This window comes from Gemmatimonadota bacterium, assembly GCA_016712265.1.
Classification (GTDB): Bacteria; Gemmatimonadota; Gemmatimonadetes; order Gemmatimonadales; family Gemmatimonadaceae; genus RBC101.
The window spans coordinates 1-57,671 of sequence record JADJRJ010000003.1 but is presented as its reverse complement, the minus strand read 5'-3'; the positions used below and the strand labels follow the sequence as shown (position 1 = coordinate 57,671).

The window sequence follows — 57,671 nt, the reverse complement described above, 5'->3', positions numbered from 1 at the left end:
GGACAAACGCCGGATGCGGTCGAGGTCGGTCGTGTGAGACCGGCGCACCTCGTCCGGGAAGCGCTGGTTGATCTCGTAGATGATCTCGAAGTGTCGCGGGAGCACGCGGCCGAAGAGGGTGACCGGCCACGTCTCCAGCGCCTCAGGCATCAGCGTGTGGTTCGTATGGGAAAGACTTGTCGCGTGATCTCTCAGGCGCGCTTCCCACGCCAGCGCGTGCTCATCGACCAGCAGACCGCATCAGCTCGGGAATGGCGACCGTGGGGTGCGTATCGTTGAGCTGGACGGCCACGTGCTCCGGCAGGGCGTCGAATGGCTCGCCGGTCGCGAGGAAGCGATGGAGAATGTCCTGGCAACGACGCTGGACGAAGAAGTACTGCTGCTTCAGTCGCAACTCGCGCCCCACCGCCGTCGAGTCGTCGGGTACAGGACCTTGGCCAGGTTCTCGGACTCGGTCTTCTGTTCGACCGCCCGACGGAAGTCCCCCTCGTTGAACCGCTGGAGGTTGAAGTCGCGGGTGGCCTTTGCGGACCAGAGGCGGAGGTTGTTGACCGTTGCGTTGTTGTAGCAAAGGCACCGGCGTGTCGCAGGCCATGGCGAACACGGTGTCGGCCTCGAGCCAGTGGGCCCGGACGTTGCCGTGGCCATCGGACGGGTGCGCCGTCCGGCCGCCGAAGCGCACCGGGTACAAAACCTCGGGCGCTACAATTCCCACGGGTTGCGAAACCGCAACCGGGTGTCGGGATGCTCGACCTGCGCCCCATTCTCGATGCCCTGGTAAAACAGGCCGTACTCGTAGCGGATCCCGCTCGCCGATCCTCGGTATCGCCAGGGGTGGCCATCGAATCGAGGATGCAGGCGGCGAGCCGGCCCAGACCCCCATTCCCGAGCGCAGCGTCGGGCTCTGGCTCCTGGATCTCCTCGAAGTCGACCTCGAGCTCGGCGAGCGCGGTGCGGAGTTCGTCGCCGAGCCCGATGTTGGAGCAGGCTGTTGGACAGCAACCGTCCGGTGAGGAACTCTGCCGACAGGTAACACACGCGTTTCCGGGAGACACCTCGGAGGCGTGCATGGCCTGCATCCACTGCGGCATCATGCGATCGCGGGCCGCGAACGCCATCTCCAGGTACCAATCGCGCGGCGTGGCCGTGAGGCGATCCTTGCCGAGCGAGTAGAGAAGCCGGTCGGTGATCGCCTCGCGCAACGTGGACAGCAGTTGAGTGCTCATTGGGCCGATCTGTTACCCGCGGTGAGGTCGCCCACCTGCCACCAGGAGACCCGATCCCGGGTCGCCCCGTGTCAGGGACGACCGGTCGGCGCCACGGGTATCGCCCTTCGTTACGGCGTCGGTCGTCGCGGCGGGACGTACGGGTCCTTCGCCCCAACCGGCACGTGTGGGAATTGGGCCGCGCTCCGGTTGAACTCGGCGATGAGTCCGTCGAACATCCCCAACGCCCACGGGTTGGCGTCCTTCCACGTCACTCTCTTCCTTCGGGTCTGCGCGGAGGTTGAAGAGCCGCATGAGCGGCGCCTCGGTCACGCGCGGCTCCGGCTGGTAGGCGTAGTGGAACTTCCAGTCGTTCCACTTCGCGGCGCGGACATTGGTGCCGGTGAAGAACAGCGCGCTTGTGCGCGGCGGCGTCGACTGCTTGCGCTGCAGGAACGCGAGCTGGTTCACGCCGTCGATCGGACGGTCGCCCGGCATCTTGATTCCTGCCGCCGCGGCAATGGTCGAAAGATGTCGAGTTCATGGAAGACCGCGTTGGACACCTGCCCGCGCGGGATCGTGCCGACCCATCGCATCACGCACGGGTGCGAATGCCGCCTTCCATCACCGAGTTGTAGAAGCCGCGCCAGGGTCCTGACGACCCGCGCCACGGACGACGTCCTCGGGGCCGTGTCGGTGCACCACATCACGAGGGTGTTGTTGTCCAGCTTCATGCGTTTGAGCGCCGCCATGATCAGGCCGACGTTGTAGTCGACGTCCATCATCGCGTCGCCCATGTCACCGGCCCCTGTCTTCCGATGAAGTCCGGGTGGGTGAGCGTCGGGAAGTGGACCTGCGTCATCGGGCAATACAGGAAGAACGACTTCCGCGCGCGTGCATTGCGCTCGATGAACTCGACTCCCTTGAGCGCCGCCTCGCGATCCACGGTGCGGCGCGTGTCCAGTCGAACACCTTCACCTTGCGTGGTGCCTCACCGGCATTCTGTTCCCAGATGTACGAGGTGTCTGCCGGATTGGGATTGAGCTCGGGGGAGGTGGTCCACTGCGCCTCGTTGCTCGTGTTCGGGATGCCATACCAGTGATCGAACCCCTGGTCGATGGGCGTCCGATGGTCGATCCAATTCCGGCCACCGAGTGCCACTTCGAAGAGCGCCGTGGCGTAGCCGGCGCCCTTGAGTGCTTCGGCGATGGTCTCTTCCCAGAGGGTGATCCGGTGTTCTGCGCCGCGCCGGAGCGAATGGCATATCGCCCCGTGAGCAAGGCTGCGCGCGAGACCGTGCAGGAGAACTCGACGTTGAAGTTGTCCAGCCGGATGCCCTGGCGGCGATGCTGTCGATGTTTGGGGTCGGGACGCCGCGGCGCTGCCGTAGGCGCCGACCTCGCCCCCAGCCCAGGTTGTCGGGGAAGATCAGGACGACATTCGGTCGCGCGTGGCTGCGCGCGGAGCGGTGTGCGGCGCTGGCGGACAGCAGGGCCGCAACGAGGGCCGATGGACAGGGCGGGCGACGAGGCACGTGGGGGTCCCGGGCGCGGGGGTCGAGGGTCGCGCGAAGTTAGCGCGGTCCATGGCCGGAGTTGAAGGGCTTCTCCGAGCGCAATATCGACCGGATGATCGCCTTCCACCGGGCGTACCCCGACCCCGACTCAATTTCGCCACCGGTGGCAGCAATTCGGCGGGACGAAAAGTGCCCCGGCCGCCGTGGCGAAACGCCCCGCGCGAACGGCGACCTCGCTCCTGTGGTCCGTACCATGGGCGCACCATGTCCTGTTGATGGAGCAGGTGAAAGGACCTCGCCACCCGGCGCTGGTACATGCAGCAGACCTCGCCAACGGATGGAGCCGAAACGTCCTCAGCCTGCAGATCGAGGCCAGGGCGCACACGCGGCATGGAAAGGCAGTCTCGAACTTCGCCGCACTGCTTCCCACGCCACAGTCAGATCTCGCGGAGCAGGCTCTTAAAGACCCGTACATCTTCGACTTTCTCACCCTCACCGAGCCTTTCCAGGAGCGCGAACTCGAGACGGCGCTGGTGCGGCCAGCTGAAGTGGGTCCTCAACGACGCAGGACGAGCGGTTGGTGAGGTTAGCGCGGAACGAGAAGCGTGCTGCCCGTGCTGCTCGTGCCGCTCGTGCCTCGCGCATGGCGCCTCGGAGTCCCAGAGATCGCCCTTCGGCACCGTCAGCGCCAGCTCGCGGCGGATCAGTTGAACACCCAGGCCCCCGATGGCCCCGGCGCCGTGAGGTCCGTCGTGTTGAGCGCCTTCACGAAGTAGAGTTGCCCGAACCCCTCCGGGATGTAGCTGTCGGCGAGCGAGTTCCCGGGCATCGTCAACCACGAAAGACCATACGCGTTCCACAAGTATGGTTGTGGCCCAGTGAACCCGTTCCGTGTCCATGAACCAAGGGGACGCCAGCCGAGGCGCAGGGTGCCGATCGGCAACGGGCTGCGGTCGGTCCGACCGTCGGGCGCCGTGAGGACCATGTCGATCCATGCGGTCGCCTCCCACCGATAGGTGCACGTCGGCAGGTGGACCTTGAGGGTGACGCCGGGTAGGGGACTTCCGTTGAAGGTGCTGAGCACGTTCCCGCTGCCGCTGAGAGTGGTACGGTTGGGCGGCAGCGAGTTGTTGTTGATGTCGTAGTCGGTCACGCTGGCGTTGCCGGTCACTAGGCCCTGCCACGTCTGCTCATCGTCCAGCGGCGATGAGATACGTGTGAGCGCGCTCGTGAGGTTGACCCGGTGCAGGACGCTGATCTCGTGATTCTCGCGGTTGACTTCGTTCCGGCCCCAGGTCCACGAGATCAGGGCGGTGAACGTCGTCCGGCTTGCGATATCATCACAGCGACCCGGGTTCGTCACGTTCCAGTCCACCCGGGGAGGAGATCAGGTTTCCGGCCCGGGCACTGCTGAGGGCGGTCCCCGCGCTCACTCCGGTTGCCACGCCATTGCTGGAGACCGTGGCCACGGCGGTATTCGACGACGTCCAGGTGACGGCGGGCGTTGGTCGCACGTTCCCGTTGGCGTCGAGGGCGGTTACGCTGAACGTCACACTCCCGCCAGCGGTCGTCGTTGCCGTTGTCGGAGAGACGATAAGCAGCAGCGCGGGCGTGACCGTGACCGTCGCTGCACCCTGGACACCGCCCGATGTCGCACTCACGATCGTTGAACCAGCGACGATTGCGGTCACGGTGCCGGTGCCGGAGACCGTGGCCACGTTGCTGGCCTTACTCGACCAAGGTGAAGGTTGCACCGGGGACCAGGTTCCCTGGGCATCGCGCGCCGTCGCGACCAGCACGCCGGTCGTTCCCTCGACCAGCTGCAGCGCTGCCGGAGCGACCTGCACCGAGGTGACCGTAGCCTGGGTGGGCGGCGGCGGCACGCTGGGCCCGGCTGGCCCTCCGCATGCGGCGACTACTGCGAGCAGGGCAATGGTGGCGGACCGGACACAGCGCGGGGTCATGGATCTGGGGTTGGGCGGAATTCGCACCCTCCCCCGCAGGAACGCTCCGATCCGTCCCTGTTTCTCAGTGTCGCGCGAAGGCGAGCCTGTCGGCAAGCAGCCGACGTCCCCGTGCGAGCCGCGGTGCCTGGCCTGTTGGTCGGGTGATGATCACAACTTGGGGTCGCAAGCTCACGCGTTCGTTCAGGGCGGGAGCGTCAACCGGCGCCGACCCGTCCAGACCACGATCGATCCGCAGCCGCTGAGCGTCTGGAATTGCGACGGCATGCCCGACGCGCGCGTGTACACCTCAACACCGCGGATGTCCTGCGCGGGAACAAAGAAGTCCGGCGAGAACCCCTGCACTGCCGCCAACATCATCCCGTCGAGGAAGATCACCGGCTGGCACATGCCGCCCCCCTGCATGAACGGGCTCCGCATGTAGATCTGCGAGTTGCCCGCGGTCCCGCGGACCGTGATGCCCGGATACCGCCGCACGATGTCACTCAAGTACAACGGGTCGTAGCGCTCGAGGTCCTGCTCATCGGCGTAGTAGCCGAATCCGCTCCGCTTGCGCTGCAGGAAGTCCCGATACTGCGGCGAGTCGTAGAGACGATCGCCCACCACCTTCACGGTGTCCAGGAACGTCTGCCGCGACTCCAGCACCACGTCGAGCGACATCGGCGTCGTCGGCAACAGGTCGACCATCCGCGTGACCGGCAAGTATCCAATGGCCCGTGCGTCGAGCAAGCGCGTGCCTAACGGCAACGAGTCGAGGGCATAGTATCCATCCTGGTTCGTCGTCGCTTCCGCACCAGCGTCGGCCAGGCGGACCCGTGCCCCGCGGAGCGGGCGGCCATCAGGGCGGGTGACGTCCCTGTACCCGGGCGCCACCGACAAGCACCGGGACGACCACCGAGTCGCGCCGCCGATCGCTCGATTCATCTGGGACCGTGCGCTGCGCGAGTTCCGTCGGGGCGACGAACAGGTCGCGCACCAGCAGGCCGTTGTTGGGCAGGGTGAACATCGAGGTCCCGGTCGAGTCACCCCCCTTCCACGCGCGCATCACGACCATCTCGTCGCTCGGGAGTTGACAGAGCCCAAACCGTCCGTCCGCATCGGTCAGCGTCGTGACCCCTGGGGTTTGTCGCGAGATGGTGCCGCCCGTGGTGACGATCACGCTCCATTGAGCGACGACCAGCGCGGAGTCGACCGGGGCACCCGTAACCGCGTAGCGCACGCGGCCCTGCCAGTACCCGCGGGTCGAGTCGGTCCCGCAACTCGCCCGCACGATCGTCCGCGGCGATGGCACCGCGAGCATCGCGCGTACGGCCGTCGTATCGCTGATTGAGACGCGGAGCATCGGCGACACCAGGCCCAGCGAATCGAGGACCGGGTGGAAGAAGCCGAGTAACCAGGTGCCCGCGTCGAGGGTATCGAACCGGAAGTTGCCGTCAGCGCCGGTGCGGAAGGAGCGTGCGACCGCGGGGCGGTCCGACCGGGCGATCTGGACCGTGGCGCCCTCGAGCCGGCGTTGGCCGACGCTGTCGTAGACCGTACCGGAGACCGAGGTGGTGACCTGCGCGTCCGCAGCTCGCGCCCAAAGACCGAATGCCAGCAGGCAGGCGGCGAGGGCGACCCGGATCATTGGTGTAGCTGCGCGTCGGGGTTGGGTCACGAAGTCGCCACCGGCAGGGACCGGTGGAGTCTACACCCGACGCGCAGGAACGGTTCGGTGGGTCGCGCCTGGGCTCACCGGTCGCGCGGCCCGGGATGGCCCCAGGGACCGGCTGTCCATTGGCCCCCGACTGCCTGAGCGTGCAGAATAGAAATCGATTTCTATTCTGCAAGACGCTCGCTCGACAACTCCTTGACTGCGGGGGCCGACACCATCAAACACTGCCCCCGGCGAAGACTGTCCTTCCCGGAAGGACAAGTGCACCATGAAGTGTCCTTCCAGGAATGACGATCTCCCACGACCTCGTCTCGCTCACGCCCTGACGGCGGCTTACTTCACGGCCCCGTGGTCCACCTTCGTCAGCCCCTCAGGTGAAGGTGTACTTGAACGTCGCGCGCTGCCTTTGCGCGTTGGAGAACTGCACCTCGATGTCCTTGCCGCAACCGCCCGCCTTGCGTACCGCGGCGCTCCAGCCGGGTCGGGTCTCGATCTTGAGGATCGAGCTGGTGATGCAGGGGAGGCTCGACGTTGGGCCGGGGACGAGGACGGGCGGGATCGAGACGCGGATGTAGACCGAGCCCTGGTATTCCTGCCCATTGAGGAGTGCCGCGCCCAGCTCCTAGTCTGGGACGTGGTTGGGGCCGACATAGTAGTCGGCGAGCAGTCGGTAGGAGCCTTCGCCGACGTTGAAGAGGTGGTTGACCTCGGTCGGCAGCGGGCGGGCCGCGGGGGCGGGGGCGGTGACGTCGGTGGAGCAGGCGCCGACGGCGAGGAGGAGCGCGGCGAGCAGTGGATTGCGGAGTCTCATGGCGGGTTGGGTTGGGTGGTGTTGCCCGCCATACTGGAGGGAACGTGCGCGAGTGGGCGGCCACGTAACTTGTTGTGGCGCATCCACTTACCTCATACCATGCCTCAACGTCATGTCACGCGACGTGATGGGGTGTAACGGGGCGTGCCAGGCCGAATGGCTGGCGACGCCCCGCTTCCCCCGGAGCACGTCAGGGCTTCGCCTTCTCTTCCAGCATTTCGCGCAGCGACGGGCGCGGTGCGGAGCGGAGGTCGAGGCTGAAATGCGCACGCATCATCGACCCCATGCGCAGCTCCTTCCGCAGGCGCGGGTCAAGTTCGTCCTCGGCCTGGTGCATCAACAGCACGAGCTCGGAGATGAGCGGCGCACTGCCGGGGAGGTCACGGGCGTATGGCTCCATCCAGCGCAACTCGCGCGAGAGGTAGTGCTTCGCGCCGCGGCGGTTGCCTTCGCGATTGAGGTCGACCGTGCGTTTCATCGCGTCGGCCTGCCAGGCGCGGAATGCCGCGACGCTGCGCTCGATGTCACGCGGCTGGGCCGTGTTGTCGCGCCCGACAGCGAACCGGAGTTCCGTCTCGGAGGGGTCCGCCTCAACACTCCCCGCGCCGCCGGGCAGCATGCCATGCGCGGTTGCCGACAGCGTGATGTGTGAACGCGCCTTGCCGGACGGGCAGTGGAGGCGCAGCACGACGCGTTTGGTGGTGTGTGGCAAGAACGATCCGACGGCCACGTCGATCGCGCCAGGGAGCACGGTGTGGGCCCAGGCACCGACCACTTCGGCGCGCACGTTGGCCGGGATGACGACCCGCAGCGTCGCGCGCTCGACCAGCGCCGCGCGTCCCTCGCGCAACTCGCCGAGCACGACCTCGCCGATTTCGTGCGTATGCTCGGCGTCATGCAAGCGGCCGCCGCCCGCTTCGGCCATGCTGCCGAGCACGTGTTCGTCGTAGCCGTCGCCGATGCCGACCGCCGAGGTGATGATGCCGCGCGCGAGGGCACCGGCCGCGTGTTGCGCGAGTTGGGTAGGGTCGGTGAGTCCGGTGTTTGCCTGGCCGTCCGACAGGAGGAGGACGCGATGCGTGGCCTTCGGATCGCGAGCCATCGCCTGCGCCACGCGCTCGCCAGCGAGGAGCCAGCCGTCCCAGAGGTTCGTGTTGCCGTCTGCTTCGAGACGCGTGATCGCCCGCTGCGCCGCATTGTGCCCCTCGGCGTCCATGGGACACGCGTCGAGGAGCAGCTGTGTCACGTGACTGAAGGTGACGATCGTGAGGCGGTCGCGCGGCGTGAGCGCGCGGGCGACGGCGAGGGCCGTGTCGCGTGCGGCGGCAATCTTGGCGCCCTCCATCGAACCCGAGACGTCGATGGCGAGGGCGAGGTTCACCGGCGGCGGAGCTTTAGGGCCGTCGACGGTGCCGCTCGCGGCGAGATCTGCGACGAGGTAGCGGACCGAACCTCCGGCATCAAAGGCGAGCGAGCGATCGAGGCCGATGTCGAGGGCGAGCGTGGTCTGGGCGTTGGTGGTCATCATTCCCTCCCGGTGAGGATGTCGCGCATGAGTTCTGCGCAGCGCTCGAGTCGAGCGCGTTGGTCGGCGTCGAGTTTTCCGCGCACGGAGAGCTCGATGTCGGGGGTGATCTCGATCGTCAGCTGTTCGACGGCGCGCGTGCGCCGCTCCCTCGGCGCAAGCGGAGTGGTGGGGGTGAGGCGTTGTTCGAGTGCCTCGAAGCCGGTCGCCGCACGCGGCGCAGGCTCAGCTGGTGGTTCGTCCGTCGGCGCGTCGGCGGCCGTGTTGTCGCGCGGGGCTGCGCTCAGGTAGCTGAAGTAGGAACCGGATTCATGTAGCGCGCCTGGGTCTGCGCTGACACGAAGCCTGCGGAAGTAGTCGAGGGCTGTGTCCCCGTCGGTTCCCGACTGGTCCGGCGGCTCGGTGAGCGCCTTCGCTGCCGGTTCCGGAGCGATGGTGGCGGCCCGTTGGGCGAGCGCGGCGATGCGACTCGCGGGCGCGACCAGGAGCTCGCGGCGGATGTCGGCGAGGGACATCCCGTGGAGTTCCTTCATCGTCCGGATGGCCCGGATGCGGTCAAGCTGGTCGGCCGGGTACCGGGCGGCGGGGCCTCGGGAGAGCGGTCCTGGAGGAGTCCCTGTGCGACCCAGAACGTATGGTTCTGGGCTGGAGGCCGGATGCTTCGGCGAGTTCGGCGAGTGTAAGTCCTTCTGGCATGCGCAGAAGGTATGTATTGACATAGCGACATGTCAAGACGTCGCTTATGTCTGTCCATGCCTCTGGCAACTCCGCTCGGTATGCCGCAGGCGAGGGCCGATGCCTTATCCGTGACCGAATTTTAGCCACTCAGTGGCGAAAGTTTCGCCACGATCCCGTGACCCCTCGACGAAACCGAGCATTGAAGTCCCTCTCATACGCCGGGCCGTCTTCCGACGCCGACCGCGACGGTCTCCACGACCCCGCCGGGTGGGTTCCCTTACTGAGGGCGAGGAGACGGGCCTGCGGGGGCAGACCAACGGTCGTGACCACGGAGTGCCCCCAGCTGTTGACGTTCGTCAACAACATGAACATGTTGACGAACGTCCACATCCTCCGCATGTGGAAGTTGGCCACCATCGGAGCGGTCCCCATGCAAAAGTCCGTCACTCCTGCCACCTTCGGGGCGCTGGTGCGCGACGCGCGCACCGCCGCGGGCATCAGCCAGAGCGAGCTGGGCGAACGCATCGGCGCCTCGCGCTTTTGGGTCGCGCAGTTTGAGAAGGGGAAGCCGAGCGCGGAGTTGGGGCTGGCGCTCAAGGCGGTGCAGGCGCTCGGGCTCGCGGTACGGGTGGAGGCGCACGGCACCTCAGCAGCGACTGCGCAGCGGAGGACTCGCAAGACGCGATCGGCCGGTGCAAGCCCGCTCCCACCGGTGGACCTTGGCGAGATCATCGCCGCGCTGACCGTTGCACCCGGCACCAGGTCCAACACGGAATGGCCGAGCGTGGTTGCAGGGCGACGCACGCGGAAGAGATCGTGACGAGCGGCCGTTCAGCCAGCGACTGACCGATGACGAGCAATACACGCAGCCGGCTCACGCGGTCGTCCAAACCTCGCCTTGCCGTGCTGCTGCACGGCCAAGTTGCCGGGCACGTGTACGCTGCCGACAACCGCCACCTCGTCTTTCGGTATGACGACGGCTGGCGCGCAACGCCGGGCGCTTTTCCGCTCTCCGTCTCGATGCCGCTGATCGCGACCGAGCACGGGCACCGGGCCACAAGCGCCTTCTTGTGGGGGCTCCTCCCCGACAATCCGACCGTGATTGCCCACTGGGGACGGCAGCACGGAGTGTCGCGTCACGATGTCGTGCAGCTTCTGGCACACGTGGGAGAGGACTGCGCGGGGGCGGTGCAGCTGGTGACGCCCGACAGGGTCGATGCCGCGCTCGGCGCGCCAACTCGCACGGACGAGCGCGCGTCGATCGAATGGCTGTCGGCGGAAGCTGTGGGAGAGCTGCTGGCGGGGCTGCGCCGGAATCCCGCCGCGGGGCGCACAAACTCGGAGCAGGGACAATTCAGCCTGGCCGGGGCACAGCCCAAGACCGCATTGTACGAGGACGATCGCGGACGATGGGGGGTGCCCAGGGGACGGGCGCCGAGCAATCGGATCCTCAAGCCACCCGTCCTCGACCTCGACGACCTGGCCTACAACGAACACGCCTGCCTGCACCTTGCGCGTGAGCTCGGGTTGGCGGCCGCTTCGAGCACCGTGCAACGATTTGGCGACGAGGTCGCCATCGTCGTGGAGCGCTACGACCGGGTGCGGCTTGACGGTGTGTTGCACCGCGTGCACCAGGAGGACATGTGCCAGGCGCTGGCGGTGATGCCAACGCGAAAGTACGAGTCCGATGGCGGACCGGGGGTGACTGAGATCGCCGCGCTACTGGCGCGGCATTCGGTGGAGGCGGAGGTGGACGTGGCACGCTTTCTGGATGCGAACGTGCTCAACTGGCTCATCGCCGGGACCGACGCACACGCGAAGAACTACGCCGTGTTGCACGGGCCCGGGCCGGACATACGCTTGGCGCCGCTGTACGACGTCATCACCCTCCTTCCCTATCCGCAGTTGACGAGAGGCGCGGTGCGACTGGCGATGGGGATCAACGGTGAGCACGCGGTGGAGCGCATCACGGCCTCACACTGGCGCGCCCTCGCACGCGCCGTCGGTGTCTCGCCGGACTCGATGATCGGCCGCATCCAGGACTTGGCCGCTCGCATTCCTGCGGCGATCGATCGTGTGCTCTCGCATCCCGGCGGCGGTCCGGACACGCGGGCGATCGTCGAGCGCCTGCTCAGCCCGGTGGAGTACCATGCACGAGCCTGCGTGAAGCGGCTGGGATAGCGCGCAGGGACTGACGACATGAATGGGGGTCCTGCTTGCCCCTTCACCCTTCCCCCCATTCATGCCGCCTTCGGACAGCTACTTCCGCGGTGCGCGCGGCGGTGGACCGTGCACCCACGGCTTCGGCGCCGCGCCGCGGGCCGCTGCGAACGGATAGACCACACCCGCTCCCACGTTCGCCGCTGGTGTGCCGGAGTAGAGGCCGAGTCCCGAACGGATCGAGCTATCCCAGTCGCCCATGAAGGCCCACCAGTTCGTCATCCACGCAGAGCCGCGCGGAATGCGATTGCCGCGGCCGGGGAAGTTCTGGAACCAGTAGACATACCACTGCGACTCTTCGCGTTGGCCGAAGGAGGTCACGCCGGGCCACGGATAGACGAGGTTGTACCAGGTCGAGCGACTGATGGCGGTCTTCTGGCCGGCGTTCGCCGGCGTCCAGTCCTCGATGTCCGACTGGATCACCCGGGTGTTGTGATAGTCGTAGTCGCCCGTAGCGTTCGGCGGGAAGTGAGTGGCACCGGCACGACCGGGCGCCCACTTGTCCGAGGCATCAAGCCCGACGAAATCCCGCCAGAAGAGGTTCGGATTTCCATCCTGCCGCCGCGCCGCGTAGCCAAGGAGGGCCTCCATCTGGTGCCCGACATTGTGGACTGCCTCGGCCTGCGAGCGCCGGATGTTGATGCCGTACATCGTCCAGGTGTAGCTCAACAATGGGAGATCGTTCGGGTAGCGGTAGCTGTTCGAGATGTCACCGGTCAGTGGACTGGCCATGTTCGACTCGCTCCCGGCACGAATGTCCTTCAGATCGTGAATGGCGGGGTTGTACGATGGGAATCCCGCGTCGAAGCCGGTCCATGCATCCCATACCTCCTTGATGCCACGCGCCTGCATGTACGCCACAAGGCCGTGATCGGCGAAGATCTTGTGGTAGTCCGGAAAGAAGCCCTGGGTGAGCGGGTGTCGCGTTGTGCTCGCCGGAATGTGCTCGTAGGTCACAATGACGTCGGTGACACGAATCCCGATCGACGGCAGCGCGAGCGGATTCTTGTACCCGCGGAACGTGCTCCCCTGTTCGCGCGCGAGCTTGATGCGTCGGGCGTAGTCCAGGACACGCTGCTCCATGGTGTCCAGCGAGAAGGGGAGGAGGTCCCAGAAGTCCGGTGCCTTGCGCACGTCGATGGTTCGGGCGTCAGCTGTTGGGATGTAGGCGACGATGACCACCGGGATCTCCCACGTCGCACCGGCCGCTGGTGTGGTGAGGAAGGGGTCCAGTGGCAGCCGCCGGACATGCCGGGCGGGCATGGTCCACCGCAGGCTTGTGGAACCGACCATTGCCGTGATGTCCACGGTGCCACTGGACAGCACCTGAACGCGGCCCGTGCTGTCCACGGAGGCGTTGGTGTTGGCGCTGGTCCAGCGCGCACCACTCACCGGGAAGCGTCGGCCCTGCGCGTCAGACGCGGCTACGTTCAGCTGCAGCGTCGTGTTGATCCCCCGGATCGTATCGCCGATGCCGGCCGGCGAGACAATCGAGAGCGTCGTCGGCGTGGCCGTGCGCACCGGTCCCCGTCGATAGGACGCCTGGACGTCGGTCGCGGGGTACACGCGATCATGGATGCGAACCTCGTCATAGGACGCGTGTGCCGTCGGAACAACGAAGAATCCGCGGCCGAGGAAAAAGCGTGCATCGTTGAGCGACGCCAGCGTGTGCGGGGTGTCGAACTCGCCGGTCCGCACGCCGTCCAGATAGAGCGTGACTCGCGTTTGCCCGCCGCTGCCACCTCCCTGGTCGATGGCCATGACGATGTGGTGCTGGATGTCGGTGGTGTAGCCCGCCATGGCATTCTGGATCCGACTCTCCGTTGTGCCCACCTTGAAGGAGACGTAGTCGGTGCCCGGGGTTGCATTCTGCGACCAGGCCATGAACAGGTTGCCGTCGCCGCTCACGTCAAAGACGCGACTCCATGACTGATAGGAGTGCAAGGTGGCCCAGACCTCGATGGTCGCGTCCGGTAGCGAGCGAAGCAGGCCCCTGGCAACGACACGTAGTCGGTAAGGCCGGGGGCGCCCCCGGGCAGCGTGACCTGGCCGCCGACGGCGGAGCCACTCCGTCCCGGCTGCGCCACAGCGTCCAGCCTCGCCACGCGGCCGCCGACATCGTCGCGGAAGGCGGTGCCGGTGCCACCGACTTCATCGAACGTCCATCGATGGATCAAACCACGCACCGTGATGCTAACCGACCCCGCGGCACCGTCCGCGCGCGCACGAAAACGCGCGACCCCCGTGCGCAGCGTGCGCACCAGGCCGTTGGCATCCACGGTGGCGATGTGCGCGGAGTCGCTCACCCAGGTGAACGATCGACCACTCAGCGTGTTGCCCCCCGCATCGGTGGCGACGGCGGTCAGCTGGGTCGTGCTGCCCTCGTTCACCTCGGGCGACGGGGCAGAGACCGCGACGCGAGCCGCGGGCACCGGGGTCACCGTCATCGCCAGCGTCCCTTGCTTCCCTTCGCTTGTCGCCGAGATCGTCACCGGGCCGCCCAACTTGACTGCGGTGACGAGGCCGGCGGTCGATACCGAAATCGTGGCGGGATCCGTGCTGGCCCACGAGACCGCCCGGTTCACGAGCGTGGCGCCGCGCGCGTCCTTGAGCGCGACGGTGAGCTGCCGCGATGTGCCCACGACGATGGTGCCGGTCGTTGGGGCCACCGTGACGGTGGCCACGGCCGCCGGCGTCACCGTCAGGGCGAGTGCACCCGTTCGCCCTTCGGACGCCGCCGAGATGGAGGTGGCACCCGGGGCGATTGCTGTGACGAGCCCGGTCTGCGCGACCGTGGCAACGGCCGGGTCCGCGCTGGACCAGGTGATGGCCCGTCCTGCGAGGTCGGTTCCGGATGCAGATCGCGCCGTGGCCAGCGCCCGGGTGGTGTCGCCGACCTCGATGGTGGCGGTTGCCGGGGTGACCACGACCGCCGCAATCGGGACCGGAGTGACGGTGACTGCGGCCGTTCCGGTCGCCGAGCCGCTGCGCGCTGTGATCGTGGCGGAGCCGGTCGCGACGGCGGTGACGAGTCCCGCGCTCGTGACGGTGGCGACCGCGTCACTGGAGGAGGACCAGGTGACGGGGGTGGTGAGGGTGATCCCGGCCGCTGATTTGGGGGTCGCAGTCAGCTGGGACGTGCCGCCGGGGGTGAGGTCGAGGGCGGCGGGAGCGACAGCGACGGAGGCCGGGGATTCGGGCTTGGTGGATTCGCCGCCGCAGGCGACGAGCACAAGGCAGCACCAGAGGCGCTTTGACATGGGGGCGGGGCCGGGTGGGGAAACGACAGGGGCGACTACAGAGATGCCCGTGGTCGCCCCCGCCTTTCATCGCGCCGTTTTCCCGCCGGACGGGTGATCCTGCGCCCGTCCGACGTTCCCGCGCTTACTGCAGGATCAGATCCGTCGCGCCAAAGTCCTGGCACACCTCGTTCTGGCCCACATCCCGGTAGCAGAGGAAGCCGTCCGCCGGGCGCCGGTAGTACTGACGGAGGTTCCCCGCCACGTCGTACGCTTGGAGACTCAGGATCCACTGTCCCCGGGCCGCGAGGCTCGAGAAGTTGATGGTGCAGCCCCAGGTGCCATTGGTGACCGTGCCGCCGGTGAGCGACGTGATGCACTCCTGGAACTGCGTGGTGGTTGTGCTGTTGTAGACCACGCGCACGAACGAGACGCCGCTGAGGTTGTCCGTGAAGCCCAGGTTGGTCGTCACGATATTGCCAGCCGGCTGGATGTTGACCGTCTGTAGCGCAGGTGGCGCAGCATCTCCGGTCCCCGTGACGATTACCGTGGGATTCGCGATGCAGTTGCCCGCCGGGTTGCAGAGCTGGCCCTGCCGGTTATCCCGATAGTCCGCGAACCCGGGCCACCCTCCGTTCCCCACCCGGTCGGGCACACGAAGGCGATCCAACTTCCACGTGCCGGGTTGCGCCTGCGCCGGAATCGTGAAGAGGCAGTCCCAGAATCCATTGAGGTTGGTACCACTCGTCAAGGTGCAGGCGAGACCCTGGAACGGCTGCACCTGGCCGTTGGGCGCGAGGAACTCCAGCCCGAGCCCATCGAACAGCTGGTATCCACCCAGGCCGGAGAAGTCATCTGTCACCTGGAAGCCCAGTCGAAGCGCTTGGACGTTCCCGGTCGAGGCGATCGTCAGCGAGGGGCCGTAGAGGCGCGGGGTCACGTCCGGGCTCACTACCACGGACTGCAACACCGGCTGTGTCACGTCACTGGGCGAGCTGCTGACCGTGATCTGCGCGGCGCCCGCAATACAGTTGTTGCTGTTGCAGAGCCCGCCGCGCTGCTGGCCATAAATGTCGAAGTTCTGAACCCGGTCGCGGACCCACACCGTTGCCAGGGACCACGCACCGTTCTCCGAGTACCGGGGAATCAACGACGTACAGATCCATTCCCCGTTCGTGTCGCTGCCCGTATTCGGGGCCGCACCGGTGTAACAGGGGAAACGGACCTGCTTTCCCGACGGACTCACGAGGCGCACGTCGATGAACAACACCCCAGCGATGTCGTCGGTGATCTTGAGACGCATGGTCAGGGGCGCGTCAGCGGCGCTCGCCTGCAGGGTGACCGCGCTGCCATACTGCCCCGTCACTGGATCGCGCACCTCCAAGGCCCGGACCACCGGCGCCGTCAGGTCTTCCGGGGTCACCGGGTTCCGCGGAATGACGATGTACACGCTGAACCCATTCACCTCGGCCGACACGGTCTTGTTCACCAGATCGACCTGCCCGGCGTTCTGTTGCTGCCAGGCCCCGTTGACCAACTTGTGAATGCGCAGGTCGGACTCCACGACACCGGGAGGCAGGGTCGCGGCGTTGTACGGGATCGTCATCGTGACCGGGGCGGAGAAGACCGTTCCATCGGGCCCGAAATCCCACCCCGTCCCCGGGATGAGCGGGAGCGAGCCGGGCGGCAGGTTGGTGGCTGGCGTGGCCGTCAGCAGCAGGTCCTGCGCAACCGCACCGGCGGGCACGACGAGGCGCACTCCACTGTTGAGCTGCACCGTGCCACCGCCGGGGCCCACACGCTGCGCCGCGCCGGACTGGACCTTGAACCGGATCGGCAACGTGGCGCCCGCGCGAAGGTTGATGACCCCGGACGGGTCACGCTCTTCTCCCGCGCCGAGGATGTTTACGTTGGCGTACCCCAGCTCGGTGCCGCTCCCCAACACGCGGATGCGATACATCTTCGCCGGGTCGAGTTGATCCGTCTGCGTGTTCCACTCGGCCCGATACAAGGCGTTTTCGACCAACTGGAGACGGTCCGGGGAGGTGATCGCCGACGTGAAGCGACGCACGAGCGGACCGACGCACGCCGAGCCGTTGCACTCGCAGATCTCGGTGGCGAGCAGGTCAAGGATGGTGGGGTCGTTCGGGACCGCCTTGGGCGGTTCCGCGATGGGGGCCAGGAAGTAGAACCCGTCGATCCCTCCCATTGGGGTGGATGCCACGACCGAGAGCGTGGGGGCCGGAATGGGTTCGACCGGGGTGATCGGTTGGTCGTCGAAGCAGGCAGCCAGGGTACCGGCCGTCGCCACGGTGAGCGCTGCGTACATCCGCTTCATGAGGCACCTTCCAGGGGTGATGAGATGGTTGGCGGTGACCGACGGTCGGGAGGGGACCAACTGTGACCTATCGGCGTCCGCGCGCGGCCCAAGAGACAAACAGCAAAGGGGGCGACCACAGAGATGCCTGTCGTCGCCCCCTCCTTTCAGTCGTTGTTCGACGCCAGCGCGTCAGCGACAGATGATGTCGATGAAGGTGGCTACCGCAGCAGGCACGAGAGGGCCGATTGGGTGTCGTGGTTACCGAAGGGGTGGTACTCGCATGCCGGACCGCCCTTGGGACGGGGAGGGCACTCGAGGAAATGGAACGCGTCCGGTGGCATCTGGAGGCGCGCTAAACACGCTCAATAGCGCTGCGCTTGACGCATACTGCGATGTGAGAGTATAGCCGCCGCCAGTGGGTTCGATGCTCTCGATGCGCGCGTACCCGATCAGTCCGTCGCCAGCATTGGTCCAGGCTATTGCCGCGGGCGTTGTGCGCGTTCCCGCATGTGCGGCAACCTCTTGCCAGGCGGTGCCGTTCCATGTGTAGAGCACAACACGTGGAGTGAAGGCCGAACTGGACGCGCGCAGCGTAATCGTTTCGCCGGCGTTCACGGGGACGTAGAACTGGTCACCGGGTCGCCCGGCGGCGAGGCAGTCTCCCGGAGCGATCGTTTGCGAGAGCGCTCCACTCCCGACAAGGGTCGGCATTCCCAAGGCGCAGTTGTACAGGTCCGACGGGAGCTGCGACAGCGAGACGGAGAACGCGGCATGGCCGACTTGCGCCGAGTCGCGGAACGGTTCGAGGCTCAGCCGCGAGCCCGGGGTCATCCAGAGCATGGTGAACGATTGCGGCGATCCAACGGCAATGTTGTGAAGCCCAATGGTCCATCGGCCGCGGTCGAACGAGGTCAGCAGCCGCTCTCCGATCCAGAGCGAGTAGGTGCCCGTGGTGGAGGACGCCTGCACCCGATAGATCCCCGCAGGGACGACCTCCAGCAGGGAGCGCGTACCGTAGTATTGACCGACGCCAGTTCCGGTGGTCCAGAGACACGGTGAGCTGCTACCAACCTGACCGGAAAAAGACACTGGGAGTGCGAATGCCGATTGATACCAACAGGCCACGCGCGCGCCGATGCGCAGCGTGTCCCCCGACTCCGCCGACGTCACGCGCACGTGTGGCGCAAACGGCTCATTTGGGAGTCCCATTCGCCGGCCCTGCGTCCAGCTAAACCGGAACTCACCATTTGCGTCCGTGGAACCTCGTGATGGCGAGGTCGCACCGGAGTTATCCGTCACCGCCAAGTCGATGGGTACCCCGGAAAGCCGCGCGCCACTGGCGGGATCTGACGCCCGCACAACAAGTGGCTGCGTCAGCGTCTGTCCTTCGCGCGATGACTGTCCATCCCCGGAAATCGTCGAAAGGCGAACGAGAGGTAACACAGTCACGAGCACGCTGTCACCGACGGTCGAGTCAGCCGTTGCCACCGCGCGCACGTACGCGCTGCCGATCCCCACCCCAGTCACCGTTCCTGATGGGGCGACTGTCACGACCGCAGGATTGGTGGATGACAAACGAGACGTTCGTGGAACGGCACCGGTCGCTGCGACATCAACGGCGATGCCCGTAGACCGACCCGGTCGCAACACCATCGCTCTCGGACTGATGACAACAGAGAGTACCCCGTCTGCAACCACGACTGGCAGCGTCCTTCGAAGGGTGACGTCGGTTCCGCTCGCTGCCTGGGGTGCGTCAGCGGTCACCACGATGCTGGTTGCACCAGCGCGAATGCCCGTGACTACTCCATTCGACGAGACGGTGGCAATCCCGGGGTCTGCGGACTGAAAGGTGACGCGTGCGACCGCTGCATCAACCCCAAACGGCTGCACGGTGATCGATTTCGCGCGACCCGGCACCAGGTGCATCGGGACAGGGGAGACCGCGATGGAGTCAAGCGCTGGTGGGAGGACCGTCACCGGTATCTGTGCGGTGAGTGTGCTTGCCGAATACCCAGCGCCGGTACCCCTGGCCGTGACTTGGACTACTCCGGTCGTTGGGGAGATGCCCGTCACCATACCAGATGACGACACGGTGAAGCGGCTAGGGTCGCTCGAAGTGAACTGCCATTCCACGTTCACGGACGGCGCTGCACGTGATACCTGCGGCACGACGGTAAGGTTCGCGCCGATACCGAGTCTCACCTGCGCGGGCGACACACTGATCGTTCCAGACAGCGCAGGCGGTGGATTCTGAACGGTGATCGCGAGACGACGTGCGGGCAGTGACGTGGGCGCGGATTTGCTTCCCTCCGCGCTGACGTCGACAATCACTTCAGCGCTCCCCGCCGCGACGGCCGTCAGCGTGGCGGAACTGCCATCTCCGGCGACCGAAAGCACCGCGGGATTGCTGCTGCTCCAACGCGACGAAAGCCTGGCTCCCGGCACGAGTCCGATAGGGGAGAGGTCAGCGCGGGTCGACTCGCCCACGGACAGCGATGAGCGCCCTCCCTGTATCTGGATGGTCACGTCGGAGATCGAGGGTGACTTCGGCTCGGCCGGTTCGGAGCAGGCTACGAACGCATAGCTGAAGACTATCGACAGGACGCGGGCCAGCCGGCGGCCTGAGGGCGAGGCTGATGACATGAGGCACCTGGATGTGGAGGCGTGACATGGAGAGGCGCTCTTCGCCGGACCCGCTCGGGATCGAGGTGAGCGCCGGATTGTGTTCGGCGGATGCTCCGAGCTGGCGAGACGGGCGCGGCGGGCCTCGATAGTCCTCGGCCCTGGACGTTCGCCTACCGGGCCTTTAGCGCGCCGACGAACACGTTGGACTGGATACTGAATCCGGCGACGACCTGACCGTCGGTCAGGCCGCGCGCATTGCCGTCGAAGAAGTAGTAGTTCAGCCCGGCCTTGATGGAGTTGATTTGAAGGATCAGGCCGGTCTCGATACCGATGAACTTCTCCTTGCTCGTGTCGTACAGCCGCTCCTTCACGGAGCCGTTCGCTTTCGTGGCGAGGTCACCAAAGAGCTGACGGTAGGAAAGGCCGCCATCGAGCGCGACGAAAACCGGGTTGTCACCGACGGTTCCGCGCGCCAACACCCATGTGCCGAGCGCACCGAAACCCAATACGCCGACATCGGTGGTCTTGAGCACTGCGCCCTGCGGGTCGAGATCGGTGGCCCACCGGGACGACGCAATGCTGCCGTAGAAGTGGTAGCCGAGACCGTGTGTCGAATCCGGCGACGGCAGACGCCGGAACGAAACCAGCCCAGCGGAAAGCGCTCCACCGACTCCCGGTGCCACGAGGCGCGCCCCGTACCCTGCAGTGACGGTGTCCGGCGTATCCGCAATGTTGATCTGTCCCGAAAACACCGAGCGATACCGCGCCAGCGCGAATCCGACAGAGCCAGAGGCGGGAGTTCCGGAACCCTTCTGGTCGATCGCCTTTCTCACGTTGCCATCCGCGAAGAAGGCAAAGCAGCTGGCCGTCTGCGTGACTTCGCAACCGACCGACCGCGGAGCGTTCGCGCTGGCGAGTGTCTGGCCTTGGACGAAGGGTGCGATGACAAAGGACAACAACAGTGGTGCAATGATCCGGGTGCGCATGGAGCTCTCCAAGAGGCCCGAGCGGGAAGGCTCGGCGGAATCCGGCGCGTCGCGATCGCGGGTGCGTTCGCGCGCCAGACTCCAGATGCGCAGCCGGGGTCGAAGCTTTCCGTCACGCGCCCGCGTCCTGAGCGCGTGCGAGACACAGCATCCCTGTGGACCTCTCCGCCGGTCGAAACGTCGCCACTCATTGGCGACGCTTGTGCAAGCTCAGGCCAGCCGGGCGAAGACTCGAGAACTGGGCAGCCTCACCCGCTCAGCCGTTGATTGAGCGACTCCAGTCGCCTCCGCGCTACACGAAGTACCTGCTCCGCAAACGCCTCGCGCTCGTCCACCACATCCTCGTCGTCCAGCCTGGGCACCCCGCCCAGCAGCAGCCCAAAGGCGTTGATCCGTTGACGCATTACCCCTACCGCCTTCTCATCGCGTGTGCCACCAAAGGTGGGGTAGGCATAACGGATGGGTTGCCGCGTCTGCGCGGCCCACGAGTTGACGCGCCTTAGCCGGCCGTTGCGCTGCAAGGTGCGAATGGGGCTTGGATCGAGTTCGTAGTGGATGAGGTGCCGGCAGCAGCGATGCAGGTCGACCCCCTCGCTCAACCAATCAGTGGTCACCAGCACATCAGGCCCAAAGGGACTGTTGAAGAGCGCGAGCACGATGTCGGGTTGCCCAGTATAGAGGGTTGTGGGTCGTTCACCTTCGTCCTCCTTCCAGGTACCCATCACCCGGTGGCCATCATCCATGTGGCCCGGCCATTGAGATTCCCCCTGGCCAAAGGCACGCGTGTTCCGGGCGATGGCTCTGAGCACTGCGCGTGTGGAGGTGGACTGCTCGTCCAGCAGCTCGTCCCTCAGGCTCCGAGCTGCCTCGGCAATCGACGGCACTGGCGCGGCCGCCCCGCGGGGTCTTGTGGCTGAGAGCTGCCCTTGCAGCCTCCCCACGGCCAGCGCCGGCTTGCCCAGCCACCGGCTCACCTGCGCACACACGCCAGGTGAACACAACCAGTCAAGGATTGGCTCCATCAGCTCATCGCCGTCGCCGAGCATCCCCTCCCAAGCTTCGCGCCACACACGCACCGGCGGTGCCATGTCGCGCGCAGGCTCCACCTTGAGCGCGCCTTCCAGCTCAAGGAGCAGCTCAGCCGCGGTCGCCCGGTGATGACAGAAGACCAGCACCTTTTCGCCGGCATCAACTATCGGGCGAATGGCGTTTGAGACTGCTGCAATCTTTGGGTGCGGGGCGGCGCGTCGTTCCTTGAGCGCCGTGATGGCCGCCCCACCGTGGCGACGGACAATGGGATGTTCGGCGCGCGCAATCGCGCGATCGAGCGCTGTGGCCACATGGCGCCATCCGATGTGAAAGCGGGGATCGTTGCGGCGCTCTCCCCTGCGCTCCACGGTCAGGTGCAACAGGCGATCCATACGCAACAGGAGCGCCAGCTCCTCTGACGTGGCCGCCGCCGTAGCAATCTCCCAGCGCTCGGCCGCAATACTGCCAAAGTGTTTGCTCTCGGAGGGTGAGAGATCGTCGATTCCGTTTCGAATGACCCAAGGTCGTAGCTCATCGATCGCCACCCTGGCCGCAGTGACGAGCCGAGCTGATTCTGCCTGCACGTCGTGCCCGTTGCCGAGCTTATAGAGTCGGGCCAGATCGCTCGCGTAGCGGCGTACAGCCCGGAGACCGTCGGCACCGACGAATGTCAGGAGCTGCTCCAGTTCGGTGATGTTGATGGAGAAGGGCGTGGCGGTGAGGATCAGCTTTCGCCTGGCGCGGTCACCCAGGCTGCGCATCGCATCGTTGAAGGCACTGCCGTCGCCCTTGGCGCGGTGCGCCTCGTCGATGATCATCAGGTCGCAGGCGGTGCGCTGCTCGTTGTTACGCCGACTCTGGACCAAGGCATGATGCGTGGCCACCTGGATGCGGCCGGCGTTGAGCTTGCCCACATCACCCGGCTTGATGCGCTCCTTGCTGGCGCCGTACTGCCGCAACATTGGGATGTGTCGCTCGAGTTCCTCGGCCCAGCGTCGGCGAAGCACCTCGTTAGGGGCGTAAATGCGCACTCGCTTGTCCTGACAGGCAAGAACCCACGCGACCAGCGCTCCAACAGTAGTCTTCCCCAGTCCGACGTCATCTGCGAGAAGCACGCCACGTCCGGCGCTCATTCTTACAAGAATCTCCTTGGCAGTCGCGAACTGTCTCCTCAAGGGCTCGAGCAGCAACCCCCCTGTTTCCCGCTCGAGGTAGCGGGCTGGATTGTCGAGGAATCGCCATCGCCGGGCATCAAGCTTGAAGTCATCCATCAGGGACCTCCATCCAGGCGCCAGCCCAACTCCTCCACCACCAGCGCGTCCGCCGGACGGCCCCGGCGCGCAAAGATGTCGCGCAGCGCCCTGCCATCCTCCATGACTCGCTGCAGCTCCGAGTCATCGCCCGCTGCCTCCTCGAGGGCCACTTGCCACGCATCGACCACCTCGAATGCGGCGCGCCCATCGATCCATGCCTGAACGGCGTAGTCCGCCGCCGGTCCCGCGGCGCTGGTGACCATTGCTGCACCCATGAGCCCGGGGATTGTCTCTGGATCGATCACCAGCCGACCGTATCGCTGCAAAAGGAATGCGTCACGGAGCGCCTGCTGGAGTTCCTGGTCTACCTCGGGGAGCGGGGTCCCAGAAAGCTCGGAGGGTGCTCGCAGATCAACAACATCCACCCCGAGAATGTCCGTGCCCTGCGTGAAGCTCGCCGTGAGCGGGGGATGTTGGGCGCTGCTCCACATAAGCGAGGTTTCGCCGTCCACCAGCATTTCGCTCACCGTGGTGTTGTCCTGGAAGGTCACGAGCACGCTGATGGGTGTCTGTTCGTCGGTGCTATTCGCCTTGCATGTGACAAGGGTGCCATTCCAGGTCGCCTCTGCCCATTCGAGCGCTGGAGCGCCATCCTCGTCCATCTCCTCTTCGCTCCGGTCAACGCAGTAGGGGTGCGTTAACAAGGTGAACTGTTCCCGCTCGTGCTCAAGCGCGGTCCAATCGGTCTCGAAGGTGACACCAAGCTCGAAGTTTCGTGCCGCGGTTCGGCCGGCCCCCCACGCCGAGCTGCTCCAGTTGGCCGACGTGACGAGGAGGCGCCGCCTTCTCGTGTTGCGGCAACGGAGCAGGTAGAGCTTGGCGTGGTTCCAGCGCTCATCGCCCGCGCGGTGATCGTCGGAAAGCCTGAAGTCTGTTTCGAGCATCTCCAGCCGTACACCCGCGTGGTCGAGTGCCGCACGCGCCGGTCCGGAGAGCGACCATTGGCCAGGCTGTGCCCATGGATGAACCTGGGAGATCCACTTGAGGTGGACCTTGTCGGCGCTCACGCCCAGGTCCTCGCACCAGGCGCCGATTGTCCGGTGATTCCACTCGCCGATGGTGGGTGCGAGCACATGGATCTCCGCGGGGTCGTACTGGGCCAGTTGTCGGGCGGCACCCTTGCGGCCGGGTGTGCTGACGACAAACGCCGCATCCGCCGGACACTCAGCACGGGATAACAGGCTCACCAGTCGGTTGAGACGAGTCGAGGCTTCCGGGCCCGCCGACAAGCCGAGCACTTCGATGAAGCCCACCAGCTCCTTCCACGATCGCTGAGCCTTCCGCGTGCCACGAACAGCAAGCGGCAGCAGGGTACGCCATCCTGCTTGCAGCTGACCCTTGAACGCCGACTGCGTGAGGTTCGTGGACGAGACCCTGAGCTCAAGGGATTCGGTGTCGTCGTCGTTCTTCCAGTGGAAGGCCCACAACTTGGCATGCTGCACCGCACGCCCTGTGGCCCCGACGATGAAGTGGCTGACATAGCGTCCGAGCCATGGATACGGTGCAGGCAGTCGCGGACCACGTGCGGCCGTGGAGATGACGGTGAGTCGACCGTGAAGCGATTCGAGTGTCGAACCCAGTTCGGCGAAGAACAGTTGGCGATCCCTGAACTCCGGGGACAGGGCATAGCGGCAGCCCAAGAGAGCGGGAAGAAGGTGCTCTACCAGGAGGCCCGCATCTGGCTGCTCGAAGGTAGTCATCCACGCCTCGTGGAGGCGGCTACCCTCCGGCGACGCCGGGAGCGCGTCTTCCCAGCCTGGATCGGTCAAAGGTCTTCTTCCTCCATTTCGATCATGTCGCGCGCGAGCGGATCGCCAATCCCGTTCCAGCTGATCGCGTCGAGGATATCGTCCATCGGCGCGACGCCACACTGTCCCGCAAGGCACGAGAGCGAATAGAGCCGGAAGCGATAGTCGCTGGCTGCAATCCCCGTGTGGGCAACCAGCGGTTTGAGGCGTCCTTCCTGCTCGGTGAACCAGCGGCGCCCGCCGCCGTGCTCGAGGTGATGTCGGATCATCGCCCGAAGCTGCTGAACGGGAGCGGAAGCCGCCCGAACGCCTTCGGCGAGTTGAGTGATGACCTGATCGTGGGGAAAGGTTGACCGACCCGATTCGCTGAGCCAGGTGTCCGCACTCTCGCGCATCGTCTCCAGCCGGGTTCGTATCTCCGTTGACTTTGCGAGGTCCTGCACTGGTGGCGTTTGGGTGATCTGGGATGAATTGAGGTCGTCCCACAGCCCCCGCATCGTGTGCATGGCGGCATCGGCAAAGCGGGTGAACGCCGGAAGCGGCGCCAGAGACGCCGGTTCCACATGTCGCGCGAGGGTCGCCGAGGCTGCGATGGCTTCGCAGAGGGCGGGGTGCGAGGTGGCTCCCCTCGCTTGCGCCAGGACTGTGGCCGTTACGCGTCTCCTGGACTCGTTGGCGAAGAGTGCCCCTTCCAGAAGGATTCTCTCGGCGTCTGGAAGAGGCTGTGCGATTGCCTCGTTCGGCGTGGGGAGCCAACCGGTTTCCGGGCGAGATGCCCAGTTAGGCCAGCCGTGCTTTGTCCAGTAACGGGATTCGTCTCCGAGCCAGTGCCCCCACCGGGTCGCATTCTCGAAGTGCTCGTGGCGAAGCCGTGCTTCGGGAGGCAGGCTCTGGTTTGCGAGGTCTGCCAGACGGTGGGCCGTTGCGGCTGGCGTCCAGCCATCGCCGGTGGTGAGCCCGGGAAGGGCGCGGAGCATGACGCGATACGCGCCGTACGACCCTACCTGTCGGTAGCGTCGAAACTGGTCGGGACTCATTGCAAACTCCCGCTCGTTTCGGTCGTCCTTCCGCCAACGCTCCACGCTTCGCCTTCCGCGGAGCTGCCCAGTGGTCTGCCCCGCCTCCAGGGTGCGATCGATCCAAAGGAGTTCGAGCGGGCGGAGCCAGGCGTAGCGTGCGCGTTGGCCATCGCGGGTGGACAGGTCACCGCCGCCCGCCTCGCGCCAGACGATGTGCGACCACTTGAGGCACCACGACAACAGAGAGATCCACCGGGCGTCCGATGTACCGTTGCTGAGGCCCGGCGCGAGGAGGTCCGCGAAGTAGTCAGCGCCCGCACGCAGGCCGAGGGCATCGCCGCGACGTACGAGGACCGGGTCCCAGGGGGCTGTGAAGTACCATCCGGCGCCGTATTCGGGTGCTTCGTTCAGCATTCGTGAGGTATCTGGCGACTACTGAGCGCTGTTGGCCCGCAAGTACCTGCCCTCCACATACTCCCACCAGCCCGGCCGAGGCTCGATGTTCCCGAGCCTGGCGAATGCCTGCTGGTAAGTCACATTCAGGAAGTGCACGGCGTCGCCGGCGACGTGACTGGCAAAGCAGTCTACTTCGGCCGCATGGTTTCTCGCGTCGTCCCTGTCGGTGTCAAACCACAGGTAAAGCAGGGAATCGGCGCGCCGCGGTGTCCGCATGCTCGCCAACCCCAGCATGTGCTTCAGCAGCTGGGGAGCGTCGAGATGCTTCCAGTCAGGACTCAGAGTGTCTGCGAGTGCCTGCGCTCCGGGGAGTCCCGCTTCCATCCACAGACGCTGCCCCTCAGGAAGGTACCGCGGCGAGAGGGTGCGATGCCCCGTTGCGGATCTATAGGGCTCAGCAAACTTCGACTCGACCCCGACCAGCCGCCCATCAGCCAGCTCCAACAGAAGATCGAGGTTCGGAGAGCGCGGCTTGACGGGGTAGAGGTCGGGCTTGAACTCGAATTGCAGCTTGGCGATCGGGGCAGGAAGCCCAAGAGCGCTGGACAGCGCCGCCTTGTCCGCATCGCGCCAGGCATCGAAGAAGTTGACGGCGAGGGCGGACGAGGAGGCGAGGGCCCGCATTTTCGCGGGGCGATTCTTGCCCGTGCGGAACTCGCTATCGTGCAACTCCGACCCGTCGCCCCGATCGAAGTCTGCCCTCGTTTCGGGATGCAGCCTTCGCTCGAAGACATTGTCGAGGATTGCGGGCAGGTAGTGCGTGTGGTGGTGGTCGCGGGGCAGGGTGCTTGCCCACTGGTCCTGTTGACGACTGATGAGGGCAGCGGACTCAGACATGCTCAGGCAAGCTGGGCGAAGGCGCGAGCTGCTTCCATCGCACTCCCTGGCCGGTCGGCTGCATGTGGAGCCACGCACTGCATTATGATGGCATCCAGGGCGGCAGGGATGGTTGGCCGCACCGAACGCGCCGGCGTTGGAGCCTCCCGCAACTTCTTTAGGACGCCGTCGCCGGACTCCGGAAAACACGGCTGTCCCGTCACCCACTCGTAGAGCATCACGCCAAGCGTATAGAGATCGCTGGCCTCGTCCAACTGCACGGTGCCAGTGAGCTGTTCGGGGCTTTGGTAGCGCGGTGATCCGAGCGATACGACGGTGGATCGTTCATCCGAGGAGCGACGGCTGAGCAGGGCCTGGCCGAGTCCGAGGGAGATGATCTCGACGTGATCACGCGAGAAGCCGATGAGGCGCGGCCGGAGCATTCCGTGGACGACGTCGCGCTGGTGAGCGGCGGCGAGCGCCTCGGCCAACTGAAGACCCACCGCGATAACGTCGGGGATGCGCGCCGCTCCTTGTCTCATGCGTTGCTTGAGCGTCTCAGCGGGGCGACGCGCAGTCACCGTGACCAGGGCGTCTGCGGTGGCCCGGACGGCGAGCACGGGAACGACGCCCGGATGGACGACCGACGCGGCGCCATTCATCGCTTGCGCGAAGGCTGATGGGTCCGTGCCAGCGGCAACGCGTGGTTGGATCAGGCGCACCTCGACCGGTGCGGCCGTGGTGACCTTGGTGCCCTCGAAGACGAGCTCGAGCGACCCTTCATCGCGAAGCGGGCCGAGTCGGTAGTCCGAGCCGAGCGCGCGTGTGACGATGGATGTGACTCCGACCGGTTCGAGCTTCCTGTTGTCACCGCCACTGCCGCCGCCACTGCCGGTGTTGCCCTTCGTGAGCCGTTCGATCCAGGTCTCGATGGCTGGATCAGCAGGGTCGCCGTCCACCTCGCTGCGGTTCTTTGCGGCGTGCGCCACACTGAGGGCCCGGTCGGTATCACCCGCTTTGACCAGCAGCTCGATGAATCGCAGGATCACTGCGGTGTTGTCGACCTCCATGCGCACCAACTTCTCCCACCAGCGGACCGCGTCGCCGTGGTGGCCATGTCGCCCCGCCTCCGAGGTCAGTGTCTCCACCGCCCTCCGAAACTCGGCCGCGTAGTGCGCGCGAACCGAGAGCAGACGTTGCTCGAGCTCCGGTGAGTCGCCCGTGCGCAGGCCGACGGCGAACGGCCCGTCATAAATCTCGACAGCCGCTGCGAGTCGGCTGCTGGCGATGGCCGCTTCGAACGTGGCAATGTCGGCAGTGACAGTGGCCGTGTTGAGGGCCACGGTCATCGTCCCGACGAAGAGCTCCTTCTCGCCCAGTTCGCGGCGCGTCCGGCTGAGCAGCTCGTCGAGGGAATGCCGAGCAGAGGCGTCTGGGGAATCCGGCCAGAGGGTGGCCGCCAGGAGGGCGCGATCGATCCCGCGTTTGCCCGCGGCCGCGAGGAGGGCGAGCAGCGCAGGCCGCTGCCATCCGCGCAGGGTCCAGGGGACAACGACCCCGTCCCGCGTGAGGGCAACACCGCCGAAGGTGGCGAGTTCGAGCATCGGCGGAAGATGGGCTCAGGGGTGCCCGCCGCCACCCCCTTGCCTCTGCGGTAGCCCGTCGTTTGAGGAATCGTTGAGGAGCCAGTGAGGGGGGTGGGCGACGATGGGGTCCCAAATGCCCCTCGCCCACATGGAACGCCCCCTCTTCGCCTCACGGTCCGTCGACCGCTGCCCCGCCACAGCAACTGCCAACGCCCTGGAGGTCCTTCGAGCGTCGGACCCAGCGGCCCCGCTCTCGGAAGCGGCGCAGGTAAGCCTCCAGCATCTATATGTAACGTTCGCGTCTCCTATGTGTACCGCCGGGGAACGCCTCATCGGGGACGAGGCGCTGGACGTGGTCCACGAGATCTTCATGGACCTGCCGCGGCTCCTGGCTCAGTACCGGGGTGACGGATTGTCCGGCTGGCTGCGCCGAATCGTGGTGACGCGCAGCCTGATGAGGATGCGGCGCCGGAAGCGGTTCGTGGATGGTGACATCCCGAAGGACGCCGCGGTTGGCCACGACCCGTCGCGTGACATCGAGATGCACCATGATGTGCATGCGGCACTCGGTCGCTTGCCGGTGAAGCTGCGGGAGGTGGTGGTGATGAAGTACTTCCTGTCGATGAGCCACCAGGAGATCGGCGAGCTGCTGGAGATCACGCCGACGGCCTCGGAGCTGCGGCTCTTTCGAGCGGTGAAGCAGTTGCGCGCGGCGCTTGGTGATCAACCAGGCGCCCTACGACCCGCGGCCTGAAAGGAGAGCGATGAACCGTGCATCCAGAGTGGACGGGCCACGCGGCCTTCACCTGTTCAGGCGGATCCCGTGCGACGTCGAGGGACATGAACGTCTGCGCCGTCTGGCCGTGTGCCCATCGACAGGCGTCGGGCGTGATGGGCGCTGATCAGGCGGAGGCGACTGGTGAGCACAGGACAGATCACGGTCTGGACATCGGACCCCTCGCCGTCGCCGATAGAAGTGCTTGTCGATGGAGTGGTCGTGGGTCAGCTCACGGCGTATCGCACGGAGCCGCCCGTGTGCGGAACGCACTCAGCTGGGGCAGTGACGGTGACGAGGGCGCCCGGTCGCATCCAGCTCAGCGCGCGCGAGGTCGCCGGATCTGGGCACTGGGAGTCGGCAGACGTCGCCGTGTCACGCGGGCGATGTTCCACGATCGAACTGGGTTCATGAGGGGAGCGGTGAGTAGCGCCGCCCTCTGTCGTGCCATCCTTGCAACCACACTCCATGCGCTCCTCGCGCTCTCCTGCGGCCGGCCGCCGTCGCACGAGCTCCCGCCGTACGGCGCAGGGTCTCACCTGCTGGACGTGCCGAGCGGCACGCGCAGTATAGAGGTTGCGGGAGCCCGCGGCACCTCGATTAGCTGCTGGCTATTGGGGAACGAGGGACGGGTCCTCCGCTCGGGCAGCCTTGGGCACGATCACTGCGTCCTGCAGATCGATACGGCGGGAAGCTATCGGGTGGATGTGGAGAATCTGCGAGCGGCGCCGGTGCGATACGCGGTCCGGTTGCGGGAACGACGCCAAGGGCAGTAAAAACACGCAGTCGTTCGCCCGGACCGCGCCAGTCCGCTATTGGGTATCAAAGACCGCCTTTAGGACCTTCGCTGCATAAGCACCATACTCGCTCCCCTTTAAGAGCTCGTCCATCACCTCCTCGTCTCCACCTTTGGTTGGCCTGCCGAGGTGGCCTCGAAGCAGATTCGCCTGATGCTGATCCACAATGAAATCGACCTCGATACGGAAGAAGTGCGCGACAGCCTCCCGCTCCTGATAGTCGTCCACGACCATCAGGTTCACGCGCCGAATCCCCCGGCAATCGTCGGATCGAACTTTCCCCTCGTCTTGGATCTTGCCCTTCTTCTTCGCCGCCATGTCGATACCCCCTTGAATAGATAATTGACGGGCCTAGGCTACCCCCGGCTCGCGCTGCTTGCAAGGTCTGCACGCGAGCTGTTGCCGTGTAACAGTCGTTCGCTAAGGCACAAGAACCTCCACATGCATCCACGCATCATGCAAACACCAAACGCCTGTGTGGTTGACGGTGCGAACGCGGAACCGCTCCCGCAATATCGCAAACTCTTGTCTATGAACCTCGTGAAGGCGCATCAATGGCGCTACGACGAGGTGACCGGTTTTGCAGATCTGGTTCCCTCTGTCATGATCGCGACCGCCGGTGGGTCGCCCAGCGCCATCGAGGTGATCTCGCACGGTGCGCCCACTTGGCATTTCGGCCTTGGAGCGAAAACCGTCCCTCTGCTGGCCGCAGCGCTTACCACGCAAGGGCTCGCGGCGCCCGGTGCCCAGGTGTATCTCACCGGATGCAACACGGGCCTGCGCGAGCTCGGTTACTGTGTGGCAGACCACCTCGCACAGAGCCTCCCTGGCGTGGTGGTGCACGGGGCCGCAGGCTTCGTCGTCGCCGGTTGCGCCGCCCTCGGTAATGCGGAGGTGGTCGCGGAGTGGGAGTTCACGCATTACGGCGCGGCGAGGAATGCCAGCCACCCCGGCTGTTGGAACTCCTTCTGCCACGCTGGTGGTGCGGACTCCCAGCAGTTACTCGCCGCGACGAGCGCCCTCACCCTCGTCGTCGAGCCGCGACAACTTGCCCAATCGTGGGAGGAGTCAGTGCCGACAGAAGCCCCAGCCATTGATCTACTGATCGGGCCCGATGTCACTGGGCAGATCGAGACACCGATGGGTCCGACCGAAGTGGAGGTCTTGCTCAAGGGAAGGTTTGTGCGAGCGACCGAGCAGCCGGGCCTGCGCCGTGTGCGCGACCCGGAGGCGCTCTGGCGCGCCGTCCGGGTCACGCGGATTCGCTAGCAAATGCGACTAAGCTCCAAAAGCAGAACGGATCACGGCCACGGCTGAATGATACTGGGCCTGAATCGCCTCTGAGGCCGACCCGCCTGGCTTCGGGAGTTTACCCTCAAGCAGTCTGATCACACCGGGGTGGTCGCCATCAACTAGGAGCTTTCGCAGCCCTTCGGCGTCGCCCCCGAGGGGGATGTCGAGCTCGATGCGGAAGAACGGATCCGGCACCTTGTCGTTGACGAAGTCGTCGACCAGCATCCGATTCACTCGGCGTATGCCAAGCGGCGGTCCGTTGGGGGTGGGTTCAGTCACTTGCCGTCTCCTTGCTGAGGGGTGGGTCCTGCGTCTCGCGCGATGCTTCCGGCGAGTCTATACTCTGAGGGACAACGTTCGACAGGGGCCGAGTCGCGGATGGCGTCCGACAACGAGGGTGGGGACGAGCTGAGGTCGGAGCTCCAGCGGGCCTTTCCGCAGGGGAGCCTGGTCGGACCTGAGCTCGGACGGGGGGGCGCGGGCCGCGTGTTCCGCGCGGAACGGCCAGGCGAGGGCCCGATTGCGGTGAAGGTCTTGCGCCCCGAGTTCGGAGGACGACTCGCCCGCGAGCGCTTCCTGCGTGAGGTGCAGCTTGCTGCCCGGATCTCACATTCCAACATCGTTCCGGTCATCGGATGGGGACAGACGGCTACCTCAGTGTTCCTGTGTATGCCCTTGCTGGAGGGAGGCACGCTGAGAGACCGACTGCGCAAAGGCGGTGCTACGACAGTCGCAGAGGCGCTGCGCGTGGCGCACGCCATCGCCAGTGCCTTGGACGAGGCGGCCGGTGCAGGGATAGTCCATCGGGACGTCAAGCCCGAGAACATCCTCTTTGCACCCGATGGCACGCCCCTTCTGTCGGACTTTGGCATCGCAAAGGCGGTTGAGGGGTCGGTCGACGATCCCGAGACGTACTCGCAGCTGGCTATCGGCACACCGGCCTACATGAGCCCCGAGCAACACGCGGCTGACGGGGTCCTCGATCCACGCTCAGACCAATACGCCCTGGCCTGCGTGGTTTATGAGATGCTCACGGGGGCCCCGCCCTTTCAAGGTGCAACGCCGGGCGGCATCCTGCGACGCAAAGTGCTGGACCCAATGCCATCGATCCGGACGGTGCGTCCGCGCGTGGCGCCGGAGATCGAAGAGGCGGTCCAACGCGCCCTCAGTCCTGTGGCTGCAGATCGCTACCCAAGCGCGGGGTCGTTTGTGCTGGCGATGAGGAAGGGGAGGACCGTCCGTCGCCCAACTATCTGGTTCATGGCTGCAGCGGTCGGGGTCCTCGCACTCGGGGGCGCCCTCGCAAAGCTGCGCCCCCCGGGTCCTTCCGCCGACGTCCCCATTCGCGTGGCAGTCGTCCCCTTCGAAGTGCCGGCCGCCGATACCGAGCTCCGTCCTGTCGGCGCGCTCGCCGCCGACTGGATGAACGAGGGACTCGCCCGCACCGGGCTTGCGCGCGTCGTGCCGACCGTGTCGATGCTCGAGCTCTTGCGGTCTTCGTCCGAGGGCGGTCCGGTGCTGTCAGCCGTTGATGTCGCTGCGGCCACCTCGGCTGAGGTACTGGTGACCGGTCGCGTCTACCGGCTCGGGGACTCGCTACAGTTTCACGCCGAGGTACGGCGGGTGGCATCGGGCGAACTCCTCGGGTTACTCACGCCGGTTAGTGCCGCGATGGAGAATCCCATGCCCGGCATCGCCGAACTGCGCTCCCGTATCCAGGGGCTGCTTGGTTCGAGCCTCGATGCCCGGCTCGCAGCCAATGCGGCCGCTGGAGCGACCCCTCCTCGCTATGAGGCATACCTCGCGTTTAGCCGCGGGCTCGAGCGCTATGTCGAGAACGCATTTCCCGATGCCTCCCGGGAGATGAAAGAAGCGGCACGGCTCGACAGTTCGTTTGTTGTGCCTCTGTTGTTTGCGTCGATCGCGGAATCGAATCTCGGCCGCTTTCGCGAGGCGGACTCCCTGGCTCGGCTGGCAAGGTCGTCCGGCGACGCTCTCAGCCCCACGCATCGTATCTGGGTCGAGTATCGCCTGGCTCTTCTCAACGGCGACCAGCAGGCGGCCCTCAAGTATGCACGGTGGCTCTCGGAAGATGCGCCGGGGACGAAGGCGGTCTACAACTATGCGGTGGCAGCCTATGAGAACGGCAGTTACGCGGAGGCAATCGTAGCCTTGCGATCGCTGGATCCGGCGGCGGGTGCCATGCGAGGGTTCGTGGCCTGGTATGACTTGATCACCGCTGCCTACCACCAGGTGGGCGACCTGCGTGCCGAAGTCCGATATGCGGCGGAGGCGCGCCGGATGTACCCCACGCGACGGTTCGCTCTGGCATCGACCGTTCGGTCAGCCGCAGCGCTGGGAAACGCTGCGGAGGTTGAGCGCGCACTCGCCGACGCGGCGACTTTGACCTCCGACCCCCGAAACACCCCCGTAGGATCGCTCTGGCTGACTGCGGCACTCGAGGCGAACGCACATGGACACGCCGCGATGGGACGTGCCCTGGCGCGAAAGGCGTTTGCAGCCCCTCCGGCAAGCACCTTCAGCCTCGAGGAGCGAGCGGCGCTGCAGGTGCTCGCGGATGAGCCGGCGCAGGCGCGGCGCACATTGGAGCCGGCGTATCACGCGCATCAGCTGACCTTCGAGGGCGTTGGGACCTACGGATCTGCCGCACTGCTCAGCGGCGATACCGCCACAGCCTTGGCCGTAGCGCACGCGCTGTCGATGGATACGACGAAGTACGTGTATGGAGAAGCTCGTATGGCGGAGGCCCGGATTCGGGCGATGCTGGCTCAGGCCGACTCCGCCATCAGCCTGCTTAGAGAGTCACTGCGCCAGGGCTCGGCTCACGACCAGTGGCTGCATACGATGCTGGAGCTGCAATCGCTTCGACGCGACCCACGATATCGCAGCCTCGATTCGTCGATCGTGGCACGTTGACCTGACAGGGCGGGGTGGACGAGCACCGGGCGCGCGAAGAACTCAGGGCGTCGGTGCCCTCATCTCAGAGCGCAGGTGAGCGGAACGCCCCGCGCTCTCGTGCACGAGTCAGTGTCATGCGATGTCACTGCTTACGGTTACGCGTCCAGAGCTGCCGCCGTGTGTGTGCAAGGTTACAGCGTGTTGTACATCGTCGTGCCAAGCCCCAGATGCAGAAGCACCACCGCCTGAGTGGCCAGACTACCATGGAGCTTGCAGAAACGCCGCTGAGCCGATTGACCCACGAAATGAAGGAAAGCGGGTCGCTCCGGGCATCCTCACACGAACGCCAACCAAGGTACCTCCGACTATACAGAAGCACCAAGATCACGACGGCCGCAATGCAAAGCCGACATGTGGGGCCGGCATTGCAGGGTTGGACCAAGACCTTCCCGGAGGGGAGGGAGGCAGGTCAATTGCGACCTCCTGAGCCGACCCCTGTGACACGTACCTCAACCGCAAGCCGTACCTGCAGGCGATCCACCACCCACGATGCGCGAAGAGGTCACACGTGTCACTGCCGAAGTCTCGTTTCGTAATGGTCGTCAGCCGTACGCGAGTGGAGCGACGTGCAGGACGGCACTACGCTCACACTGTCGGCACCTACACCTGCTACTGGGACGGAGTCGCGCTTCCCCTCCTCAGCGGACAAGTCGTTGAGCGAGATGGCCCCGGCGACAATACGACGGCGATCGGTGATGCACGGGATCGGCGCATCGCGGCAGGAGAGTATCCCCTCGCCATACAGGCTGGCCCGAAGTACCGCACGTCAGGATACAGCAGTGGGATAAGCCACGGCGATCCCCCGTCCGGGCCTTCTCTTGACTGGGACAGGTCAACGAACTGCGATCCTCATCCACCCTGCCAGAGACTACCTTTGGAGTGTAGGATGCCTCAATCTCGCCTCGGGCCTAACCGATGCATCGTCCCCGATTCACTTCGGTGACAGCCGTGCCCGAGTCGTCGCCGTGATCGACGCGATGCGAGCACGGTTGGGAGCACGTTTCTCAACTGTCGCGGGCGCGACTATTCCCGATGCTATGACACTCATCGAGGGGGAACCATGATCGGATGGGCCACGGCCAACAAGCAAGTAGGAAGACCCGCCCGAGTCTGGCGTCGCTTGGCGCCCAGTGTGATTCTGGCTGCTCCATGTAGCGTGTTCGCGCAGCCGCGCGCTGAGGTACCACGGTTGCTGCTGGGAAGCGCGCTCATGGAGGTCGGCGCCGATGGCCTGACCGAGCGTGCGAGTGGTGCCGCAATCGGACTGCGTGGCTACGTTGCGCGTCTCGGACCCCTCCGCGGCCTGGTGGACTTCAGACTACAGGCGAGCAATCCCGCAGGTCCATGTACGACTGCGGAAGCTCGCGCGGGGCTCTGTGACGCCTCAGACCCGAAGCGTTCCATCGGCGACGTCGGCTTCTCCTTGGGAATCGGCGGCCATGTGGGACGCGGGATGCACGCAGGTATTCTGGTGGCCCCGGGGTCGTTGCAGCGCGGATGGGATCGACGTGAGGGTGATGATCATGCAAACCGAGCGGCGCGGCCGTGGTCAGTCGGCGCGCTCCTCGAGTTTCGAGGCCCCGGCGATCTCGGCCTGTATGCGGAATACCGATACCTCCGCATGGCTCAGTATCAGCCAGATCCGCAGACTGAAAGACGATACTCGGAGGCCTCAAAGGATGCTGAAGGGAGCGCATTCACCCTCGGCGCGACGTTTCCACTGCGATCACTCGGCGTGCCGCAGGTCGGTGGAACTGCCGGCGCGCCAGCTCTTCCCCTGTTCGGGTTCGTCCTTGAGAACGACCTGCCTTGGCTCGACCAGGGCTATACCAACGGACTACGCGTTGTGGTCAGCGAGGTGCCGGGGGTGCGTCGCGTGTTGCGTCTGGCCCACCTAGGGTTCGCCCGCGGCGCCCCTGCCTGCCCGTACCGAGGCTTGGTCACTATGGTGGCGTCCAGTTGTCGGACCACCATGGTCAGCCTCTCTCAGACGATGCACACGCCCACCAGCATCTACGAGAGGGACCGCCAGCTGGACGATCGCCCCTTTGCAGGAACCCTGTTCCTCGCCGGCCGATCCGACATCATTCATCCGAGTGACGCACAAAACCGCTTCTGGTCGATAGGAAGCGAGGCCCAGGTCGGCGTCCTGGGCCCAGCGTCAGGTGCCGCAGGGGCGCAGCGGATGGCTCACTGGCTCATTTCCACTGCCTCGTCGCGCCCTGACGGTTGGGACCGCCAGCTCACCAACCGCTGGCATGCTGCGGTGCTTGTGGATGGCGCTCTGCGTATCGCCGAAACGCGAGCGACTCAGGACCCGGACCACCGTGGACTGAGCGCAGACCTCACCGCGCGCGGGAGCACCACGCTCGGACGGACGCACGCCGGTGCCGCTGCGGGTATTGTTGGTCGCTTCTCTCCTTTCGGTACTACCCTCCCCCTAACGCAGATTCGCGCGATCGCTCCAGCGTTCAGGCGGTTGAGCGCGCTGTCCCGAGACACCATTGATGCAACGCCCCGACCACGAGTGGCGGTCGTCGCCGGCGCGGATGTGCGCAGCGTGTGGCGCAATGCCACGCTGTCCGAAAGGCCGATTACCCTGAACCCACGCCTGCTCGAGCTGAGCGGAGGCCTCCAGCTGGAGCTTCGGTCCGTGATGGCATCTGCACTGGTCATTCACCGTGGGCGCGAGTATGAAAGGCGCGGGGACCCCCAATCGCGTTTCGCGAGATATTTCACCCTGCAGTTGATGTACCGACCATCCTGAGGAGCGCCCGCCCCTTGGTTGGCCCCTGTCGTGGGGGAGTGCGCGCGCGGAGATTTCGCCCTGTCCTGTGCAGCCAACACTTTGCGCCACCGGGCGCACTCGCTGGAGAATGATATGATGGAAATCGTGCGCACCACAGCACCGCTCAACAGCCCGGAATGCAACGGCAGAGTGTCGTCCGAGCAGCCAACGGTGGGTCGGCCAGTCGCGGTGCTTTCTGAGAGGCTCAGAGGGCGACCGCTAAGCAGTGGAGCTGCTATGACGATACGATGCCAGGCGTTAGTGGTGGCACTCCTGCTAGCCGTGGGAGTGGGGCGCGCGGGAGCTCAGGTAGCCCGATTGGACGTAGAGGCAGTGAAACGCGCGTTGGACGATCGCCAGATGGCGCGACTCGTCGGCTTGGCTGATGCTGCGTGCCCCACGGCGAAGGTCGGGGAGAGAACGGGGAAGGAGATCAGTGTGGCAGCACGCGTCGACACCGCCAGGGCCCACTTTGACTGCTCGGAGGTGGTTGCTGCCGCGATAGTTGCATCCGCACCTCCAGAGTTGGCCCTGCAAGTGCGAGAGCTCATGGCTGTCTGGGTCGCGCCTTCTGAAACGGAGATGCGTATCGCTGAGGCCGAGAACGCGTTCCTTGGATTGAAGTGGGGCCTCGGACTCGGCTTCTCCCGCGGGTGGGACGCCAATGTGAATGAGGCCGAGCTGGTGAATGGAACGGTGCGGGCGAAGTCGGATCTTCGGGACCAACCCCGAGCTGTCTTCGAGTTTCACAAGTATCTCTGGCACAACGCGGCCCGTCCGGTAACGAGAGGGGTTGGCCCGTTTGTCGCAGCCGCTGCGTCGAACGAGAAGGTCCTCTCGGGCGTGGGCCTCGGTGTCATGGTGGGCGCCAGGTCGGCCGGCGAAAAGGAAAGTGGCTTCTCCCTGGGTTGAGCTGCCCCCAGTTTGATGGACACTGGGTTGAGCCGCGCTATGCGGCCTGAAGGACCTGCGCTTCGAACTCCATCGGACTGCGATACCCCAAGGTAGAATGCCGGCGGCGCGGATTGTACCACCGCTCGATGTAGCGCCCCACGCCCTCCCGGGCCTCCCCCGGGGTCGCCCACGTCTGTTGCCGGAGCAGCTCGAACTCCAGCGTCGAGAAGAAACTCTCCACCACCGCATTGTCATAGCAGTTGCCGGTCCCGCTCATGCTCGGCACGATGCCGTGGGCGGCCAACAGCGCCTGGTACGCTCCCCCCGCGTATTGACTCCCCCGGTCCGAGTGATGGAGCATCCCCGGCGGTGGCCGCCGCGTCACCAGCGCCATGCGCAGCGCCGCCAGCGGCAGCGTCGCCAGCAAGGTCTCCTGCACACTCCAGCCCACGACCCGCCGCGACGCCAGATCCAGCACCACCGCGAGGTACGCCCACCCGGTCCGCGTCGGCAGGTACGTGATGTCCGCTGCCCACACCGTGTTCGGCGTGGCGACCGTGAACTGCTGCTGCAGATGATTGGGGGCGACCGGATGCGCGTGCCGCGCGTCGGTCGTCCCGATCCGGCGCCGCTGCGGCGGCCGGGCCACCAGGCCGGCCGTGCGCTGCAGTCGGGCGACGCGCTTCTTGCTCGTCGGCACCCCCTGCGCCCGCAGCTCCTCGCACGTGCGGACCGCGCCATAGGTCCCGCCACTCTCGGCGAACACCAGGCGGACACGCGCCATCAGCAGCTCGTCCGCGATGGCGTGCAGGCTCGGCGACCGTTTGCGCCAGGCATAGTACCCCGACGGGGCCACCTCGAGGACACGGCACATGAGTCGCAGGGGAAACTCGCGCCGGTGGCGCGTGATCACGGCGTACCTCATCGCGACTCCCTCGCGAAGTACACCGCCACTTTTTTTGCGAACGCCTGCTCCTGGCGGAGCACCATCACCTCGCGCCGCAGCCGCTGCAACTCCTGCTGCGGCGTCTCGCCGGTAGGCGCCCCGTCCGTCGCCGGGAACGCCCGGATCCACTGCCGCAGGAGATCGGGTCGGACCTCCAATTCGCGGGCGATCTGGGTCAGGCTGGCGCCCGCCGCCCGGCGCTCAGCCGCACCGCCTCCGCCTTGTACTCGGTGCTAAACGCGCGCCGGACCCGACGCCCGCCGCGACTGCCCTGTCCCTGCTTCGTCATGTGCCACCTCCACCCCGAACCTAGGGTGCGTGAGGTGTCCACGAAATCGGGGGTGGCTCAGCCACCCCCTGGCTGATCCTGATCTCAGCGGTACTGCCCGCAATCGTTGCCGCGCTTGGTGGCCTGCGGTTTCAGTCTGAGTGTCAACGCCTCGCCGAGCGTTCCGCCGTGATGCGGGTTCTTCTTGCCGGGCGGGAGCCGGGGCACAAGGGAGATGCCAAGGTGCGATTCTGGACCCGCGCTTGGACCAGCTTCACTGGCTTTTTGGGAATCGTCTGGCTCGTTGCGCAGCGGTTGGTGGGGGTCCCTGCGTCGTTCAGCGATTTCCATGTCTACGGCGGGCGCGTTCACGATGCCGACGTGGTCGTGAGGCGAATCGCGGCGCATCAGGCTGACCCCTCAACGGATCCCGGTTCTTGGGCGCACGACGCGCTACGCTTGGGCGAACGGGTGGCTATGGACTTTGTTCAGGAGGCCGCGGAGTGGACGGTGCTGTATACGAAGGAGGTCAGCGATCCGGGCTGATGTGCTTCGAAACCAACAGTTTCCAACCAGCCATCGGTGGTTGCGTCAACCGAACGAAGGGCCACGCAACGAGGTCAACGGGCCGCCGTGACCAAGGTCGCTTCAACTAGGGAGTGCTGCGCCAAAGACCAGGCTGGTCTGGTCGAGTCGTAGGGTCGCTGAAGTACCAGTGCACCCATTGCTCAAAAGATCCATCGGGGGCGTTGGTCCAGCCACGAGCACGCCGCCGCCACTCAGTAAGCCGACGTACCTGCTCAGCTGCAGGCAAGTACCGAAAATCGAGGATGTTGCGCATTCTACCGCCAATGAGCGTTTCCGCCAGATCAACGAGTTCGTCGCGACGGAGAGGCGTAACACCTCGTGTGTCCCATATCCGCGCTGTACCATCATCTGATGCCGTCACTACGCGTGCTCCGTCCGCACTGAAGACCGCAGAGCGCACCCACGACTGATGCTCCAGCGGCGCGCTCAACGCCGCCCCTGTTCTAGCGTCCCACACCCGAGCCGTACGGTCCCACGAGGCCGTTACCACACGCGATCCGTCTAAGCTGAAGGCGGCCGACCTCACGTAGTTATTGTGCTGTAGCGCCGGTGCGCTTGGCACCCCCTCTCTCACCTTCCATACACGCGCCGTGCGATCATCGGAAGCGGTCACGATGTGATCTCCGTCGGGGCTGAAGGTCGCAGTGTTGACCTCACCTTGGTGACGGAGAGGTGGGCCCAAGATCGTCCCATTTCGCGCGTCCCATGTGCGCGCGGTACTGTCCCTCGAGGCGGTCGCCACCCGAGCTCCGTCGGAACTGAATACGGCGTGAGTTACCTCACCAGTGTGCTTGAGGGGGGGAGTCAGAGCCCGTCCGCTCTCAGCATCCCAGACGCGGGCTGAGCTGTCGCGAGATGCAGTTACTACTCGTCTACCATCCGGACTGAAGGCGGCTGCATGCAATCCTCTGCTGTGTTGAATCGATGAGACAAGTAACATCCCCGTCTTTGCGTCCCAGATCCTCGCCGTGCCGTCCAGGCTGGCGGTCACCACCCGCTTCCCGTCAGGGCTAAAATCGGCAGCAGTCACGTCACTCCGATGCCTCATCGGCGGACCCACTGCTGCGCCGGTTCGCGCGTCCCAAAGCCGTGAAGTACCATCTCGCGAGACGGTCACAGCTTTTGCCCCGTCACGGCTGAACGCCGCATTCCATACCACACCAGCATGGCGTAGGGGCTTTCCCAACGCCATGCCAGTACGCACGTCCCACAGGTGCGCCGTACTGTCGAACGTGGCGGCGATCACCCGCGATCCGTCCGTGCTGAACGCAGCAGCGCGGACACCGCCTCTGTGCAGAAGTGTGGCGCTGAGTACCGACCCTCGCGGTACGGTCCAGAGACGCGCCGTGCTGTCCCACGAGGCGGTCACTACGAACCTCCCATCCGCGCTAAAGGCGGCCGAACCGATAACGCTTCTGTGCAACAGCGGTGGTCCGCTCACCACGCCGGTTCGGGCGTCCCAAATGCGCGCTGTGCCGTCCCAGGAGGCGGTTAGAACGTACGCTCCGTCCGGGCCGAAGGACGCCGCAAGCACCGCAGAGTGGTGGCGCAACTTAGGGCCAATAGTCGCTCCAGTTCGCGCATCCCAGACTTGAGCGGTACTATCCCAGGAAGCCGTAACAATGCGCGTGCCGTCTGAGCTGAATGCCGCGGAGTGAATCCACAAGTTGTGCCGGACGAGTGCGCCGTTTGCCTCTCCTGTTCGAGCATCCCACACGCGGGCCGAGTAGTCCCTGGAAGCCGTGACCACTCGCGCGCCATCCGGGCTGAACGCGGCATCGGCCACTTCGTCCATGTGTCGAAGAGGCGGACTCAGAGGCGTCCCCGTTCGTGCGTCCCACACGCGCGCGGTACTGTCTTCTGAGGCGGTCACTACTCGTGCACCGTCTGAGCTAAACCTCGCGACAGTTACGGCCCTTGAATGTCGCAGCGGGGGGCCTACGGCGGACCCGGTTCTCGCATCCCACACGCGCGCGGTGCCGTCCCATGACGCGGTTACAACGTGCGTGCCGTCTGAGTTGAAGTAGGCCGAGCGCACCGCCCTCTCGTGGCGCACCGGTTGAGTCAAGGCAGCTCCGGTTCGCGTGTCCCACACGCGTCCAGTACTGTCCCACGACGTTGTGACGAGCCTCGTCCCGTCTGGACTAAGTGACACCGACACCACTGGGCCAGTGTGTCGCAATGGCGGCCCAACGGGAAGCTCCGTCAGCACACTCCACGTCTGCGCAGTTCCATCGAGGGACGCCGTGGCAAGGAGCGTTCCATTCGAGTTAACCGCGCCATCCAATACCCGGTCTCGGTGAACAGCACTAGCAATCGGTGGCATTAGACCCTGAAGGGCGAGAAGGAGAGCCGAACTCGCGGGTGCCAACTCCGGCGCAATCGCCACCGCCGCGGCGAGATGGCCGATGCTATCGCGCGCTGTCGCACTGAGCCCAACCGCAGTCAGAAAGGCATCCGCCCGGAGCCCGATCAGGTCGCGCTCCGCGTGCCGCACACGCCCAAGTGCCTCCTGCGCTTCAGCTGCTGCCAAACGCGCCGAGTCTCTAGCGACAACCGCGACGGACTCAGCTGTGGCTACTTGTAACAGAGCGCGCAGTGCAGTGTCACCCGCTGCACGCGCAGAGCGCTCGCTGATTACTGCTCGCGTTCCCGCTGCGCGCGCTTGCGCCGTTTGTACGGCCGCCGCCACCAAGGATCCCAATGCGACCACTGCGAGCGTCACCGCCGCCGCGGTGAGCCGACGCCACCTGCGCCGCTCACCGTCCACCCGAACGGTCACCGCGCGTTGATCCTCTAGTTCCTGAGCCAGGCGTCTCTCCGCCGCCGCTGTCCTTCGCACCTTTCGTGACTCGGCCACGATCGGCGCGAGGACATCGTGCGTCAGCTCCACGCGCTCCGCCCCAAACCGCGCCTCGATCCGGATGATGCGGCGAGTCACCAATTGCTCTAAGGCGAGGCGCGTCACCCCCGGTACGGACTGCGCCTCCTCAAGCGTCACAATGTTGCGCCGCCCACCCTCGGTCAGCAGTCGCTCTTCGACGAACGCGAGAACCTCCGCAGGTACATCCTCGACACTCCGCGCGTAGAACGCCGGCAGCACCGTCGCCCCTACGTCGCGTACCAGCTGGGATGTGATCGTGGAATGACCTGCCTCGATCCGCCGCAGGTTCAGCTCGCGGCAGTAGACGGACTGTAGTGAAGGCTCCACCGTCGCTCGGCCGCCCGAAACCGTGGCGGCGATCTGCCGCGCGACGGTCGCCGAAACAAGTTCCCCACCGGCGCGCTGAACGGCCTCGGTCGCGCGCTCGACACTCAGGGGCCCAAGCCTGAGACGCCGCTGCAGTTGCGTGCCGAACTGTGGCAGCAGCTCTTCAACCTCGGCAAGAAACTCCTCGCGGAACGAAAAGAGCACATGCGGCGTGGGCCGCGACCGGTCGTACGACGCGTTGCGGGCGGACGCCTGGACGGGCGGACGATCAAGGACCAGCTCGGCGATCTCATCGACGAAGTCGCTCACGCTCGGTCGTGCCAACCCACCTCCTAATGTGAACAGCTCTTCAAACTGGTCGAAGACGATGAGCGGCTGTACCAGCTGCTGGGCGGGCGACCAAAGCAGCGTGTCGACCCGGTGCACGTACTCCCAGAGTCGATCCCCGTCGACGGGACGGGGTCCGTCGATCCGGGCCGCATCAAGCGCGGACGAAAGGGACGACAGAACCTGCGCTCCCAGCGGAGCGGCGCCTGGGGAATGATCGAGCCGCACCATGACCGGCAGGACCTGGCGTTCGCGAAGTCGGGGAAACACTCCGGCTTGGAGAAGCGAAGTCTTGCCCAGTCCGGACTCCCCGTAGAGGAGCACCAGCGCGTGCGCTTCGACCAGTGCGAGAAGCCGTTCGCTCTCCTCGCCCCGGCCGTGAAAGTACGCGCGCCCGGTCTCGGGATACGCCTCGAGCCCGGGCCAAGGCTGCGCGGCGTCGAGCTGCACTCTCTCCACCACCCTCACGCGGCACCCCTGGCCCGGCGGGCCCGGACCGTTCGAATCGCGTGCTTTACTTCTTCTGCCACGACGTCCATGGCGCCGCCGGAGTTCGCGGTAATCCAGTGGACCGTGCGCATGCGCTCCGGAATCCCGGCATTCCGGTAAGACAACCCATCCAGGGCAACAGGAACGAGGAACGGCACGTCCGGCGCGATAGCCGACGCCCGCTCGAGCGCCCATTCCCACTCGCGGCGATAGAATCCTTCCGGGCGAGCTGCAGCACGCGGGGAAAGAACGGCAACAAACAACTCCGATCCGGCAATGCGCTCACGAATCCGGCGCCGGAAGTCATCGCCGGCGTGCAAGCGTTCCGGGTGATCACCCTTGTCAAGCCATGCATCCAGGCCGTGGACCTGCAGGGCCGTTGCGATGGCCTCAGCCATCGCACGGTCCTCATTGGCATAGCTGATGAAGACCGATGGGGGTCGCTCCGCCTCCGTTGGCGGCTGCGCCGAGTGTGTGCTGCAGCGCTCAGCCAGGACCTCGACGACTTCGGACAGCGGAGCCGGCACAACAACGGTGCGGGTGCTGAACTGTTCGAGGAACCGGACGAGCGTGGCGTCACCCGGCGATGGCTCGATGGCGAGGTACTCCGCTTCCTGTCTACCGTCTGCCAAGCGCTTCCGCCTCGCGATGCGCAAGAACACGCGAGATAACCAATCAGGATATCGACAGCCAAGCAGGAGCAGGTGCGCCTGCTGCAATGCACGCGTCAGCTCAGGCAACATCGGCTCGTGCGCCTGGAGCTGGAGGAGCGTCTCGAGCACGTCCTCCTCCGTCACCGCAAAGCGGTTCACCCGGTCGGACTGCCCATAGAGGTGGTAGACAGTTCGCTCGGCCTGCCATCCCGATGGAAGGTCCTTGTGCCGCGCGTTCGTGGCAAAGGCGCCGACGAGGGGGGCATTCCCGTCTACCTCGCGGAGCGAGGTCGCCAGGAGTGGATCGAAGCCCGTCGTGAGGAGCAGGCGCAGGCCCCGGATCCGCGCGAGGGCGCGGAGCGAATCCGATGGCTCCCAGGTCGCACCGGACACGACGTCGTGCACTTCATCCCGGAAGTCGTCGAGGGTTGCCTTGCGGTTCCCGGCGAGAAAGGTGTGCCCAAGGTCAGACAGTGACTCTCCCGCGAACTCAACCCCAATCCGCTCCGCCACCGCAGCAGCGACGACCTCGGCAACGGGCCGATCACCGTCCACGGTGCGAACCTGCAGGAGGCCATCGCCGACAATGGGGACGACTCGCCCATCGGCCACGAGGGCGACCAGCTTGTCGAGATCTCTGTCGGGAAGCCCTATGCGCGACATGTGAATCAGGGCTCAGCGAATGCTGGTGAAAGGTGCGCCAAGGTAGCGCACTGGACCCGACGGAGCGAGAGGCATGGAGTCAACGGCAGTGGTCCGCTACGCCCGATCGGAGGAACGCTGTCCCCCAAACCGCTGGACGATCAGGTCATCATACTCGTCCGCAATCTGCGCAACGCCAACCACCGTAAACATCAGCGCATCGCTCGTCAGCCCCTCGCCGACAATCGCGTGCGTGAACATGATGTCGCCCGCCCCGTCGATGGCAAAGGCCCCGAAGCGCACCGAGAGGTTCGCCTCCAGCAGGAACTTGTGCAGCTCCCCGGACTGCTCCGCACCGGTCACCACCCAGCTGAGGGCGCGGACGACGCTCGCCGCATCGCCAATCCGGTCCACATGCACCTGCGTCATCGCCGAGCCAGTGCGCAACATGAACAGCGGACGCTCCGGATGCGGCGTGGCCTGCTTCCCGAACTCGTCGCGGAGGATGGTCGCCACGCGCTCATAGGTCGCGCGCTGGGGTTCGGTCTCAAAGGTGATCGCCATCGCGTGGGGCTCCTATGCGGTGGAAGTACCGCGGTCTGGGGGAAGGTGACTCACAATGACCTGGGGCGTGCTGCCATCCATCCGGACTTCGAGCACGCGCCAGTTGGCGAGCGGTACCTCGGGGAGATGGCGAACCAGCTCGGGTAACAGTTCCTGCTCGATCAATCGCTCCACGGACTCCAGGTTCACGGAGCCATCGCCTGGCTTCGCTGCGAACCACGACGCCACCGGCGCGTCCCACCGCAGCTCAACACGATGCTCGGCGAGCCGCCCTCGCAGCCGATTGAGCGTGCGCTCGACCATCGCGTGCGCGCCGGTGGCGGGGTTTCGGTGGGCGAGGTTGCGCACCACCAGGTCAACGGACCCGCCGCCAGCCTCGCCGAACAGCGACGTCGCCAGGTCGTCGTCCTGGCTGTTGCGTCCCGTCGATGCCTCGAACGAGTGGAAACCCACCTGCGGGCGATCGGCTTCCACGGACTCTGCGGTGAGGACCACGATCGTGTCGGCGAAGTGCATCCGTCTCCCCCGATAATCCGTGAGCACGCCGCGCGTGAGTGCGGGGACGAACGCACCACGAACCGAGGGATGGGCCGCGTCGATGCGTTCACAGAGGACGACGGTCCACGGGTTCTCCGCGACGCCATCGAGGGCGTGCCGATCGGAGTAGCCGACGTACGAGGGCGGGGAACCCAGGAGGCTCCTGAGTCCAGCCTCGTCGACAAACCGGGAGAAGTCGATATGCACCACGCGATTGGCGTCGCTGAATACGTGCTGTGCCAGTGCTTGCGCGACCCCCGCGGCCGCTCCCGCGGCATCACCGGCGAGCGCCACGACGAGGTTGGGGCGTGACGCCTGCAGATCGAGGCCGCGCATCGTGAAGCCGAGTCGCTCAACGATGGACTGCACCGCATCGGAGTCCAATCCGCATTGGTCGACGAGCTCGGACGCGAGCTGCGACAGCGCGTCCGCAGGGGCGTCGCTTCCGCCGAGGAGGCGATCAACAACTTCCGTGGCTGCCTCGACGTCTACCGTCGTGAGGCCGGCCGCCAATGCGTGGGCAACCACATGGTCCAACAGGTCCACTGCCTTGTCCGGAAAGCGTCGGTTGGGCATACGCCGCTCGGCCGTCGTGACCAGCCACGCCAGGACGTCATCGCTCACCTGGATCCCGCGCGCTTCTGCGTACTGGGGCCGAATCCCCCGGAGCACATCCAGCGCCATCGCCGGGGTCATCTCGGTGATACGAATCGGCTGGAAACGCCGCTCGAGTGCCTTGTCGCTCTCGATGAAGCGGCGATACTCATCGTCCGTGGTCGCTGCGATACACGCGATGGCTCCACGCGCCAGCGCGGGCTTCAGCATGCTGGCCATGTCACCCGTGCCCTCGCGACCGCCGGCCCCGATCAGCGCGTGCACCTCATCAATAAAGAGGATCACCCCAGGCTGGCTCGCCTCGGCAACCACCGCTTCCATTCGTTTGTCCAGCTCACCGACCACGCCAGCGCCAGCCACGAGCGCCGAGGGCTGGAGGGAGACGATGCGTGCGCCTGCCAAACGCGGAGGAACAGCGCCGGCCGCAATGCGCGCCGCCAATGCTTCGACGATGGCGGTCTTCCCGGTGCCAGCCGGTCCGACGAGGAGGGGGTTCGGCTTGGTGAGGCGGCACAGGGTGAGGATCATGGCGTCCAACTCCTCATTGCGACCGACGACAGTGCCGAGCTGGCCTTCCCGGGCTGCACGAGTCAGGTCGCGGCCATATCGATCGAGGGTCGGCGTCGGCCGCGACGTCGGCGCGACGGTGGCCTCGGGCCGCACGCCTGGTGCGGCGGGCTGGGCGGACGGTTTCCCGGATGGTCGAATGACCTCGTATCCCGCGCTCTCCAGTACCACTGCGAGCAGGTCACGCTCGGTGCCAAGCGCCTTCCCTTGTGCGGCGGCGTGTTCGCTCGCGCGGTTTACGAGTTCACTCGCCGGCAGCGGCAGCCCGGTCTCTCCGCGTGCGACGGAGGCGCGGAGCGCAACGGTCGCCTCAGCGGCCGAGAGGGCCCGCACCAGCGACTCGGCCATCGGCCCGTAGCGCTCCAGGAGGGCGACGAGCCAGACATTAAGTCCGGGGGTGCCGCCGTGGCCGGCGGCGAGCTTCTCAACGAACGCGAGAGCGGCAGGGGATAGCGAAGACAATGCGGCAGCCCGGTGCAGACAAGGGTGGGAATGCGTCCGAATCTGCGGGGGGGCGCGTGCGATCGGAAGGAGCGAATACGCCGGCTTGGCGACCCGTTACGCAGGCACTGACAGGAGACTTCTGGAGCCGGCCGCACAGCCGACGCGCAACCTGATTCGGTCAGGATGTTTGAAGCTCGGCACCAGCACCTTCAGCTGCACGGGGCAGACACTTCTGCGCGCATCCTCAGTCGTGCGGACCGATCAGGAGGATCGGCGACCACGATGTCCGCGGTTCTCCGCCGGATGGGTATTCGTGCCGCAGCACGTATCGCCCCGCCGCCGCGGCCTCGATCGTGGATTCACTCAGTCCCTCCCCTTCGGCGTGCAGCGTCGCTTCCTCCTGCGCCGAGATGGGGGCGAGGTACCACTCCTGTGGGTCCTCGCCGTTGTCCCAGTCGATGCGCTCGGTGAACACGGCGACAAAACGTTGGCCGCATGTCGCACAGGCGAGGATCCGCACCCGGTAGTGCGACTCGTCGATCAACACATGCTCCTCCGTCAGGCGGCGCCGGGCTTCCCACGCCGCGTCGAAGGACGGTGGCCAGCAGGCGTCGCAGCGGATGCCGTGGCGGAGATGCTCAGGAAGGATGTCCATACGCGGATGCTGTCGGTGTGCAGGTGCAAAGCGGGAGGAGCCTGTGACGACGCGTGGCCCGTTGCGCTCAGGGTGAGCGGCGGGCGTCCTTCCCGGACTCCGCCAGGGCCCTGCGCTCCGCCCTGCGACGCGACGTGAACCAGAGCGCCGTGGCCCCGCCGGCCAGCGCGGCCGCTAGCGCGGCTGCAATCGGCGCGCCGCCATACAATCCGTAGCCACGATCGTCACGCAGGGTCGTGATCACGAGGGCGAGATGGACCAGCATCAGGTATGCGGCGATCACCAGTGCGACCGGGGCCTTCACGACGCGCGCGATCACCAGGAGCAGGGCGCCGAAGGTGAGCCCCTCGACGGAGTTGTGGTACTGCCACGGGAACGTGAACGAGAAGCGGTTCGCAATCGCCAGGGCAGGAATGGCGCAGAGCCCCACGACGGCATGGCGCGCCAACTGCGAGAGCCATCGTTGGGACGACGGCGCAGGCTCCGCGTGCTGTGTCACCGGCGGCGCCGCCGCGACGCGGCCCTCCAGGGCCTCCTCCACGGCGCGGTCGACGTACTCGGGCGGAATCCCGAGCTGCTGCGCGGAGTCGCGGAGGTCGGTCAGGGTCGTCGACCCGCTGCGCGTATCGGCGAGCTCGATCGCTCGCCGGAGGATGCGGTCCGCCGTCTGGTCCGAGAATCGAGGCGATGTCATGCCGTGGGCCTGGCCGGAACCGGGGGTGAGGGGTCAACGCGTCGAGCGCCCAGAAGTCTACTGGATGGCGACCCGGGTGGTCGTTGTGGGGGGGCCTAGCTCCCCTCCGCCCCGACATCTGGAACCAGCAGCCCCGATAGCCCGCCCGGCGGCACCATCATAAGCCGTTACTGGCTATTGACATAACATCATAAGCGCCGTTCCGTCCCTTCCATGGTGATGTCTCGCGAACAACTCGCGGCAATCGGGCGTCGGGGCGGGATCAAGAGCCGCCGCGTGCTCGATCCCGAGACGGCGCGACTCATGGTCCGCGTCCGGGAGGCGAGGCGTGCCTATCGGCGATTCCATGCCCGCTGCTTCTGGTCGTATCGGCCCGACCTGAGCATCGGGGCCGATGACGTGCCCTGGGTTGCCGAGCAGCTCATGCGTCACGGTGATCGTGAAGCGTTCGCCGTGGGCAGGGCGCTGTGCCGCTAACACCGCTGCAGTCGGCCATCCTGGCTTGCGTTGCGCCGCATCGAACGCCCGATAGTCACCTCGCAGGCGGCGCCGCGATTCACTTCGCGCCGGACTCCCAGCGGTATAGCGCCCACCTCGACTTCTTCCACGACTCAGCCGAGCGGGTGGCACAGGCCTTTGCTGCTGATGAAGCCACGTTGAGGACGGCCGGCTTCGATGTACATGTTGAGCTGAGCCAGCCCGGCTTCCTGCGAGCCCTGATAAGTCGCGACAACGAGTCAACGCGGGTGGACTGGGCGCATGACACGGCGTGGCGATTCCTGCCGCCGGTGCCGGATCCGCTCGGTGGGTACCTCCTCCACCCGATCGACCTCGCCATCAACAAGACGCTGGCGCTGGCCGGTCGCGATGAACCGCGGGACTTCGTGGACATCCTGTACGTGCACGAGCATGTCCTCCCGGTACCCGCCCTGGTCTGGGCGGCGTGCGGCAAGGATCCCGGCTTCAGCCCGCTCTCGCTCCTCGATCTGTTGCGCCGGCGTGGACGGTATCACGCTCGCGACTTCGAGCGGCTCCACCTGACGCGACCGGTCGATCTCATTGCGGCGAAATCGGCGTGGCTTGCGATCCTCGAAGCCACCGAGGTTTTTGCGCGCGCGCGCCCGGTCGAGGAGCTGGGCTGTCTTTACTGGCACGCGACCCGCAAGGTATTCGTAGTGCCGTCAGATGATGAGTCAGTAGGCCCGCCAGGTGATCTCCGGCTGCACTTTGGTCGACCGGGCGGGGTGCTTCCGCTCCCGGTGGGTATTGAGTTGGAGTCCTGACCTCACGGCGATTTCGCCCGGGTTCGCCCTGAGTGGAAACCTCGCTACCGGGTCGCTGAGTGGTGGGCGGCGGCGTGTCGTGGGCCGATCCGCGAATTGCTCTCCGGCAGAACACCCCGCATCTGATTCGAGGGGGCGGCTGACAACCGGCAATCAGCCGGCTGTGAAATAGGCAATTGGACGCGGCACGGCCCGACAACGCTGGATTCCGCCACCTCGACGACTTGGCGAAGCGCTACAACAACCGCGCCATCGAGACGGGGCTGCTGCCCGAGACCTGACAGCCCGCGGTTCCGGAGCTACCATCGAGATCTCCATCCAGCCCGCGTCCCCCATGCTCTCCCTCCTCGCCCACCCCCGGCGCCTCGCCATCGTCGCAATCGCCGCCGCGCTCGCCACCCTCCCGGTGCGCGCCCAGGGCGCCCTCACCATCGACCAGGTGATGAGCCCCCCGTTCCCCACCAACCTCACGGCCTCGGGGGAGCGCCTGGCCTGGACCCTCAACGAGCGCGGCCAGCGCAACATCTATGTCGCGGAAGGCCCCGCCTTCACGGCGCGACGGCTAACAAACTATCAAGTGGATGATGGCCAGGAACTCTCGGCCGTCACCGTCTCACCCGACGGGCGATGGGTGGTCTACGTGCGCGGCGGCGACTTCGGCTCCAACTGGGACGACGCCCTCCCGGTGAATCCCACCGGCACGCCGATGCCGCAAAAGGTGGAGATGTGGGCGGCACCGTTTGCGGGAGGCACCCCCATCTCGCTCGGCGACGGTCTCAATCCGGTCATTTCGCCGAAGGGGGACGTGGTGGTCTTCGAGCGCGGACGCCAGCTCTGGAGCATCGCGATCGATGGAAGCACGCCGGCGCGCAAGCTGTTCGAGCAGCGGGGCAGCGCGGGGGAAGCGCAGTTCTCGCCGGACGGCAGCCGCATCGCCTTCGTGTCGAGCCGCGGGGACCACGCGTACATCGCCATCTATATAGATGAGCGGACACCGATCCAGTACCTGGCGCCCACGACCAACCGGGACGGCAGCCCGCGCTGGTCGCCGGACGGGACGCGGATCGTATTCGTGCGGCGCCCGGGGGCCGGCGGGCCGCCACCCGCGGACATCGAGATCCAGCCGAACCCATGGGCCATCTGGGTCGCCGATGTTCGCACGGGCGAAGCGCGTGAGCGCTGGCGGAGCGAACGGTCGCTGCGCGGGAGTGTGCCGAGCACGCATGGCGGGACGAACCTGCACTGGGCGGCCGGTGATCGCATCGTCTTCATGTCGATGCAGGACAACTGGTCGCATCTCTACTCGATGACGGCTGGCGGGAGCGACACGCCGATCCTCCTCACGCCGGGGGATCATATCGCCGAGCATGTGATGTTGAGTGCGGATCGTCGCCATGTGCTGTACTCGGGGAACACCGGGTCTACGCCGGGTGACATCGATCGTCGCCATGTGGTGCGCGCGGCGGTCGACCGGGTGGAACTTGAGGTGATCACTCCCGGGACGGGATTGGAGTGGACGCCGGTGCCGCTCGCTTCAGGGCGAATGGCCGCCATTGGGGCGACCGCGCAGCGTCCCCCGGTGCCCTACGTCTCCGAAACATCCGTCGGGGCGGCGCGCACCTGGATGGGGGCGGACCGAGTGCCGGCGGAGTTCGATGCCAACCGCTTCGTGACGCCGAAGCAGGTCGTCTATACGTCACCGGATGGGATGAAGGTCTACGCGCAGCTCTTCGAGCCGGCGGGAGGTGCCGGCGTGCGGCGCCCGGCAGTTGTCTACGTGCACGGCGGGCCCCCGCGCCAGATGCTGCTGGGATGGCACTACGGTGACTACTACTGGAATGCCTATGCGATGAACCAGTACCTCGCGTCGCGCGGCTTCGTGGTGCTCTCGGTGAACTACCGGCTCGGCATTGGCTACGGCCATGACTTCCAGCGGCCGCCGAAGGCAGGGATCGCGGGGGCGAGCGAGTACATCGACGTGAAGGCCGCCGGGGAGTGGCTCCGACGCCAGCCCGGGGTGGACCCGGCACGGATCGGGATCTACGGCGGAAGTTACGGCGGGTACCTCACCGCACTCGCGTTAGGCAGGAACTCCAACCTCTTCGCCGCCGGTGTGGACGTGCATGGCGTGCACGACATGACCAGCGAGGGGGGGAGCCGCTTCGGCGGGAGCGCCTGGCGTTTCGAGCGCCCCTCGACCACGGTCGACGCGATGGGCAAGCTCGCCTGGGAGAGCTCCCCGGTGAGCAGCGTGAGCACGTGGCGGTCACCAGTGCTGTTCATCCATGCCGACGACGACCGCAATGTGCGCTTCAGCCAGACGGTGGACCTGGTGCAGCGGCTGCGTGCGCGTGGGGTGGAGCTGGAGGAGATCACAATCGTGGATGACACGCACCACTTCATGCAGCACGCCAACCAGAAGCGGGTGAACGTGGCGGTGGCGGCGTACCTGGAGAAGAAGCTGAAGCCGACGATGTGAGGCGGCGTCACGGTGCCGAGCCGAGCGGAGACCACCCGCGGCAGGTCCCGGAGTCCGGTGCGATCCCGGCCACCCCGCAGAGGGAACAGGCGGTTGGCGACATCATGTAAAGTCATCTGTACCAATACGTTATATCGTTCAGCTCGTCTGGAGGCAGGCGCGTGCCCAGCGCTCGCCTCCGATCGTCGAATGGTGTATTCTTCTTTTTAGAATGCGCCACCAATGCGACTAGCCCCCCTCGACCTCGTCGTCGCGCTTCGCCTTCTGCAGGGTGACGCGACCTACCAGCGCCTCGCGCAGGAACTCGGCGTCGCGTCAAGCCAGGTCCATCAGGCCGTGGAGCGACTCCGTATGGCACAGCTCCTTCATCCGGATTCCAAGCGGGTCAATCGACTCGCCCTGGAGGAGTTCCTGCTGCATGGCGCCCGCTACGCCTTTCCTGCGGTCCTCGCGGCATCGGCGCGGGGCGTCCCGACGGCGCACGCCGCCGAGGCACTGTCGTCCGTCTTCGGCACGAGCGACCCCTATGTCTGGCCCTCGCCCGACGGCGAGATGATGGGGCAGGCACTTGAACCGCTGTATCACGGTGCGCCGGGGCTTCGCGAGCGCTCGCCCGAGACGTACCGGCTCCTCACCCTGTTCGACGCGTTCCGCGTGGGTCAAGCGCGGGAGCGCAACGCGGCGCGCGAGCTGTTGCGCCAGGCGATCAAGTCGCCATCGGTCGCCGCGTGAATTCCTCCCACCGGGATGAGGCGGTGCGGCAGAGACTCGCGCGCGTGACGCGGGCACTCGGGCCACTCGCGCAACGGGTGGTCCTCATCGGTGGCTCCATTGCGCCGCTGCTGCACACCTGTCTCTCATCCGGCGGCCTCGTCCCACGGATGACGTGGACGGTGTGATCGACGCCGAGAACTACGTGGCACACGGTGCGTTGCAGGAAGCCCTGCGTACTGCCGGGTTTTCCGAGGAGATCGCATCGGGGCATTTGGCGCATCGCTGGCGTAGTCCTGATGGCGATCTCATCGATCTTGTGCCCGCGGGCGGGCAGTTCGGCAGCACCGGACAGCCATGGGACGCCATCGCGCTCCGCGAGTTCGACGAGATGGAGATCGCACCAGGGAGCTGGCTGCGGCACGTCCGTGCGCCGGTTCTGCTGGCGATGAAGTTCGCGGCGTTCAGGGACCGCGGCCGCGCGGATCCGCTCTATAGCGCGGACCTGGAGGACATTTGCGCCCTCCTACTGTGTCGCCCCTCTCTTGTCGAAGAGGTTCGCATGGGAAATCCCGACGTCGCGGAGTATGTGGCTGACTAAGGTGAGGCTCCTCCTCAAGGAGTTCGCCATTGAGGACCTCGCTGCGGCGCACCTCAACCATGCGTTTGCTCCTTCGGACGCCATACGCCTCGTCATCGAGCGATTGCAGGCCCTGAGCTGAGTGAACACGAACGTCGCCGATGCTGGGCGCTTGCGGTGATTGTCGCGATGCCGATCAGTTCCGCGATCGAAAGCATGTGGTAAGAATGCCGCGTAATTTTACCGCATGCGTTCACGACACCTGAGCCCATGTTTCCACGCCCCCAGCGCCCCTTCCATATGAAAGCCCCCCCAGCGCCTCCTCGCCGCCCTCACCATCCTCGCGATCCCGGTCGTCCTTTCCGCCCAGGGAGCCCAAACCGGCAAACTGGACCACACGCCACACCCTCCAGGTCGGCGGGCAGGCCGTGGAATACGACGCCACCGTGGGCAGCATCATCCTGCGGGACACAGCCGAGAAGGCGACGGGCGAGCTGTTCTTCACCAGCTACGCTCGCACCAACGCGCCAAACCGCGCAGCGCGTCCGGTGATCTTCTCCTACAACGGCGGCCCGGGCTCAGCTTCGTTCTGGCTGCACATGGGGATCATGGGGCCGCGGCGCGTACGCACGCCGCTTGTTGGGCAACAGGCGCCGCCACCGTACGAGATCGTGGACAACGCCTTCACGCTGCTCGACGTGGCCGACATCGTCATGATCGATCCCATTGGCACCGGTTTCAGCAAGCCGGTGGCGCCGGCGCGCGGCGCGGACTTCTGGGGGCTGGATGAAGATGCGGCGTCGCTCGCGCAGTTCATCCGCCGGTACTTGAGCAAGACCCAGCGATGGAACTCGCCGCGTTACCTCCTGGGCGAGAGTTATGGCACCACGCGGTCTGCCGTGCTCGCCGGCCACCTACAACGCGCCAACATCGACCTCAACGGCATTGTGCTGGTGTCGGCGGTGCCGCAGTTCAACACGCTGCAGTTTGCCCCGGGCGACGACCTGCCGTACATCGTCAACTTCCCTTCGTACGCGGTCACCTCGGAGTACCTCGGCAAGCTCCCCGGCGGCAAGCGGAGCGACCTCAAGGCGTTCATGAAGGAAGTGGAGGAGTGGTCGCTCACCGAATACGCGACGGCACTGCTCGCCGCGGGTACACTCGATCCGGCGCGTCGTCGACAAGTAATCCAGAAGATGCACCAGTACACTGGGCTCGACCCGGTCTTCCTCGATCGTGCGGATCTTCGCGTGACGGCGTCGCAATACGAAGCGGAGCTGATGCGCGACAAGGGACTCGTTGTAGGACGCCTGGACGCGCGCTTCACGGGTCCTGCAGGTGACGTCCTCTCGCCCTCTCCATCGCACGATCCGCAATCGACCGCACTCTCCTCGGCCTACACCTCGGCCTTCAACGCCTACCTGCGCACCGAACTCGGTTACGACGGCGAGCGCGAGTATGTGCCGAGTGGGGCGACGCCGGGGTGGCGGTGGACGCGCGCGGGGCTTGGGGTGCCGTTCGGGTTCGCGTCGCCTAACGTGGCGCCGGACCTGGCGATGGCGATCCGGCGGAACCCCAAGCTCGAGGTGCTGCTGATCAACGGGATCTATGACCTCGCAACGCCCTACTTCGCGGCGTCATGGACGATGGACCGGATGGGGCTGCCGCCCGAGTTGCGCGACAACATCTCACGCGAGGACTTTCCGGCGGGGCACATGATGTACGTGGAGGAGCCGCTGCTGAAGCAGTGGCGCGAGGTGCTGACGCGGTTCATCGCACGGACGTCGAAGCGGTAATGCTGCTGGGTCAGGCGGCCAGGTGCGATACTGGTCGCCTGGGCGCGCGCGGGCGTTATGCCGGTCGCCGAGGTACGGCGTCGACGCCGGGAGCGCAACTGCCGGAGAAAGGTGTCCACGGGCCAGCAGGGGATGCCGCCAATCTCCAGCTTCTCCTGCCCACGATACAGGAGCATGGGCCGGCATTCCGGGTACTCGGTGACAAACGACCGGAGGCCCGCTCAGGTCGGCGGTGCGCACGCGATCCGCGTGCTTGACCTCGAGCGCGAAGAAGTCGCTCTCGCCGTATACCACGAAGTCCACCTCTGTCCCCCGCGAGTCCGCCAGTACGAAAGATCGAGCGACGTTCCCGAGTAGGCGATCCATGCGCGGAGGTGTTGCGCGACCAGTCCTCCAGAGCCGCCCCTCGATCTCGGCTGGGCGATCCAATGGTCCGGATGGGCGCAACGCCCGGAAGACCCTGCATCAAAGAAGTAGAACTTCGGGTGCGAGACCGTGGCCCGACTGGCGCGCCGGCTGAACACCGGCAGGCGAAAGGCCACCAGGAGGTCGTCCAGGGATGTCCACGTAACCTTCCACGACCTTGCGACTCACCGCGGCCTCTCGCGCGACGTTGCTGAGCGTCAGCACACCGCCGTGCGAGAAGCTGATCGCTTCCAGAAATCGCGAGAGTCGCCGACGTTCCGGACCAAACCCTCGGCGCGCACGCCCCTGTCGACGTACGCTGCGACGTATGCGGACAGGGCGTCGGCCGGGTCTCCCGCACCAACAACCAACGGGACTAGGCCGGTGCGCAGGCGCTCCTCCAACGAGAAGGTGGGAAGCTCCGCCGCGAGGAACGGTGCATCTCGCGCATGGCCGCACGACCGGCGAGGAGATTGACGCCCCACGTCGGGAGCTTGCGGGCACTGGACCCCGTGAGCACGAACCGCGGCGGGTCGGGCTGTTCGAGCAAGTCGTACGACATGGAGCAGCTCCGGTATCCGCTGCACCTCGTCCACCACGACGTCCCGCCGTTCACGGTTCCCGCGCACCAGCTCGCGCAACCTCTCCGGCCGCGCCGACATCTCCCCGGAAGGTCTCCGGCTGGAGGAGGTTGACGGTTAGTGCTTCCGGGAACCGCTGCCGCAGCCAGGTGGTCTTCCCTGTGCCTCGCGGCCCGAGAAGGAAGAAACTCCCGTTCGGCGGGTCGATAAATCTCCCTAGCGGCTCCATAATGAGTCGCAATTTTCACCAGACAGGCACAAATGCAACTGTCGATCGACTCGCGTCACGTTACGCAGATTCGCCAGCCGAGCTCGATGGGATCAGCTCGGCTGGCGTCACCGTCCGTCCCGTCGCCCTAGTCCGGTCGCCGGTTCGATCCTGACCCGCTGCCGGTCCCGC

The 57,671-nt window shown here is 66.1% G+C and carries 43 protein-coding genes and 3 pseudogenes (1 of these 46 running past the window's edge); 16 read left to right on the top strand and 30 right to left on the bottom strand.

Features of this window, described 5'->3' with window-relative positions; genetic code table 11:
- The 4 genes and pseudogenes from IPK85_00430 to IPK85_00415 all read right to left on the bottom strand — a co-directional run.
- Window positions 1-1,226 (bottom strand): annotated as a pseudogene (locus IPK85_00430) (glycogen/starch/alpha-glucan phosphorylase) (it extends 1,193 nt beyond the left edge of the window).
- Window positions 1,227-1,238: 12 nt separating this feature from the next.
- Entirely contained in the window at window positions 1,239-1,703 is a 465-nt protein-coding gene (locus IPK85_00425; GenBank protein MBK8245870.1) for a hypothetical protein, read from the bottom strand.
- Entirely contained in the window at window positions 1,673-2,074 is a 402-nt protein-coding gene (locus tag IPK85_00420) for a sulfatase-like hydrolase/transferase (GenBank protein ID MBK8245869.1), read from the bottom strand. The genes IPK85_00425 and IPK85_00420 overlap by 31 nt, the downstream gene beginning before the upstream one ends.
- 105 nt (window positions 2,075-2,179) lie before the next feature.
- On the bottom strand, window positions 2,180-2,848 hold the full coding sequence (locus tag IPK85_00415) for a sulfatase-like hydrolase/transferase (GenBank protein MBK8245868.1): 669 nt from the start codon (window positions 2,846-2,848) through the stop codon (window positions 2,180-2,182).
- Here IPK85_00415 and IPK85_00410 point away from each other — a divergent pair.
- Window positions 2,834-3,305 (top strand): annotated as a pseudogene (locus tag IPK85_00410) (DUF1016 family protein). The gene IPK85_00415 and the pseudogene IPK85_00410 sit on opposite strands and share 15 nt — an antisense overlap.
- A 119-nt stretch (window positions 3,306-3,424) precedes the next feature.
- Here the strand turns inward: IPK85_00410 and IPK85_00405 are convergent.
- The 7 genes from IPK85_00405 to IPK85_00375 all read right to left on the bottom strand — a co-directional run bounded on the left by IPK85_00405 (window position 3,425) and on the right by IPK85_00375 (window position 9,394).
- The gene (locus tag IPK85_00405; protein ID MBK8245867.1) at window positions 3,425-4,084 is read right to left on the bottom strand and encodes a hypothetical protein; all 660 of its coding nucleotides are present in this window, start codon (window positions 4,082-4,084) and stop codon (window positions 3,425-3,427) included.
- A complete protein-coding gene (locus IPK85_00400) occupies window positions 4,062-4,685 on the bottom strand; it encodes an Ig-like domain-containing protein (protein MBK8245866.1) in 624 nt (207 codons plus the stop codon). The genes IPK85_00405 and IPK85_00400 overlap by 23 nt, the downstream gene beginning before the upstream one ends.
- 183 nt (window positions 4,686-4,868) lie before the next feature.
- Complete coding sequence (locus IPK85_00395; GenBank protein MBK8245865.1) at window positions 4,869-5,558, bottom strand: carboxypeptidase regulatory-like domain-containing protein; 690 nt, start codon at window positions 5,556-5,558, stop codon at window positions 4,869-4,871.
- Window positions 5,524-6,312 (bottom strand): carboxypeptidase regulatory-like domain-containing protein, encoded by a 789-nt coding sequence (locus IPK85_00390; protein ID MBK8245864.1) that lies wholly within the window; start codon window positions 6,310-6,312, stop codon window positions 5,524-5,526. Before IPK85_00390 ends, IPK85_00395 begins: the two co-directional genes overlap by 35 nt.
- Window positions 6,313-6,961: 649 nt before the next feature.
- Window positions 6,962-7,150: a hypothetical protein gene (locus IPK85_00385; GenBank protein ID MBK8245863.1), complete on the bottom strand. Its 189-nt coding sequence runs from the start codon at window positions 7,148-7,150 to the stop codon at window positions 6,962-6,964.
- 190 nt (window positions 7,151-7,340) lie between these two features.
- Window positions 7,341-8,675, bottom strand: coding sequence for a VWA domain-containing protein (locus tag IPK85_00380; GenBank protein ID MBK8245862.1), 1,335 nt, complete (start codon window positions 8,673-8,675; stop codon window positions 7,341-7,343).
- Window positions 8,675-9,394, bottom strand: a complete 720-nt coding sequence (locus tag IPK85_00375; protein ID MBK8245861.1) for a MerR family transcriptional regulator — start codon at window positions 9,392-9,394, stop codon at window positions 8,675-8,677. Before IPK85_00375 ends, IPK85_00380 begins: the two co-directional genes overlap by 1 nt.
- Before the next feature lie 389 nt (window positions 9,395-9,783).
- Between IPK85_00375 and IPK85_00370 the strand changes: the two genes are divergently transcribed.
- On the top strand, window positions 9,784-10,173 hold the full coding sequence (locus tag IPK85_00370) for a helix-turn-helix domain-containing protein (GenBank protein MBK8245860.1): 390 nt from the start codon (window positions 9,784-9,786) through the stop codon (window positions 10,171-10,173).
- Between the two features lie 29 nt (window positions 10,174-10,202).
- On the top strand, window positions 10,203-11,534 hold the full coding sequence (locus IPK85_00365) for a type II toxin-antitoxin system HipA family toxin (protein MBK8245859.1): 1,332 nt from the start codon (window positions 10,203-10,205) through the stop codon (window positions 11,532-11,534).
- 78 nt (window positions 11,535-11,612) lie between these two features.
- Here IPK85_00365 and IPK85_00360 read toward each other — a convergent pair whose 3' ends face one another.
- The 10 genes from IPK85_00360 to IPK85_00315 form a co-directional block, all read right to left on the bottom strand.
- Complete coding sequence (locus tag IPK85_00360) at window positions 11,613-13,517, bottom strand: Ig-like domain-containing protein (protein MBK8245858.1); 1,905 nt, start codon at window positions 13,515-13,517, stop codon at window positions 11,613-11,615.
- Window positions 13,478-14,833, bottom strand: a complete 1,356-nt coding sequence (locus tag IPK85_00355; GenBank protein MBK8245857.1) for an Ig-like domain-containing protein — start codon at window positions 14,831-14,833, stop codon at window positions 13,478-13,480. Before IPK85_00355 ends, IPK85_00360 begins: the two co-directional genes overlap by 40 nt.
- Window positions 14,834-14,957: 124 nt before the next feature.
- Window positions 14,958-17,150: a hypothetical protein gene (locus tag IPK85_00350; GenBank protein ID MBK8245856.1), complete on the bottom strand. Its 2,193-nt coding sequence runs from the start codon at window positions 17,148-17,150 to the stop codon at window positions 14,958-14,960.
- 240 nt (window positions 17,151-17,390) lie between these two features.
- Window positions 17,391-19,775, bottom strand: a complete 2,385-nt coding sequence (locus IPK85_00345; GenBank protein ID MBK8245855.1) for an Ig-like domain-containing protein — start codon at window positions 19,773-19,775, stop codon at window positions 17,391-17,393.
- A 152-nt stretch (window positions 19,776-19,927) separates the two neighbouring features.
- Window positions 19,928-20,743: a hypothetical protein gene (locus IPK85_00340; GenBank protein MBK8245854.1), complete on the bottom strand. Its 816-nt coding sequence runs from the start codon at window positions 20,741-20,743 to the stop codon at window positions 19,928-19,930.
- A 248-nt stretch (window positions 20,744-20,991) separates the two neighbouring features.
- Window positions 20,992-23,043, bottom strand: a complete 2,052-nt coding sequence (locus tag IPK85_00335; GenBank protein ID MBK8245853.1) for a DEAD/DEAH box helicase family protein — start codon at window positions 23,041-23,043, stop codon at window positions 20,992-20,994.
- A complete protein-coding gene (locus IPK85_00330; protein MBK8245852.1) occupies window positions 23,043-24,785 on the bottom strand; it encodes a hypothetical protein in 1,743 nt (580 codons plus the stop codon). The genes IPK85_00335 and IPK85_00330 overlap by 1 nt, the downstream gene beginning before the upstream one ends.
- 65 nt (window positions 24,786-24,850) lie before the next feature.
- Window positions 24,851-26,266 (bottom strand): hypothetical protein, encoded by a 1,416-nt coding sequence (locus IPK85_00325; GenBank protein ID MBK8245851.1) that lies wholly within the window; start codon window positions 26,264-26,266, stop codon window positions 24,851-24,853.
- Window positions 26,267-26,284: 18 nt separating this feature from the next.
- Complete coding sequence (locus IPK85_00320; protein MBK8245850.1) at window positions 26,285-27,145, bottom strand: hypothetical protein; 861 nt, start codon at window positions 27,143-27,145, stop codon at window positions 26,285-26,287.
- 2 nt (window positions 27,146-27,147) lie between these two features.
- Window positions 27,148-28,728, bottom strand: a complete 1,581-nt coding sequence (locus IPK85_00315) for a protein kinase (GenBank protein MBK8245849.1) — start codon at window positions 28,726-28,728, stop codon at window positions 27,148-27,150.
- Between the two features lie 289 nt (window positions 28,729-29,017).
- On the opposite strand from IPK85_00315, the gene IPK85_00310 reads away from it, so the two are divergent.
- On the top strand, window positions 29,018-29,464 hold the full coding sequence (locus IPK85_00310; protein MBK8245848.1) for a sigma-70 family RNA polymerase sigma factor: 447 nt from the start codon (window positions 29,018-29,020) through the stop codon (window positions 29,462-29,464).
- Window positions 29,465-30,297: 833 nt separating this feature from the next.
- Here the strand turns inward: IPK85_00310 and IPK85_00305 are convergent.
- A complete protein-coding gene (locus IPK85_00305; GenBank protein ID MBK8245847.1) occupies window positions 30,298-30,600 on the bottom strand; it encodes a hypothetical protein in 303 nt (100 codons plus the stop codon).
- Between the two features lie 123 nt (window positions 30,601-30,723).
- On the opposite strand from IPK85_00305, the gene IPK85_00300 reads away from it, so the two are divergent.
- Window positions 30,724-31,551: a hypothetical protein gene (locus IPK85_00300; protein MBK8245846.1), complete on the top strand. Its 828-nt coding sequence runs from the start codon at window positions 30,724-30,726 to the stop codon at window positions 31,549-31,551.
- Window positions 31,552-31,560: 9 nt separating this feature from the next.
- On the opposite strand, the gene IPK85_00295 is transcribed toward IPK85_00300, so the two are convergent.
- On the bottom strand, window positions 31,561-31,800 hold the full coding sequence (locus tag IPK85_00295) for a hypothetical protein (protein MBK8245845.1): 240 nt from the start codon (window positions 31,798-31,800) through the stop codon (window positions 31,561-31,563).
- Window positions 31,801-31,953: 153 nt separating this feature from the next.
- On the opposite strand from IPK85_00295, the gene IPK85_00290 reads away from it, so the two are divergent.
- The 3 genes from IPK85_00290 (at window position 31,954) to IPK85_00280 (ending at window position 38,254) form a co-directional block, all read left to right on the top strand.
- On the top strand, window positions 31,954-34,512 hold the full coding sequence (locus tag IPK85_00290) for a protein kinase (protein MBK8245844.1): 2,559 nt from the start codon (window positions 31,954-31,956) through the stop codon (window positions 34,510-34,512).
- Window positions 34,513-36,175: 1,663 nt separating this feature from the next.
- On the top strand, window positions 36,176-37,321 hold the full coding sequence (locus IPK85_00285; GenBank protein MBK8245843.1) for a DUF2219 family protein: 1,146 nt from the start codon (window positions 36,176-36,178) through the stop codon (window positions 37,319-37,321).
- A gap of 603 nt (window positions 37,322-37,924) precedes the next feature.
- Window positions 37,925-38,254, top strand: a complete 330-nt coding sequence (locus IPK85_00280; GenBank protein ID MBK8245842.1) for a hypothetical protein — start codon at window positions 37,925-37,927, stop codon at window positions 38,252-38,254.
- A 37-nt stretch (window positions 38,255-38,291) separates the two neighbouring features.
- On the opposite strand, the pseudogene IPK85_00275 reads toward IPK85_00280, so the two are convergent.
- A pseudogene (locus tag IPK85_00275) lies at window positions 38,292-39,471 on the bottom strand (IS3 family transposase).
- A gap of 168 nt (window positions 39,472-39,639) precedes the next feature.
- Between IPK85_00275 and IPK85_00270 the strand changes: the two are divergent.
- On the top strand, window positions 39,640-39,996 hold the full coding sequence (locus tag IPK85_00270; protein ID MBK8245841.1) for a hypothetical protein: 357 nt from the start codon (window positions 39,640-39,642) through the stop codon (window positions 39,994-39,996).
- 106 nt (window positions 39,997-40,102) lie between these two features.
- Here IPK85_00270 and IPK85_00265 read toward each other — a convergent pair whose 3' ends face one another.
- The 6 genes from IPK85_00265 to IPK85_00240 form a co-directional block, all read right to left on the bottom strand.
- On the bottom strand, window positions 40,103-44,026 hold the full coding sequence (locus IPK85_00265; protein ID MBK8245840.1) for a hypothetical protein: 3,924 nt from the start codon (window positions 44,024-44,026) through the stop codon (window positions 40,103-40,105).
- 14 nt (window positions 44,027-44,040) lie between these two features.
- Entirely contained in the window at window positions 44,041-45,381 is a 1,341-nt protein-coding gene (locus IPK85_00260; GenBank protein ID MBK8245839.1) for a toll/interleukin-1 receptor domain-containing protein, read from the bottom strand.
- A 96-nt stretch (window positions 45,382-45,477) separates the two neighbouring features.
- Window positions 45,478-45,924 carry a YbjN domain-containing protein gene (locus IPK85_00255; protein ID MBK8245838.1) on the bottom strand — a complete coding sequence of 149 codons (447 nt, stop codon included), beginning with the start codon at window positions 45,922-45,924 and terminating at the stop codon, window positions 45,478-45,480.
- Window positions 45,925-45,936: 12 nt separating this feature from the next.
- A complete protein-coding gene (locus IPK85_00250) occupies window positions 45,937-48,105 on the bottom strand; it encodes an ATP-dependent Clp protease ATP-binding subunit (protein MBK8245837.1) in 2,169 nt (722 codons plus the stop codon).
- A gap of 226 nt (window positions 48,106-48,331) precedes the next feature.
- Window positions 48,332-48,742 (bottom strand): hypothetical protein, encoded by a 411-nt coding sequence (locus IPK85_00245; protein ID MBK8245836.1) that lies wholly within the window; start codon window positions 48,740-48,742, stop codon window positions 48,332-48,334.
- Between the two features lie 67 nt (window positions 48,743-48,809).
- Window positions 48,810-49,436 (bottom strand): hypothetical protein, encoded by a 627-nt coding sequence (locus IPK85_00240; protein ID MBK8245835.1) that lies wholly within the window; start codon window positions 49,434-49,436, stop codon window positions 48,810-48,812.
- A gap of 213 nt (window positions 49,437-49,649) precedes the next feature.
- Between IPK85_00240 and IPK85_00235 the strand changes: the two genes are divergently transcribed.
- The 7 genes from IPK85_00235 (at window position 49,650) to IPK85_00205 (ending at window position 56,285) form a co-directional block, all read left to right on the top strand.
- Window positions 49,650-49,913, top strand: coding sequence for a hypothetical protein (locus IPK85_00235; protein ID MBK8245834.1), 264 nt, complete (start codon window positions 49,650-49,652; stop codon window positions 49,911-49,913).
- Window positions 49,904-50,719, top strand: a complete 816-nt coding sequence (locus tag IPK85_00230; protein ID MBK8245833.1) for a hypothetical protein — start codon at window positions 49,904-49,906, stop codon at window positions 50,717-50,719. Before IPK85_00235 ends, IPK85_00230 begins: the two co-directional genes overlap by 10 nt.
- Window positions 50,720-51,053: 334 nt before the next feature.
- Window positions 51,054-53,198, top strand: coding sequence for a S9 family peptidase (locus tag IPK85_00225; protein ID MBK8245832.1), 2,145 nt, complete (start codon window positions 51,054-51,056; stop codon window positions 53,196-53,198).
- Window positions 53,199-53,420: 222 nt separating this feature from the next.
- On the top strand, window positions 53,421-53,930 hold the full coding sequence (locus tag IPK85_00220) for an AsnC family protein (protein MBK8245831.1): 510 nt from the start codon (window positions 53,421-53,423) through the stop codon (window positions 53,928-53,930).
- A 23-nt stretch (window positions 53,931-53,953) separates the two neighbouring features.
- Window positions 53,954-54,097, top strand: coding sequence for a hypothetical protein (locus IPK85_00215; protein MBK8245830.1), 144 nt, complete (start codon window positions 53,954-53,956; stop codon window positions 54,095-54,097).
- Window positions 54,094-54,510 (top strand): hypothetical protein, encoded by a 417-nt coding sequence (locus IPK85_00210; GenBank protein MBK8245829.1) that lies wholly within the window; start codon window positions 54,094-54,096, stop codon window positions 54,508-54,510. Before IPK85_00215 ends, IPK85_00210 begins: the two co-directional genes overlap by 4 nt.
- A 407-nt stretch (window positions 54,511-54,917) precedes the next feature.
- Window positions 54,918-56,285: a peptidase S10 gene (locus IPK85_00205; GenBank protein ID MBK8245828.1), complete on the top strand. Its 1,368-nt coding sequence runs from the start codon at window positions 54,918-54,920 to the stop codon at window positions 56,283-56,285.
- Window positions 56,286-57,671 lie beyond the last annotated feature (1,386 nt).

Bases quoted from the DNA above. Each gene is read 5' to 3' on its own strand.
- IPK85_00425 (MBK8245870.1), bottom strand. From the start codon at position 1,703: ATGCCGGGCGACCGTCCGATCGACGGCGTGAACCAGCTCGCGTTCCTG.
- IPK85_00400 (MBK8245866.1), bottom strand. From the start codon at position 4,685: ATGACCCCGCGCTGTGTCCGGTCCGCCACCATTGCCCTGCTCGCAGTA.
- IPK85_00390 (MBK8245864.1), bottom strand. From the start codon at position 6,312: ATGATCCGGGTCGCCCTCGCCGCCTGCCTGCTGGCATTCGGTCTTTGG.
- IPK85_00385 (MBK8245863.1), bottom strand. From the start codon at position 7,150: ATGAGACTCCGCAATCCACTGCTCGCCGCGCTCCTCCTCGCCGTCGGC.
- IPK85_00380 (MBK8245862.1), bottom strand. From the start codon at position 8,675: ATGACCACCAACGCCCAGACCACGCTCGCCCTCGACATCGGCCTCGAT.
- IPK85_00375 (MBK8245861.1), bottom strand. From the start codon at position 9,394: ATGTCAATACATACCTTCTGCGCATGCCAGAAGGACTTACACTCGCCG.
- IPK85_00370 (MBK8245860.1), top strand. From the start codon at position 9,784: ATGCAAAAGTCCGTCACTCCTGCCACCTTCGGGGCGCTGGTGCGCGAC.
- IPK85_00365 (MBK8245859.1), top strand. From the start codon at position 10,203: ATGACGAGCAATACACGCAGCCGGCTCACGCGGTCGTCCAAACCTCGC.
- IPK85_00355 (MBK8245857.1), bottom strand. From the start codon at position 14,833: ATGTCAAAGCGCCTCTGGTGCTGCCTTGTGCTCGTCGCCTGCGGCGGC.
- IPK85_00350 (MBK8245856.1), bottom strand. From the start codon at position 17,150: ATGAAGCGGATGTACGCAGCGCTCACCGTGGCGACGGCCGGTACCCTG.
- IPK85_00345 (MBK8245855.1), bottom strand. From the start codon at position 19,775: ATGTCATCAGCCTCGCCCTCAGGCCGCCGGCTGGCCCGCGTCCTGTCG.
- IPK85_00340 (MBK8245854.1), bottom strand. From the start codon at position 20,743: ATGCGCACCCGGATCATTGCACCACTGTTGTTGTCCTTTGTCATCGCA.
- IPK85_00335 (MBK8245853.1), bottom strand. From the start codon at position 23,043: ATGGATGACTTCAAGCTTGATGCCCGGCGATGGCGATTCCTCGACAAT.
- IPK85_00330 (MBK8245852.1), bottom strand. From the start codon at position 24,785: ATGACTACCTTCGAGCAGCCAGATGCGGGCCTCCTGGTAGAGCACCTT.
- IPK85_00325 (MBK8245851.1), bottom strand. From the start codon at position 26,266: ATGCTGAACGAAGCACCCGAATACGGCGCCGGATGGTACTTCACAGCC.
- IPK85_00320 (MBK8245850.1), bottom strand. From the start codon at position 27,145: ATGTCTGAGTCCGCTGCCCTCATCAGTCGTCAACAGGACCAGTGGGCA.
- IPK85_00315 (MBK8245849.1), bottom strand. From the start codon at position 28,728: ATGCTCGAACTCGCCACCTTCGGCGGTGTTGCCCTCACGCGGGACGGG.
- IPK85_00310 (MBK8245848.1), top strand. From the start codon at position 29,018: ATGTGTACCGCCGGGGAACGCCTCATCGGGGACGAGGCGCTGGACGTG.
- IPK85_00305 (MBK8245847.1), bottom strand. From the start codon at position 30,600: ATGGCGGCGAAGAAGAAGGGCAAGATCCAAGACGAGGGGAAAGTTCGA.
- IPK85_00300 (MBK8245846.1), top strand. From the start codon at position 30,724: ATGCATCCACGCATCATGCAAACACCAAACGCCTGTGTGGTTGACGGT.
- IPK85_00295 (MBK8245845.1), bottom strand. From the start codon at position 31,800: ATGCTGGTCGACGACTTCGTCAACGACAAGGTGCCGGATCCGTTCTTC.
- IPK85_00290 (MBK8245844.1), top strand. From the start codon at position 31,954: ATGGCGTCCGACAACGAGGGTGGGGACGAGCTGAGGTCGGAGCTCCAG.
- IPK85_00285 (MBK8245843.1), top strand. From the start codon at position 36,176: ATGGCTCAGTATCAGCCAGATCCGCAGACTGAAAGACGATACTCGGAG.
- IPK85_00280 (MBK8245842.1), top strand. From the start codon at position 37,925: ATGCGTATCGCTGAGGCCGAGAACGCGTTCCTTGGATTGAAGTGGGGC.
- IPK85_00260 (MBK8245839.1), bottom strand. From the start codon at position 45,381: ATGTCGCGCATAGGGCTTCCCGACAGAGATCTCGACAAGCTGGTCGCC.
- IPK85_00255 (MBK8245838.1), bottom strand. From the start codon at position 45,924: ATGGCGATCACCTTTGAGACCGAACCCCAGCGCGCGACCTATGAGCGC.
- IPK85_00245 (MBK8245836.1), bottom strand. From the start codon at position 48,742: ATGGACATCCTTCCTGAGCATCTCCGCCACGGCATCCGCTGCGACGCC.
- IPK85_00240 (MBK8245835.1), bottom strand. From the start codon at position 49,436: ATGACATCGCCTCGATTCTCGGACCAGACGGCGGACCGCATCCTCCGG.
- IPK85_00235 (MBK8245834.1), top strand. From the start codon at position 49,650: ATGGTGATGTCTCGCGAACAACTCGCGGCAATCGGGCGTCGGGGCGGG.
- IPK85_00225 (MBK8245832.1), top strand. From the start codon at position 51,054: ATGCTCTCCCTCCTCGCCCACCCCCGGCGCCTCGCCATCGTCGCAATC.
- IPK85_00220 (MBK8245831.1), top strand. From the start codon at position 53,421: ATGCGACTAGCCCCCCTCGACCTCGTCGTCGCGCTTCGCCTTCTGCAG.